This is a genomic window from Vibrio sp. D417a, from assembly GCF_030248595.1.
GTDB lineage: Bacteria > Pseudomonadota > Gammaproteobacteria > Enterobacterales > Vibrionaceae > Vibrio > Vibrio alginolyticus.
This window is the reverse complement of the sequence record NZ_JAHGAM010000019.1, coordinates 115344-173014: the sequence shown is the minus strand read 5'-3', so window position 1 is coordinate 173014 and position 57671 is coordinate 115344. Positions and strand designations below refer to the sequence as shown.

At 45.7% G+C, this 57671-nt stretch carries 52 protein-coding genes (2 of these 52 cut by a window edge); 33 read left to right on the top strand and 19 right to left on the bottom strand.

Going from position 1 to position 57671, the window contains the following annotated elements:
* Window positions 1-1656, bottom strand: the 5' portion of a protein-coding gene (locus KI742_RS18645) for an EAL domain-containing protein (RefSeq protein WP_158173552.1). Its footprint begins 792 nt before the window's first position; only the first 1656 of its 2448 coding nucleotides appear in the window; its start codon is at window positions 1654-1656; its stop codon lies beyond the left edge, outside the window.
* Window positions 1657-1850: 194 nt separating this feature from the next.
* Entirely contained in the window at window positions 1851-2756 is a 906-nt protein-coding gene (locus KI742_RS18640; RefSeq protein WP_213912308.1) for a DMT family transporter, read from the bottom strand.
* Window positions 2757-2924: 168 nt separating this feature from the next.
* Here KI742_RS18640 and rmuC point away from each other — a divergent pair, with 168 nt between their 5' ends.
* The 7 genes from rmuC (at window position 2925) to tatC (ending at window position 9113) form a co-directional block, all read left to right on the top strand.
* Window positions 2925-4457: a DNA recombination protein RmuC gene (gene rmuC, locus KI742_RS18635; protein ID WP_238762689.1), complete on the top strand. Its 1533-nt coding sequence runs from the start codon at window positions 2925-2927 to the stop codon at window positions 4455-4457.
* A gap of 77 nt (window positions 4458-4534) precedes the next feature.
* On the top strand, window positions 4535-5314 hold the full coding sequence (gene ubiE / locus KI742_RS18630) for a bifunctional demethylmenaquinone methyltransferase/2-methoxy-6-polyprenyl-1,4-benzoquinol methylase UbiE (RefSeq protein ID WP_005379210.1): 780 nt from the start codon (window positions 4535-4537) through the stop codon (window positions 5312-5314).
* A gap of 11 nt (window positions 5315-5325) precedes the next feature.
* Window positions 5326-5961 carry an SCP2 domain-containing protein gene (locus tag KI742_RS18625; protein WP_158159535.1) on the top strand — a complete coding sequence of 212 codons (636 nt, stop codon included), beginning with the start codon at window positions 5326-5328 and terminating at the stop codon, window positions 5959-5961.
* A complete protein-coding gene (gene ubiB, locus KI742_RS18620) occupies window positions 5958-7592 on the top strand; it encodes a ubiquinone biosynthesis regulatory protein kinase UbiB (RefSeq protein WP_167415591.1) in 1635 nt (544 codons plus the stop codon). The genes KI742_RS18625 and ubiB overlap by 4 nt, the downstream gene beginning before the upstream one ends.
* Before the next feature lie 52 nt (window positions 7593-7644).
* On the top strand, window positions 7645-7890 hold the full coding sequence (tatA, locus tag KI742_RS18615) for a Sec-independent protein translocase subunit TatA (protein WP_005382958.1): 246 nt from the start codon (window positions 7645-7647) through the stop codon (window positions 7888-7890).
* Window positions 7891-7893: 3 nt separating this feature from the next.
* The gene (gene tatB / locus KI742_RS18610) at window positions 7894-8292 is read left to right on the top strand and encodes a Sec-independent protein translocase protein TatB (RefSeq protein WP_017635021.1); all 399 of its coding nucleotides are present in this window, start codon (window positions 7894-7896) and stop codon (window positions 8290-8292) included.
* A 68-nt stretch (window positions 8293-8360) separates the two neighbouring features.
* Window positions 8361-9113, top strand: a complete 753-nt coding sequence (tatC, locus tag KI742_RS18605) for a twin-arginine translocase subunit TatC (RefSeq protein ID WP_005379234.1) — start codon at window positions 8361-8363, stop codon at window positions 9111-9113.
* 459 nt (window positions 9114-9572) lie between these two features.
* Here tatC and KI742_RS18600 read toward each other — a convergent pair whose 3' ends face one another.
* The gene (locus KI742_RS18600; protein WP_171343030.1) at window positions 9573-10334 is read right to left on the bottom strand and encodes a TatD family hydrolase; all 762 of its coding nucleotides are present in this window, start codon (window positions 10332-10334) and stop codon (window positions 9573-9575) included.
* A 184-nt stretch (window positions 10335-10518) separates the two neighbouring features.
* On the opposite strand from KI742_RS18600, the gene hemB reads away from it, so the two are divergent.
* The 3 genes from hemB to polA all read left to right on the top strand — a co-directional run bounded on the left by hemB (window position 10519) and on the right by polA (window position 15548).
* Complete coding sequence (hemB, locus tag KI742_RS18595; protein WP_031777176.1) at window positions 10519-11580, top strand: porphobilinogen synthase; 1062 nt, start codon at window positions 10519-10521, stop codon at window positions 11578-11580.
* 127 nt (window positions 11581-11707) lie between these two features.
* Entirely contained in the window at window positions 11708-12142 is a 435-nt protein-coding gene (locus KI742_RS18590; protein ID WP_005379245.1) for a GNAT family N-acetyltransferase, read from the top strand.
* A gap of 619 nt (window positions 12143-12761) precedes the next feature.
* Entirely contained in the window at window positions 12762-15548 is a 2787-nt protein-coding gene (gene polA, locus KI742_RS18585) for a DNA polymerase I (RefSeq protein WP_285385030.1), read from the top strand.
* Between the two features lie 747 nt (window positions 15549-16295).
* On the opposite strand, the gene yihA is transcribed toward polA, so the two are convergent.
* Entirely contained in the window at window positions 16296-16955 is a 660-nt protein-coding gene (yihA, locus tag KI742_RS18580; RefSeq protein ID WP_213915857.1) for a ribosome biogenesis GTP-binding protein YihA/YsxC, read from the bottom strand.
* Window positions 16956-17114: 159 nt separating this feature from the next.
* Between yihA and KI742_RS18575 the strand changes: the two genes are divergently transcribed.
* The 5 genes from KI742_RS18575 to hemN all read left to right on the top strand — a co-directional run bounded on the left by KI742_RS18575 (window position 17115) and on the right by hemN (window position 21823).
* Complete coding sequence (locus KI742_RS18575) at window positions 17115-17732, top strand: cytochrome c (RefSeq protein WP_005379248.1); 618 nt, start codon at window positions 17115-17117, stop codon at window positions 17730-17732.
* 838 nt (window positions 17733-18570) lie between these two features.
* Window positions 18571-19209, top strand: coding sequence for a class I SAM-dependent methyltransferase (locus tag KI742_RS18570; protein WP_005379250.1), 639 nt, complete (start codon window positions 18571-18573; stop codon window positions 19207-19209).
* Window positions 19209-19751, top strand: coding sequence for a Der GTPase-activating protein YihI (yihI, locus tag KI742_RS18565; RefSeq protein WP_005379252.1), 543 nt, complete (start codon window positions 19209-19211; stop codon window positions 19749-19751). The genes KI742_RS18570 and yihI overlap by 1 nt, the downstream gene beginning before the upstream one ends.
* Window positions 19752-19758: 7 nt before the next feature.
* A complete protein-coding gene (locus tag KI742_RS18560) occupies window positions 19759-20247 on the top strand; it encodes a DUF2489 domain-containing protein (protein ID WP_005379254.1) in 489 nt (162 codons plus the stop codon).
* 184 nt (window positions 20248-20431) lie between these two features.
* Entirely contained in the window at window positions 20432-21823 is a 1392-nt protein-coding gene (gene hemN / locus KI742_RS18555; protein ID WP_104979917.1) for an oxygen-independent coproporphyrinogen III oxidase, read from the top strand.
* Window positions 21824-21892: 69 nt separating this feature from the next.
* Here the strand turns inward: hemN and add are convergent, their stop codons facing one another.
* The 6 genes from add to glnA all read right to left on the bottom strand — a co-directional run bounded on the left by add (window position 21893) and on the right by glnA (window position 30520).
* Window positions 21893-22897, bottom strand: a complete 1005-nt coding sequence (add, locus tag KI742_RS18550) for an adenosine deaminase (RefSeq protein ID WP_005379257.1) — start codon at window positions 22895-22897, stop codon at window positions 21893-21895.
* 147 nt (window positions 22898-23044) lie between these two features.
* Complete coding sequence (locus tag KI742_RS18545; RefSeq protein ID WP_239932002.1) at window positions 23045-25591, bottom strand: EAL domain-containing protein; 2547 nt, start codon at window positions 25589-25591, stop codon at window positions 23045-23047.
* Between the two features lie 102 nt (window positions 25592-25693).
* On the bottom strand, window positions 25694-27097 hold the full coding sequence (glnG, locus tag KI742_RS18540) for a nitrogen regulation protein NR(I) (protein ID WP_104979921.1): 1404 nt from the start codon (window positions 27095-27097) through the stop codon (window positions 25694-25696).
* A 57-nt stretch (window positions 27098-27154) separates the two neighbouring features.
* The gene (gene glnL / locus KI742_RS18535; RefSeq protein WP_017821940.1) at window positions 27155-28201 is read right to left on the bottom strand and encodes a nitrogen regulation protein NR(II); all 1047 of its coding nucleotides are present in this window, start codon (window positions 28199-28201) and stop codon (window positions 27155-27157) included.
* 132 nt (window positions 28202-28333) lie between these two features.
* Window positions 28334-28915, bottom strand: coding sequence for a DUF4124 domain-containing protein (locus KI742_RS18530; protein WP_285385031.1), 582 nt, complete (start codon window positions 28913-28915; stop codon window positions 28334-28336).
* A gap of 195 nt (window positions 28916-29110) precedes the next feature.
* Window positions 29111-30520, bottom strand: a complete 1410-nt coding sequence (glnA, locus tag KI742_RS18525; RefSeq protein ID WP_005379275.1) for a glutamate--ammonia ligase — start codon at window positions 30518-30520, stop codon at window positions 29111-29113.
* A 530-nt stretch (window positions 30521-31050) separates the two neighbouring features.
* Here glnA and typA point away from each other — a divergent pair.
* Both typA and KI742_RS18515 read left to right on the top strand, forming a co-directional pair.
* Window positions 31051-32880, top strand: coding sequence for a translational GTPase TypA (gene typA / locus KI742_RS18520; RefSeq protein WP_005379276.1), 1830 nt, complete (start codon window positions 31051-31053; stop codon window positions 32878-32880).
* Window positions 32881-32952: 72 nt separating this feature from the next.
* Complete coding sequence (locus KI742_RS18515; RefSeq protein ID WP_005382971.1) at window positions 32953-33495, top strand: AAA family ATPase; 543 nt, start codon at window positions 32953-32955, stop codon at window positions 33493-33495.
* A 31-nt stretch (window positions 33496-33526) separates the two neighbouring features.
* On the opposite strand, the gene KI742_RS18510 is transcribed toward KI742_RS18515, so the two are convergent.
* The gene (locus KI742_RS18510; protein ID WP_005382972.1) at window positions 33527-34168 is read right to left on the bottom strand and encodes a DUF2959 domain-containing protein; all 642 of its coding nucleotides are present in this window, start codon (window positions 34166-34168) and stop codon (window positions 33527-33529) included.
* Between the two features lie 34 nt (window positions 34169-34202).
* On the opposite strand from KI742_RS18510, the gene KI742_RS18505 reads away from it, so the two are divergent.
* The 3 genes from KI742_RS18505 to KI742_RS18495 all read left to right on the top strand — a co-directional run bounded on the left by KI742_RS18505 (window position 34203) and on the right by KI742_RS18495 (window position 36577).
* Window positions 34203-35147: a virulence factor BrkB family protein gene (locus KI742_RS18505; RefSeq protein WP_005379281.1), complete on the top strand. Its 945-nt coding sequence runs from the start codon at window positions 34203-34205 to the stop codon at window positions 35145-35147.
* Window positions 35119-35553, top strand: coding sequence for a D-aminoacyl-tRNA deacylase (gene dtd / locus KI742_RS18500; RefSeq protein WP_005379282.1), 435 nt, complete (start codon window positions 35119-35121; stop codon window positions 35551-35553). The genes KI742_RS18505 and dtd overlap by 29 nt, the downstream gene beginning before the upstream one ends.
* 106 nt (window positions 35554-35659) lie before the next feature.
* On the top strand, window positions 35660-36577 hold the full coding sequence (locus KI742_RS18495; protein ID WP_005379283.1) for a bifunctional GNAT family N-acetyltransferase/hotdog fold thioesterase: 918 nt from the start codon (window positions 35660-35662) through the stop codon (window positions 36575-36577).
* Here KI742_RS18495 and KI742_RS18490 read toward each other — a convergent pair.
* The 4 genes from KI742_RS18490 to hslR form a co-directional block, all read right to left on the bottom strand.
* A complete protein-coding gene (locus KI742_RS18490; protein WP_213867101.1) occupies window positions 36563-38683 on the bottom strand; it encodes an AsmA family protein in 2121 nt (706 codons plus the stop codon). The genes KI742_RS18495 and KI742_RS18490 overlap by 15 nt on opposite strands.
* A 190-nt stretch (window positions 38684-38873) precedes the next feature.
* Window positions 38874-40502 (bottom strand): phosphoenolpyruvate carboxykinase (ATP), encoded by a 1629-nt coding sequence (gene pckA, locus KI742_RS18485; RefSeq protein WP_054576821.1) that lies wholly within the window; start codon window positions 40500-40502, stop codon window positions 38874-38876.
* A gap of 336 nt (window positions 40503-40838) precedes the next feature.
* Window positions 40839-41714, bottom strand: a complete 876-nt coding sequence (gene hslO, locus KI742_RS18480) for an Hsp33 family molecular chaperone HslO (RefSeq protein WP_031780788.1) — start codon at window positions 41712-41714, stop codon at window positions 40839-40841.
* Between the two features lie 31 nt (window positions 41715-41745).
* A complete protein-coding gene (hslR, locus tag KI742_RS18475) occupies window positions 41746-42132 on the bottom strand; it encodes a ribosome-associated heat shock protein Hsp15 (RefSeq protein ID WP_005379292.1) in 387 nt (128 codons plus the stop codon).
* A 253-nt stretch (window positions 42133-42385) separates the two neighbouring features.
* Between hslR and gspC the strand changes: the two genes are divergently transcribed.
* From gspC to KI742_RS18415, 12 genes are read left to right on the top strand one after another with little or no spacing between them, the layout of a single operon-like run.
* Window positions 42386-43312, top strand: coding sequence for a type II secretion system protein GspC (gene gspC, locus KI742_RS18470; protein ID WP_115385654.1), 927 nt, complete (start codon window positions 42386-42388; stop codon window positions 43310-43312).
* Window positions 43313-43348: 36 nt separating this feature from the next.
* Window positions 43349-45367, top strand: a complete 2019-nt coding sequence (gene gspD / locus KI742_RS18465; RefSeq protein ID WP_005379295.1) for a type II secretion system secretin GspD — start codon at window positions 43349-43351, stop codon at window positions 45365-45367.
* On the top strand, window positions 45367-46869 hold the full coding sequence (gene gspE, locus KI742_RS18460) for a type II secretion system ATPase GspE (protein ID WP_005379296.1): 1503 nt from the start codon (window positions 45367-45369) through the stop codon (window positions 46867-46869). Before gspD ends, gspE begins: the two co-directional genes overlap by 1 nt.
* Complete coding sequence (gene gspF, locus KI742_RS18455; RefSeq protein WP_033905910.1) at window positions 46869-48086, top strand: type II secretion system inner membrane protein GspF; 1218 nt, start codon at window positions 46869-46871, stop codon at window positions 48084-48086. The genes gspE and gspF overlap by 1 nt, the downstream gene beginning before the upstream one ends.
* 59 nt (window positions 48087-48145) lie before the next feature.
* Window positions 48146-48589: a type II secretion system major pseudopilin GspG gene (gene gspG / locus KI742_RS18450; protein WP_005379298.1), complete on the top strand. Its 444-nt coding sequence runs from the start codon at window positions 48146-48148 to the stop codon at window positions 48587-48589.
* A 29-nt stretch (window positions 48590-48618) separates the two neighbouring features.
* The gene (locus KI742_RS18445; RefSeq protein WP_017635010.1) at window positions 48619-49218 is read left to right on the top strand and encodes a prepilin-type N-terminal cleavage/methylation domain-containing protein; all 600 of its coding nucleotides are present in this window, start codon (window positions 48619-48621) and stop codon (window positions 49216-49218) included.
* Entirely contained in the window at window positions 49205-49594 is a 390-nt protein-coding gene (gene gspI, locus KI742_RS18440) for a type II secretion system minor pseudopilin GspI (RefSeq protein ID WP_170960382.1), read from the top strand. The genes KI742_RS18445 and gspI overlap by 14 nt, the downstream gene beginning before the upstream one ends.
* Window positions 49581-50258 (top strand): type II secretion system minor pseudopilin GspJ, encoded by a 678-nt coding sequence (gene gspJ, locus KI742_RS18435; RefSeq protein WP_047103742.1) that lies wholly within the window; start codon window positions 49581-49583, stop codon window positions 50256-50258. Before gspI ends, gspJ begins: the two co-directional genes overlap by 14 nt.
* Window positions 50251-51261, top strand: a complete 1011-nt coding sequence (gene gspK, locus KI742_RS18430) for a type II secretion system minor pseudopilin GspK (protein ID WP_137281634.1) — start codon at window positions 50251-50253, stop codon at window positions 51259-51261. Before gspJ ends, gspK begins: the two co-directional genes overlap by 8 nt.
* Window positions 51230-52432 carry a type II secretion system protein GspL gene (gene gspL, locus KI742_RS18425; RefSeq protein ID WP_175413420.1) on the top strand — a complete coding sequence of 401 codons (1203 nt, stop codon included), beginning with the start codon at window positions 51230-51232 and terminating at the stop codon, window positions 52430-52432. Before gspK ends, gspL begins: the two co-directional genes overlap by 32 nt.
* A 7-nt stretch (window positions 52433-52439) precedes the next feature.
* On the top strand, window positions 52440-52931 hold the full coding sequence (locus KI742_RS18420; RefSeq protein WP_285385032.1) for a type II secretion system protein M: 492 nt from the start codon (window positions 52440-52442) through the stop codon (window positions 52929-52931).
* A gap of 1 nt (window position 52932) precedes the next feature.
* Window positions 52933-53694, top strand: a complete 762-nt coding sequence (locus KI742_RS18415) for a type II secretion system protein N (protein WP_285385033.1) — start codon at window positions 52933-52935, stop codon at window positions 53692-53694.
* Between the two features lie 303 nt (window positions 53695-53997).
* Here the strand turns inward: KI742_RS18415 and cysQ are convergent, their stop codons facing one another.
* From cysQ to KI742_RS18395, 4 genes are all read right to left on the bottom strand, one after another.
* Window positions 53998-54825 carry a 3'(2'),5'-bisphosphate nucleotidase CysQ gene (gene cysQ / locus KI742_RS18410; RefSeq protein ID WP_005379308.1) on the bottom strand — a complete coding sequence of 276 codons (828 nt, stop codon included), beginning with the start codon at window positions 54823-54825 and terminating at the stop codon, window positions 53998-54000.
* A 44-nt stretch (window positions 54826-54869) separates the two neighbouring features.
* On the bottom strand, window positions 54870-55439 hold the full coding sequence (nudE, locus tag KI742_RS18405; protein WP_285385034.1) for an ADP compounds hydrolase NudE: 570 nt from the start codon (window positions 55437-55439) through the stop codon (window positions 54870-54872).
* Between the two features lie 176 nt (window positions 55440-55615).
* Window positions 55616-56200, bottom strand: a complete 585-nt coding sequence (gene nfuA / locus KI742_RS18400; protein WP_005379313.1) for a Fe-S biogenesis protein NfuA — start codon at window positions 56198-56200, stop codon at window positions 55616-55618.
* Window positions 56201-56297: 97 nt separating this feature from the next.
* Window positions 56298-57023, bottom strand: coding sequence for a ComF family protein (locus KI742_RS18395; protein WP_258475946.1), 726 nt, complete (start codon window positions 57021-57023; stop codon window positions 56298-56300).
* Between the two features lie 84 nt (window positions 57024-57107).
* Between KI742_RS18395 and bioH the strand changes: the two genes are divergently transcribed.
* On the top strand, window positions 57108-57671 hold the 5' portion of the coding sequence (gene bioH, locus KI742_RS18390; RefSeq protein WP_285385035.1) for a pimeloyl-ACP methyl ester esterase BioH. 204 nt of this gene lie beyond the right edge of the window; 564 of the gene's 768 nt are visible here — the first part of the coding sequence; the start codon lies at window positions 57108-57110; the stop codon falls past the right edge of the window.

Sequence of the window (57671 nt, the reverse complement as noted above, 5' to 3'; positions counted from 1 at the left end):
GCCGTTGCGTCCATTTTTCTTCGCTAAGTACATCGCAGTGTCTGCGTTTTTCAGTAAGGTTTCACTGTCTTGACCGTCTCTTGGGTACAAGGCAATACCAATACTGGTCGAGACACGAAGTGAGTCGTGATTTGCTAAGTCGAATGGTTGCTGGAATACGCTTAGAATATCGCCGACGGTTTCCAGTAAGGCAACATCACTATGGATGTCTGGCAAAATAATCACAAATTCATCGCCGCCAATACGAGCCACATGCGCATTGAGGTGAAGCACATCTTGCAGACGAATCGCTAACTTAGACAGCAATTGGTCACCACAGAAGTGGCCCATGCTATCGTTGATGTGTTTGAAATGGTCGATATCTAAGAATAGGGTGGCAAACGTCTGCTGGTTTTTGTGTCCGGTTTCGATGTGTTGTTCGAGTAAGCTGAGTAAATGGGTGCGATTAGGTAGATTGGTTAATGGATCGTAAAAAGCCATGCGCTGCAGCTTTTCTTCGTGTGCCTTACGCACAGAGATATCTTCAAACACACAAATGTAGTTAATAAGGTGGTTTTTATCGTCCATTACGGCGCTAATGGTCGCTAATTGCGGATAAATGCTGCCATCTTTCTTTCTGTTGATGAATTCGCCTTTCCATTGGCCTTTGTTTTCGAGTTGATGCCACAACTGTTGATAGAAACCTTGATCATGATGGCCTGAGCGCAGAATTCGTGGGTTTTTTCCTATCACCTCTTCAGAGCGGTAACCTGTAATTTGGGTAAAAGCCGTGTTTACATCAATGATGTTGGCATTGCGGTCTGTAATGACCATGCCTTCTTGCGAATTGTTGAAAATTTGGGACGCTAAGGAGAGCTGCGTTTCTACCATTTTTCGGCGGGTGATGTTACGTGTCATCCCCAGAATGCCGATTAAGTTTCCCGCATGATCACGGACAGGAGACTTAATGGTTTCTAGCCAAGTGGGGTTATTGTTTTCATCAATTTGACGGCATTCTTCAACAATATTTTGCGTGCCAGTGGCTACCACCAATTTATCGGCATCAATGAATTTTTCCGCACGTTCATGGCTAAACAGAGCAAAATCGTCTTTGCCAATGATTTCACTGTTGGTTTTTTGCCACGCATTTTCTACGCTTCGGTTGGTCATCGAATAAAGACCATCCATGCCTTTTATCCATACGTGGTCTTCAAGGCAGTCGATAAACTCTTGTAGTGTTGGTGTTGGCTTTATTTCCGCGCTTTGATGTCGCGTTTGTTCTTGCTGACAGTGCAAGTTGATATCAAAGCTGATCCGCCCCGCGATTGCGCTTAGCCATGCCGAAACAACCGTTGATTGATCATTAGGGTGAGTCAGTGTCAGTACGGCAAGCAATTCGCCATTAGGTAGCCAAATCGGTCCAATGCTCAAGGTTTGCTCTTCAAAGGGGGTATGGCTAACTGTAAAATCTGTCGGCGTAAAGTGATCGACAACTTGCGTTATCACATCGACGATAGCACGATGATTTTGGGTTGAGGTGGACACCTCAGTCGATAGCCACTGCTGAGTATCGCTCAGAGTATAAAGCTGTCCCTGAGCTTGAGTTACATTACAGCATTGTCGCAGAACGTGTTGCCAGTCTGCCATCAAAGGCGAAGGAATAGCGAAGCGAAACATAATTAATAACGAGTCCTAAATCGCCCAAAGGTAATTATATTAGAATCTAGCGTAAGCTATTGGGCTTTGTGAGTATCGTATCCAACGCGTAGCTAAATCCTAGCAGCGTAAAGTGCTTTCTATCATTAAAATGTTATCTATATCTCTTTTTTATCCAACTTATTGCATCGTTTTTTAGGGCTTTTGATAGGTGATTAAGAAGCGTTTACCGCTTTGGTTTTCTTGCCCCATGAGACTTGCTGAATGACTAAGCCACTGATGATCAATACCAGGCCAATCAAGGTTGAAGGATGAATTTCCTCGCCGATGATGGTAGCTAACAACATGAGTGAGATAAATGGAGAAGCAAAGATCAGATTACTGATACGCGCGGTGTTTTGCGTTGATTTGAGTGCGCTCAGCCACAAAACGAAAGTGATCCCCATTTCAAACAGTCCGACATACGTCACCGCTGCCCAGCCTTTAGCTGAGATTGCCTGCCAGCTCGCACCTTCATAAAGACTTAAACCAATGGCGAATGGAATAGCGACCAAAAAGCCGAGCAGAACGCCAACCACAGGGTCGGCCTTATTTTTGGTATTTAAAATCCAGTAACCGGCCCACAGCAGCGTTGATAGCAGCGCAAGACCAACACCCAACGGGCTCTCAAACTCCATGCCTAAAAGATTGCCTTGCGTGGCAATCACTATCACGCCGACATAACTAAAACCGCAAGCCAGCCAGTCCTTACCACGGATCTTTTGTCCTAAGAAAACAGCGGCCATTAGCGTTAAGGTGATGGCCCAGCTGTAGTTGATCGCTTGAGCCTGAGATGCGGGCAGCAAGTCATATGCTTTGAACAGAATAACGTAATACGCCAAAGGGTTAATCAACCCAAGCAGTAGGTAATACCAAGGGTTTGAGAAAAATGTAGCGCTTAACTGGCCCAGTTTACCTTGCACACCACAGATTACTGTTAGCGCAATCGCAGAGACGATGCTGGCAATGCATAGCATTTGAATCGGCGTAAATTCTGCCAACGTGAGTTTAAATGCGGTTGCAACGGTAGACCAAAGTAATACTGCTGAGAGCCCAAATCCTAGGGCGCGACGCTCGTTCATGATGCCTCTGCGTGATGATGTGCCGCTCGGTTTGGATAATTTGAGCGGAAGAAAGAATATTATAGGAAGGCCTAGTGTATGCGAGGATTTTTCATCCAACAAACTGGACATTTATCCAGTGTCTAAATACCATTGTTATAGATACAAAACACAGGCTAACTCGCTATTATGCAATGGATTCTTGAGTACCAATCTCTCATTCTCTCTTCTCTTTGTGCTGCCACGCTTAGTGGTGTCGCTGCCGGTTGGTGGGTGAAACAGCGTTTTATCACCCAAACTCAGCTTCTCGAGCAACAACTTGTTTCAGAAAAACAGCTTCATCAACAGCAACTTGAACAGGTCAAGCAAAGCCTTGCCGATGCTCAGCAAGAGTTGGATGAGTTAGATGATGAGCGCGATAAAGCCGCGTTTGAAGTGCGTCAAACGCACGGAAAGCTGATGGCAGCTATGGAAAAACTGCGTTACTTCGAGGCTGTAAAGCAAGAGCGCCAGCAATACTTTGATGAGCTTGGTCAAATGCGTGAACACAAATCACGTCTAGAAACGCAGCTGCGTGAACAGCAAGCTCGCCATGAGCAAATTAACCAAGCTAATGCCGAAAAACTGCAAATTTTAGAACAAGCGGAAGCACGCTTGAAACAACAATTTGAGCACTTGGCCAACCAATTGTTTGAAGAAAAAACCGCGAAGGTCGATTTGCAAAACCGTCAGAGTTTAGAAGGCTTGTTGTCACCGCTTAGAGAACAGTTAGAAGGGTTCAAAAAGCACGTTAATGACAGCTTTAGCCAAGAAGCTAAAGAGCGCCATACCTTAGTGCATGAGCTGAAAAACCTGCAACGTTTGAACGAGCAAATGACGCGCGAAGCGGTTAATTTGACCCAAGCGTTGAAAGGGGACAACAAACAGCAAGGTAACTGGGGCGAAGTGGTGCTCGCTAGGGTACTTGCCGAATCTGGCTTGCGTGAAGGGCACGAATATCAGACTCAGGTGAATTTACAAAATGAAGCAGGCAAGCGTTACCAACCTGATGTCATTGTGCATCTCCCACAAAACAAACAAGTGGTTGTGGATTCTAAAATGGCGCTGGTTGCCTATGAGCGCTACTTCAACGCCGAAACTGATGCCGAGCGAGACCAGGCTTTGAGTGCGCACTTAGCTGCTCTACGTGCACATATCAAAGGGTTAAGCATGAAGGACTACCACAAACTCAAAGGTATTCAGAGTTTGGACTATGTACTGATGTTTATTCCGGTTGAGCCGGCGTTCCAAGTCGCGATTCAAGCCGATCCGAGCTTGATTAAAGACGCGATGGAGCAAAACATCATTTTGGTGAGCCCAACAACGTTGCTGGTGGCATTGCGCACCATTGATAATCTATGGCGCAATGAACGCCAAAATGAAAACGCCAAAATGATTGCGCAGCGTGCGACAAAACTCTACGACAAATTACGATTGTTTGTAGACGACATGGAGGGGCTCGGCGGTGCGCTGGATAAGGCGAATCAAAGCTATCAAGGTGCGATGAACAAGCTTGCCACAGGGCGCGGAAATGTGATTCGCCAAGCCGAAAGCTTTAAACACTTGGGAGTTGAAATTAAACGACCGATTTCTTCCGACCTCGCGCAGTTAGCGCAGAGTGATGCATTTTCAGAAAATGACCCGTTAGTAGAAAGACATCCGGCTGAGGATAAAGTAAACTAATCGCCCGCAGTGCAGTGGGCGATTTTATTTGTCAACAAACGCCCCGTAGAGGAAAGCGCTGCCTAAGAGGAATTAGAATGACGGACACAAGTTTGCAATCCAATACAGCGTTAGAGAATGAAACCACTCACTTTGGTTTCTCTACAGTGGCAAAAGACGAAAAAGTGACTAAGGTTGCCGAAGTATTCCACTCCGTGGCAACAAAATACGACATCATGAATGACCTGATGTCAGGTGGTATTCACCGCCTTTGGAAGCGCTTCACTATCGATTGTAGTGGCGCTCGCCCTGGCCAACGTATTCTTGACCTAGGTGGTGGTACGGGTGATTTGACGGCGAAATTCTCGCGCATTGTTGGCGATGAAGGCCATGTCATCCTTGCCGATATCAATAACTCAATGCTTAACGTTGGTCGCGATAAACTGCGTGACAACGGTATTGTGGGTAACGTGCATTACGTTCAAGCCAACGCAGAAGAACTGCCGTTCCCAGATGATTATTTTGATGTCATCACCATCAGTTTTTGTTTGCGTAATGTGACTGACAAAGACAAAGCGCTTCGTTCAATGTTCCGCGTACTGAAGCCAGGCGGCCGCCTATTGGTGTTGGAATTTTCAAAACCAGTGCTAGAGCCGTTATCTAAAGTATACGATGCATATTCATTCCACTTGTTGCCGAGAATCGGTGAGCTAGTTGCGAATGACTCAGAGAGTTACCGCTACCTAGCGGAGTCAATCCGTATGCATCCAGACCAAGAAACGCTGGAAGGCATGATGCAAGACGCAGGTTTTGAAAACACCAAATACTACAACTTAACTGGTGGTATTGTGGCTTTGCATCGCGGTTATAAATTCTAAGGGTTAACGGCATGCCATTTGAACCACTTATCACCGCTGTGATTGAAACGTCACTGAATACACTGATCAAAGACGACCCTGCATTGGGCCGTCGTTTAGCGCGTCTAAAAGGTCAAGTTATTCAAGTTCACCTGAAAGAGATCAATAAAACACTGACATTCGTTTTTAGTCAGCAAATTGATGTGCTCGGTCATTACGAAGGGCAGCCTAACTGCTATCTATCGCTCAACTTGAGTGTATTACCAGAGCTGCGTGATCAGGCCAACATCACTCGTCTTATTAAACAAGATAAACTTGAACTTGAAGGCGATATTCAATTGGCGCAGAAATTCTCTCAGTTGATGGTGGATTGCAAACCAGATGTTGAAGAGTGGTTGTCTCGCGTGACTGGCGATGTCGCCGCACATACCTTTGTGCAAGGTTCAAAAAACATCGGCAACTTTCTTGCGTCTCAAGCAGAAAAACACCAACGTCATCTTGCGCAAGTAGTGACTGAAGAATGGAGACTGGCTCCCGCTCCGTTAGAAGTGGCCTATTTCTGCGACCAAGTTGATGAGGTTCGCAGCCAGGCTTCTCGCATTGAAGCTCGTTTAACGGCTTTGCTGAATAAGCTGGATGCAGATAAGCCTGCATTGGAGAAACCATGACGCCAGCAGAACTAAAGCGCTTATACCACATCGCCAAAGTACAACTGGAATACGGCTTAGATGAGCTGCTTCCCGATCACCAACTGACCAAAGCGCCGCTTTTACTGCGCAAAAGCTTGTTTTGGATTAAGAACAAGCACCCAGAAAAACCACTCGGTGAACGTCTGCGTTTAGCACTGCAAGAGCTGGGGCCGGTTTGGATTAAGTTCGGTCAGATGATGTCGACGCGCCGTGACTTATTTCCTCCGCATATCGCTGATCCCCTAGCTTTACTTCAAGACCAAGTCGCGCCTTTTGATGGCGAGTTGGCAAAAAAGCAGATGGAGCAAGCATTAGGTGGTTCGTTAGAAAAATGGTTTACCGAGTTTGATATCAAACCACTGGCGTCTGCGTCGATTGCTCAAGTACATACTGCGCGCATAAAAGACACTAACCAAGAAGTGGTATTAAAGGTTATCCGCCCAGATATTCGCCCAGTCATTGATTCAGATCTAAAACTGATGCACCGAATGGCGCGTATAGTCGCCGGAGCGATGCCTGAAGCACGTCGTTTAAAACCAGTTGAAGTCGTGCGTGAGTACGAGAAAACCCTGCTTGATGAACTCGACTTGCGACGTGAGGCGGCGAATGCCATTCAGTTGCGCCGCAACTTTGAAGGCAGCGAAGAATTATATGTTCCTGAAGTTTTTCCCGACTTCAGTAATGAAACTGTCATGGTTTCTGAGCGAATATATGGCATTCAAGTCTCTGATATTGAAGGCTTGAAAGCAAATGGCACCAATATGAAATTGCTCGCGGAACGCGGTGTGAGTGTGTTCTTCACTCAGGTGTTCCGAGACAGCTTTTTCCATGCCGATATGCATCCGGGTAATGTGTTCGTCAAACCCGAACATCCAGAGAACCCAATGTGGATAGGGCTAGATTGCGGAATCGTTGGTACACTTAATAGCGAAGACAAGCGTTATCTGGCGGAAAACTTCCTGGCGTTTTTCAATCGTGACTACCGCCGAGTGGCGGAGTTACATGTGGATTCAGGATGGGTGCCTGCGGATACCAATGTCGATGAGTTTGAGTTCGCGATTCGCATTGTGTGTGAGCCTATTTTTGCTAAGCCATTGTGCGAAATCTCCTTTGGTCATGTGTTGTTGAATTTGTTCAATACGGCACGTCGATTCAATATGGAGGTTCAGCCACAGCTTGTACTGTTGCAAAAAACGCTGTTGTACGTGGAAGGGCTTGGTAGGCAGCTATATCCTCAACTTGATTTGTGGGAGACCGCAAAACCATTCCTGGAAGAATGGATGATGAATCAAGTTGGGCCGCAAGCTCTAGTGAATGCGATTAAAGACCGCGCACCATTTTGGGCAGAGAAATTACCTGAACTGCCAGAGCTGCTTTACGATAGCCTGAAACAAGGTAAAGCGATGAATCAACGTATGGATCAGCTTTATCAAGGGTATCGCCAGAGCAAGCGCCAGCAGGCGACAGGAAAGTTTTTGTTTGGCGTTGGCGCGACTTTAGTCGTATGCTCGGCAATATTGGTGAACGATGCTTTTGAGCAGCTTTCGTTGGCCTGCGGTATCGCAGGTGTCACATTTTGGCTGCTTAGTTGGCGAGCTTATCGTCAATAGACGTTAAACTCTTGAAATATTTTTGTTTGTTTAAAGACCCGAGGTAAAGAGAATGGGTGGTATCAGTGTTTGGCAACTTCTAATCATTGCTGTAATTGTTGTATTGCTATTCGGAACAAAGAAACTACGCGGTATCGGTGGCGATCTGGGTGGTGCCGTTAAGGGCTTCAAAAAAGCGATGAGCGAAGATGAACCTGCGAAAAATGACAAAGACGCAGACTTCGAACCAAAAAGTCTAGAAGAGCAGCAGAAAAAAGAAGCTGCTCCTGAAACGAAAAAAGACAAAGAGCAGGCGTAAAACGTGTTTGATATCGGTTTTTGGGAACTGGTATTAATATCTGTTGTTGGTCTGGTCGTTCTTGGGCCGGAGCGTTTGCCTCATGCTATTCGCAGCGTGTCTCGCTTTATCGGTGCCGCTAAGAGTATGGCAAATAGCGTCAAAGACGAATTGTCACACGAGCTGAAAGTCCAAGAGCTGCAAGAAAACTTGCGCAAAGCAGAACAAATGGGGATGGATGATTTGTCCCCTGAGTTGAAATCTTCAGTTGAAGAGTTGAAGAAGGCAGCGCAATCTGTAAATCGTCCTTACGCAAAGAACACCGATTCAGAGGCTGAGCCTGTAAAAACAGAGCCAGCAGTCGAAGAGGCCGTGAAAGCGCAAGAGAGCAAGGTTACAGCGGCAGATAAGAAAGCCGAATAGTCTCATTAGGAGGAGCTACTAGTGATTGGTAGCTCCTTTTTGATCTGGTTTTTAATAAGAGGTTTGCCATGTCTACCGTCGAGCAGACACAACCTTTAATTAGTCATTTGTTGGAGCTTCGCAACCGACTACTGCGTTCAATCCTCGCAGTGTTGGTCGTGTTTGTTGGACTAATTTATTTCTCTAACCACATTTACGAGTTTGTTTCCGCACCTTTAGTAGAACGTCTACCTGAAGGCGCGACCATGATTGCTACGGATGTAGCGTCACCTTTTTTTACGCCACTTAAGCTGACGTTAATTGCTTCGGTATTTATTGCGGTGCCGTTTATCTTGTATCAAGTGTGGGCATTTGTAGCGCCAGGTTTGTACAAGCATGAACGTCGATTGATCATGCCACTGCTGTTCTCTAGTTCGCTATTGTTCTACTGTGGAGTGGCATTTGCCTACTTCGTGGTATTTCCATTGGTGTTTGGCTTCTTTACCGCCATCTCTCTTGGTGGAGTAGAGTTTGCAACTGATATCTCGAGTTATCTCGACTTTGTGCTGGCGCTATTTATGGCGTTTGGTATCGCATTCGAGGTGCCTGTTGCGATTATTTTATTGTGTTGGACTGGGGCCACTACACCAGAAGATTTAAGACAGAAACGTCCTTATATTATAGTGGCTGCGTTTGTCGTAGGTATGGTGTTAACGCCACCAGACATGATCTCGCAAACCTTACTCGCTATTCCGATGTGTTTACTGTTTGAAGTCGGTTTGTTCTTCGCGCGTTTTTATACTCGTCGAAGCGAAGAAGTAGAAGCGGAAACCGAAGAATAAGGCTAATCTAGATGTGAAAAGCGGCTCAATTGAGCCGCTTTTTTTGCGGTTGGTTTTTTCTTGGGCTAATTACTTAACTTTCATGACGTAACCACATTTTGTGCATACGTATACTTCCTTGATGCCCAGCAGCTTTTGAAAAAAACTGCGCGGTACGCGTTGTAAGTAAGCACCATGTGTACACACTTCAACTTCCATATTCATGCTGTTTTACATTTGTGCTAATTAATGGGCGTAAATCAGTATAGGAAAATAATGTGTCGAGTTGTCGACAGTTTTGCAAAGCGGACGAAGTAAAGTGACGATATGAGAGGTAAGTAGAGTTGCTAGTTAATTATTATGTTTATCAATAATTTTGTATGGATTGTTCTACTATTTCAACGGGTTGAATCGTTCATTCAATAGTTTAGGTGATAAAAAAGCGACGTTGATTTCGTCGCTTTTTTCAATTCTCGTGAATTAAATATTAAACAGCCTTTTGGCATTCTCAGTCGTTATGGCATCGATGGTTGCAATGTCGACATCACGCAAGTCGGCAACACGTTGTGCAACGAGAGAAGTGTAGGCTGGTTCATTACGTTTACCACGGTGTGGCACCGGCGCTAAATATGGACAGTCGGTTTCTAAAATGACCCACTGCATATCCAAATGTGGAATGACTTTATCCATCCCGCCATTCTTAAAGGTTGATACGCCACCTAAGCCTAAGTGAAAGCCTAGCTCATTGATTGCTTGTGCTTCTTCTAAGCTGCCTCCAAAACAGTGGAATACACCACGCAGACGACCATCTTGCTCTTGTCGCAGCAAAGTGAGTGTTTCTTCAATCGAATCACGAGTGTGGATAACGACCGGTAAATCCATCTCTTTTGCCCAGTTAAGTTGAGCTACGAACGCCATTTCTTGCTCAGCACGATAGGTTTTATCCCAATATAGGTCGATACCGATTTCGCCCACCGCAATAAACTTGTGTTTCTCAAACCAACCGCGGATGATCTCCAACGTTTGTTCAACATTGCTGTCCACATAACAAGGGTGCAGCCCCATCATTGAGTGGCATACGTCAGGATATGCCGCTTCGGTTTGTAGCATGGGCTCAATAGAGTCCAGATCGATGTTTGGCAACAGGATTTTATTAATGCCTTGCGTTAAGGCGCGTTGTACTACTTCATCGCGGTCGTTATCAAATTCGCTAGCATAGATGTGCGCGTGGGTATCGATCATCGTTACTCTCTGTGCTTCATGGTTGGTTTCGTATTCGAAGTATACTTGAGTGTGAGTGCTGGGTCATTTTCAGTTTTTTTCATTACCTTTTTCCAGATTGTCACTCGCAACATGCATCAAGAGTGATATGATTTTGTTCACCAGATGATTTGATCATCATAACCGTCCAGACAAGGAGAAAATGGTGTCTGTATCAATTCAAGGTCCATTCCCTGCACGCCGTATGCGTCGTTTACGTAAGCACGATTTTAGTCGTCGTTTGATGGCTGAGAACCAACTTTCTGTTAATGATCTGATTTACCCAATGTTCATTCTTATGGGTAAAGATCGTCGTGAGAGCGTGGAGTCCATGCCGGGTGTAGAGCGTTTGTCGATTGATTTAATGCTAGAAGAAGCACAATACCTTGCAAATCTAGGCGTTCCAGCAATCGCGCTTTTCCCTGTCGTAAACCAAGACGCTAAAAGCTTATGTGCTACTGAAGCCTACAACCCAGAAGGTTTGGTTCAGCGAGCAGTACGAGCGCTTAAAGAACACATTCCTCAAATTGGTGTAATCACAGACGTGGCACTCGACCCATTCACGACACATGGCCAAGACGGCATCATCGATGAAGATGGCTACGTAATGAATGATGAAACCACAGAAGTATTGGTTAAGCAGGCTTTGTCTCATGCAGAAGCGGGTGCTGACGTAGTCGCGCCTTCAGACATGATGGATGGCCGAATTGGTAAGATCCGCGAAGCATTAGAAAACGCGGGCTACATTCATACTCAAATCATGGCTTACTCGGCTAAGTACGCATCGAACTACTACGGACCATTCCGTGATGCGGTTGGCTCTTCTTCAAATCTAAAAGGCGGCAACAAGAAAAACTACCAAATGGACCCAGCAAACATTGATGAAGCGATTCACGAAGTGGCGCTAGACATCAATGAAGGTGCGGACATGGTGATGGTTAAACCTGGTATGCCATACTTAGATGTAGTTCGCCGAGTAAAAACTGAACTTCAAGTACCGACATTTGCTTATCAAGTCTCTGGCGAGTACGCGATGCATAAAGCGGCGATCATGAATGGCTGGCTCAAAGAGCGTGAAATTGTGATGGAATCACTATTGTGCTTCAAACGTGCAGGTGCAGATGGCATCTTAACGTACTTTGCGAAAGACGTTGCTGAGTGGTTGGCAGAAGAGAATGCACAAACTGCTCAACACCTAAATCGTACTCCGGAAGCGACAGAAGAGTAATTATCGCTCAGTGAGAAATACCAGACCAACAAGAGTTGTTCGTCTGTATATACCCAAGTAACCTCAGGCGGATTACAACAGTAACAATCCAAGGTGCTTGGGTATTTTTATTTTGGAGAAGAGAACAATGACAATGCTGATTCGTGAAGGCACATTGGAAGAAGCACTTCAAGTTGTGGCGCGTGTTACCGAGTTTTCGAAAGGAGAAACGGTAGACTCCATGACTCAACGTTTAGAAGAGAAAAACAGTTTAATCCTCGTTGCAGAAAAAAATGGCACGATTGTCGGCTTCAAAATAGGTTACGAATTAGAGGATGGTGTTTTCTATAGCTGGTTAGGTGGTGTTGTCCCTGAAGCTCGAAATGAAGGCGTGGCACAACTGCTTTTGGAAGCTCAAGAGGATTGGGTGGCAGAACAAGGCTACAACACATTAAAAGTGAAATCTCGAAACCAGTTTCCGGCTATGCTTCGCTTGTTATTGAGAAATGGCTATATAATTGAAAAGTTTGAAGAAAAAGTAAATCTTCGAGAATCTCGAGTGCATTTCATTAAAGCAATGTGAAAATAAATGAGATTTTTTCTCATTTAACTGTTGACTACGAAATGAGAATCATTATTATTAAACCTGTCTTAGGGAATGAGGAAAGTTCACAAGGACGTTGAGTGACTTATTAACAGAAGTTAATTAACTGAAAGTTGAGAAGTGATGAAACATTTTTCCGAGAACTTGCACGAATTCTTTTTGACACGACATTGCTCACATTGCTTCCAGTGTAATTTATAGCTTCTTGGTTAAGCTGCTCTATTTACAGAATTTGCTTTACCACTTCTGCTAGGCGACCCCATTCGGGTCGCTTTTTTCTTTTCTACGATTTCTATTTGACGTCACTATTAATATCTTTTCCACATGCGATGATCATTTTAGGATCGTTGATCTTCTCGCCGTTATGCAGATTTATTATTATAAATCAATGATTTGAATTGGTGTTTTCTTGTGTTTTTTGTTATTGGATAACCAGTGGATAATTTCTATAAACAGAGTTATCCACAGGGGTTGGTGTTTTCGTGAATAAAGTCGGAAAAATTTACGCGACCTAGATCGAGCGAACAAGATAGATTCGGATCAGCAGTCATGGCATCCTAGGCAGATCTCTCAAGTACTGAATTGGATACAGACAATTATGGCAAGTATTCCTGAAAATCCGTTGATCCTTATCGACGGCTCTTCTTACCTATATCGCGCTTTTCACGCCTACCCGGGCACCATGAGCAATGGTGAAATTCCAACTAATGCCGTTTACGGCGTCGTGAACATGTTACGCAGCATGATGCGTCAGTTTGCGTCTGAGCGCATCGCGGTGGTTTTCGATGCAAAGGGAAAAACCTTTCGTGATGATATGTATGCAGAATACAAAGCGAATCGTCCGCCAATGCCGGATGACCTGCGTTGTCAAATTGAACCATTACACAATGTTATTCGTGCAATGGGTTTGCCGCTGATCTGTGTTCCTGGCGTCGAGGCGGATGACGTCATCGGTACGTTAGCATACCAAGCATCACAAAAGGGCATGCCTGTATTGATCAGTACTGGTGATAAAGACATGGCGCAGCTAGTGGATGATAACATTACCTTGATCAACACCATGACGAACGTCGTAATGGATCGTGAAGGTGTGGTTGAAAAGTTTGGCATTCCACCTGAGTTGATCATCGACTACTTAGCACTGATGGGCGATAAAGTAGATAACATTCCTGGTGTACCGGGTGTCGGTGATAAAACAGCGACCGCACTACTGCAAGGCATTGGTGGTCTGACGAAGTTGTATGAAAACCTCGATGATATTGCAGGGCTTGGTTTCCGTGGTTCTAAAACCATGGCGAAAAAGCTCATCGACAACAAAGAAAATGCCATGCTTTCGTATGAGCTAGCGACCATAAAATTGGATGTTGAGCTTGAGGAAACGCCAGAATCATTGCTGAAAGCGGAACCAAATAAAGACGAATTAGTGAAGCTATATGGCCAACTGACGTTTAAATCTTGGTTGAATGAACTACTTGAAGGCGGTTCTGGATCTGTGGAGGCCGTAGAGCTTGCAGGATCTTCACAAGCTTCTTCTTCTCAAGCCGAGATGGAAACTTCTGCGGTAACAATCGATCGCAGCCAATATGAAACAATTCTGGATAAAGAAACCTTCAATGCTTGGCTAGATAAACTTCAAACGGCTGAGCTGTTTGCATTTGATACGGAGACCGATCACCTAGATTACATGCTAGCGAATCTAGTTGGTTTGTCATTCGCTGTCGATGAAGGTATTGCGGCTTACGTGCCAGTTGCACATGACTATTTAGATGCGCCTGAACAGCTTGATCGTGATTGGGTACTAGAACAGCTGAAGCCAATTCTTGAAGATGCAGCGAAAGCAAAAGTCGGTCAAAACTTAAAGTATGATGCGTCTGTACTCGCTCGTTACGACATTGAGCTAAAAGGTATCAAGCACGACACGATGTTGGAATCGTATATCTACAACAGTGTCGGCGGTAAACACGATATGGACAGCTTGGCGCTTCGCTTCCTACAGCACAGCTGCATTTCTTTTGAGCAAATTGCAGGTAAAGGCAAAAATCAGCTTACGTTTAACCAAATCGAACTGGAACAAGCATCGCCATACGCGGCAGAAGATGCGGATGTGACCCTTCGTCTGCACAATCGCTTGTTTGCTAATATCGAGCAGGATGAAAGCCTGAAGACAGTTTACGAAGAGATTGAAATGCCGTTGGTGCCAGTTCTTTCGCGCATTGAACGCACTGGGGTCTTTATTGATGAAATGAAGCTGAGTGCGCAGTCGGTCGAGATTACCGCTCGCCTTGATGAGCTTGAAAAGAAAGCGTACGAAATTGCTGAGCAAGAGTTTAATATGAACTCGCCAAAGCAATTACAAGCCATCCTATTTGAAAAAATGGGTTTACCGGTTGTGAAGAAAACGCCATCAGGCACACCATCGACGAATGAAGAAGTTCTGCAAGAACTCGCACTAGACTACCCACTACCAAAACTGATTTTGGAATACCGTGGTCTGGCGAAGCTAAAATCAACTTACACCGACAAACTGCCGAAGATGATCAACCCATCAACGGGTCGCGTGCATACTTCTTACCACCAAGCAGTGACCGCAACGGGTCGTCTATCTTCTACTGATCCGAACTTACAGAACATTCCAATTCGTAACGAAGCTGGCCGTCGTATTCGTCAAGCGTTTGTCGCGCCATCAGGGCATAAAATCTTAGCGGTCGACTACTCGCAAATCGAACTGCGTATCATGGCACACCTTTCTGGCGACCAAGCGTTATTGGATGCATTCCGTGATGGCAAAGATATCCACGCGGCAACCGCAGCAGAAATCATGGGTGTTTCTATTGAAGACGTTTCAAGTGAGCAACGTCGTCGTGCGAAAGCGGTTAATTTCGGTCTTATTTACGGCATGAGTGCGTTTGGTTTGGCGAAGCAATTAGGCATTCCTCGTGGTGAGGCTCAAGCGTACATGGATACATACTTTGAACGTTACCCAGGCGTGATGCAGTACATGGAAGACACACGCAGCACGGCAGCAGATAAAGGGTATGTTGAAACGATTTTTGGTCGACGTTTGCATTTACCAGAAATCAAATCGCGCAACGGGATGCGTCGTAAAGCTGCTGAACGTGCGGCAATCAACGCACCAATGCAAGGTACGGCTGCGGACATCATTAAGAAAGCGATGCTGTTGGTTGATCAGTGGATTCAGGAAGAAGGCAATGGTCGTGTGAAGTTATTAATGCAAGTACACGATGAATTAGTCTTTGAAGTTGAAGAGTCATCATTGTCCGAAATTGAAAGTAAAGTACAGAAATTGATGGAATCTGCAGCAGAGCTAAAAGTACCGTTGGTTGCAGAAGCAGGTCATGGTGATAACTGGGATCAAGCTCATTAGTCAATTTTAGACCAAAATAACCAATTAATTATGAGCCAGCGCACAAACGCTGGCTTTTTTTTGAGATTAAAAAAGCTAGCGCAAAGTTAACTTTGATGTTGCTTAATGAAAATTTCATGAAAAAAAACTACAAAAATTCTTTGCAATTCTGACCAATTGTTGTACATTAATACTCGTAGGGTACAGAGGTAAGATGTTCTATCTTTCAGACCTTTTGTTTCACGTTATTGGATTAGGCTGATTCAGCCGCCCCAGTCAGTTTTTGACTGGGGCGTTTTTTATTGGGCGAAAGAAAATTATTCTTTTGGATCAGTAGCTTAAAGTAAGCCTTCAGAAACCTTCTTTTTTGACCTTTCTAAGTCACTGCAAAATCTCGATTTTTCCTTCAAATTTATTGCGTTATTCATCCTGTAAATTTACGCCAGTCACACTATTATTTTTTCTTGAAAGAAACTAAGTTACATCTTTTTGAAGATTTGCTTGGCTTAACTGTCTGAATTGTAAAGCTATTGGGTGTTTTTGGAGTGAATGTTTGGTGATACACAGGAAACAAGAGCGCTTTTTAACCTATTGAAATCGAATCTCAGTTCAGCAATGCTTCGTCACATAACAATAATTACCAATTTTTCTCTCCCGTTATCCCTGCCAGGAAGGCGGGGATTTTTATTGCCTGTTATTTAGTTCAGATAAACAAAAGCCCCACCAAATGGCAGGGCCGTGTCGAAGAAATTTAACAAATATTGTTAATTATTCTTCATCGCTCGCTGGTATCTCTTGTTCGTCTTCTTCTATCAGGTGCGCTAGTGCTGGTGCAAACCAGATATCCAGTTTTGCACGTAGTTGATCGACACCTAATCCTTTAAGTGAAGAGAACACATCAACAGAAACGTCACCACCGAAAGTTTCTACTTGCTTACGAACTTTCAGTAGAGTTTGTTTGCGTGCACCACTTTTTAGTTTATCTGCTTTGGTTAGCAAAACCTGCACAGGAATGTGGCTATCGATGGCCCAGAAAATCATTTGTTGGTCGAGATCTTTCATTGGATGACGAATGTCCATTAGAACCACTAAGCCTTTTAGGCACTCGCGTTTCTGTAGGTATTCACCCAAAGATTTCTGCCATTTGTTTTTCATCTCTACCGGTACTTGAGCAAAACCGTATCCAGGTAGATCGACAATGTGACAACCTTCTTCTACTTTGAAAAGGTTGATTAATTGCGTACGACCAGGTGTCTTTGATGTCTTGGCTAAGCTTTTTTGATTAGTTAGACGGTTAAGTGCACTCGATTTACCAGCGTTTGAGCGTCCTGCAAACGCAATTTCGACACCTTCGTCTTCCGGCAGGTGACGAATATCGGGTGCGCTGGTGATGAAATGCGTATTTTGGTAATGAATTTTTACGCTCACTGTTAACTCCATCTCGACTTTGTGTAGTCGATTGATTACTTTTTTGTGAAAATGTGTAAAATAACCGTGCTCGGCATAAGGTCGCCTATTGTACCATGAGTGTACGCGGTATGTTCACATTCCGTGGTACTGGAAGCTTGATAATTATAATGGAATGTCATGAAGAAATTAGCGCTAATTTTGAGTCTTTTAGCCAGTTGCTCAGTATGGGCCCAAGGTAATATTGAGGCTGGTAAAGCAAAATCACAAACCTGTGTCGCCTGTCACGGAGCAGATGGCAACAGTGCAATAACAACGTACCCGAAACTCGCAGGCCAACACGCTAAGTATCTTGAGAAGCAGTTAAAAGAACTTAAGCTAGGCATGACAAGTGGTGGTAAACAAGGTCGTTACGATCCTGTAATGAGTGGTATGGCAATGCCACTGAGCGATGAAGATATCGCAGACCTATCTGCTTACTACGCTTCGCTACCAGTTTCAGAAAACTCAACACCTGAAGATGTAGTAGCAAAAGGCAAAACGCTTTATACCGCTGGTGATGCCGAGCGTGGCCTAACCGCATGTATTGCATGTCATGGTCCTCGTGGCAATGGTACTGAGCTTTCAGGTTTCCCGAAAATTTCTGGTCAGCATGCTGACTACATCAAAGCTCAGCTAGAAAAATTCCGTGATGGCGACCGTGGTAATGATATGAATGCCATGATGCGCGACATCGCGAAGAAAATGACAGACGAAGATATCGAAGTGCTGTCTAAATACGTTGGCGGTCTGCACTAATATACCTAAATCGCTCAAGATCCTGCATCTTGAGCTGGTTGGGTAGATGTCCCTACATCGTTCGAGCAACTTGTACAAAAATGCCCTAGTGAATCCACTAGGGCATTTTTGTTCGTGACAGATATCACAGTCGAGTTTGGATACGAAAGCGATAGTTGGCTCGGCAGTTTGTGAGACATTTGCCATACTTGATGTTGGCTTTTTCTTGTTAGTGTTTTTAAGTTTTTGATTAAATGATAATTTTGATTTTTTAGAAAAATAGGCGGATTATTTTTTCAACCCATTACTTGTGAGCATAACGGGATAGCGTAAAGTAGAAGTCGTTCACAGGGAGTGAATGTAAGGATTTAAGACCACGGTTTAGGTCTCCAAGGATGTAGCTCGGATGCTTGGTGATTTAGAAAGGGATTTAGATAGGTAGGGAGCCTATCAGATAAGGATGGTCATCTCGTCTGACGGTTAAGACAGTGAAACGGATCAGGCACAGGAAGTTGCTCAGTAGACAGGAAGTAAACGGATAGCCAAAACTCATCAGGAAGATGAAAAACAACTCTTTTTGGCAGGGAAAGCTCTAAAAACAAAGGGATCATTGGTGCACCAAATGTGTGCAACACAGTTTCGCCAATTGATGGCACTTAGAAAGCGACAGTCTGACTGTCGCTTTTTTTATATCCGTTGACTTGCTCAGTCGTAACTTGAATTGAGATTACTGCACTTATTTAGCTTTATAGGTTGTAAACAAAGTTTTTTAACAAAAATTGCTGAAAAAATACTCAACAACACTCCAATCCGAGTTCACTTTCTGGTATGTTTCGCATCCCTGTTTGAGGAAGTCAGCATGCATACCTGTCCTTTATGCCAAAATCAGCGCACTCACCATTATTTTGAAGATAAGCGTCGTGAATATCTTCAATGTGAGCAGTGCAGCTTGGTATTCGTAAATCCAGACCAACGTTTGGATGCGGAAAGCGAAAAAGCTCACTATGATTTGCATGAGAACAACCCCGATGATTTGGGTTACCGACGCTTTTTGTCGCGTATTGCTGACCCGATCACAGAGCGAATTTCTCCACAATCAAATGGTATCGACTTTGGTTGTGGTCCTGGCCCAACGCTCTCCTTGATGCTGGAAGAGGCGGGGCACAACATGGCGTTGTACGATCTCTATTACCACCCTGATACGTCGGTTTTAGAAAAAACGTACGACTTCATGACAGCAACAGAGGTGATAGAGCACCTCTACCACCCAGATTTGGTGTGGAAGCAATGGTTGAATTTAGTTAAGCCAGGGGGCTGGATAGGCCTGATGACGAAAATGGTCATCGACGTGGAGGCTTTCAAATCATGGCATTATAAGAACGATCTCACTCACGTAGTGTTCTTTAGTCGTGACACGTTCCAGTTCCTAGCAGAGCGGGATAAGCTCGAACTCGAATTTATTGGTAATGATGTAATTTTACTGAGGAAACCCCAGTAATGAGCCGTAGTAAAAAATCTAGAAAACCGGGTGCCGCTGGTGCACCTGAGTTTGTTGTAACTCGTAACCGTACAGAATCTGATGTGGAAGGCCGCTTACGCAAGCGTGCTAAAAAGCGTAAGGGTCTGAAAACGGGTAACCGTAACTCAGAAGTTAACGAGCAGAAAAAGCAAGCTGCTGCACAAAATCGCGACCCGCGCTTAGGCAGCAAAAAGAAAATACCTCTGATTGTTGAACCTGCGAAGAAAATGACGAAGCAAGAGCGTCGTTTGTCGGCAGAGCAAGAACTAGAGATGCTAGAAAATGACGCGCAATTGAACGTGTTGCTAGACCGTATTGAAGCGGGTGAAAACCTGGGCACAGGTCTACAGAAATTCGTCGATGAGAAACTCGATCGCATTGAGAAGCTAATGGACCAACTAGGTTTGTTGGAACCTGAAGAAGAGGAAGACTTCACTGCACCTGCTGAGAAAAGCACGCGCAACGATGATGACTTGCTGGCAGATTTCGACGACATTAACTTCGACGACTATAAAGGATAATTAAGCTATGAATGTAACCTTATTAGCTATTGCTGGTGTTGTGATTATCATCGCACTCGCTTCTTATGCAGGTTACCTTCTGCTTCAATTGAAAAAGCAAAAGGAATTGCAGCTGAAGCATCAAAAATTGGCGATAGACAAACGTAACGCCAACATTTTTGAGAATGTGCATACCTTGTGTCAGGCGGGCATTCAAGGCCAGTGCGATTTATCTGAAATCAGTATCCGTGTGTATAACATCATGGATTATGTACAAGGTGAAGACCGCGTTGATTTCGATAAAACGTACCCTGCGATTTCTGAGCTTTACCACATCGTGAAAGATATGGCGCGTGGCGAAGAACGCCAACAACTTGCCAAGAAAGAGCGTATGCAACAGAACTTGACGCGTCATAAAGCGGAAAGCCGCCTCACTGATGCGATTATTGAGGAGCTCAAAGTGTTGCAGAAAAACGTCCAGCCACTGAATAATCAAATCAATATTCAGATGATTTAAGCGCGACCCCCAATAGTCTCCTTATGGCTAATGGGGGTATCGTGATCACGCTAGCACTTCTTTAGTTTTATACTTAAAAAGCCAGTCGGCGTTGCCACGCTTGTCATCGTCGTATGGCAAAATAGCGGCTCTGAATATCGGGTGACGGCTTTCGTTGCCCTAGCATTTAACGGAAAGTACCACCATGTCGAATCAACACACTGAATCGAAACAGCAAATCGTCTGGGATCAAGCGGTATTGGATAAGTACAACTATTCCGGGCCTCGTTATACGTCGTACCCAACGGCGCTGGAGTTTCATGAAGCGTTCACCATTTCTGATTATGATATGGCATGCACTCAATACCCAGAACGCCCATTATCGCTGTACGTACACATTCCGTTCTGTCACAAGCTTTGTTACTACTGTGGATGTAATAAAGTCATTACACGCCATTCGCACAAAGCGGATGAATACCTCGACGTGCTTGAACACGAAATTCGTCAACGTGCTGCATTACTTGTTGGTCGCACCGTGACGCAATTGCATTTTGGTGGTGGTACACCGACGTTTCTCTCTGAAAAGCAAATCACGCGTGTAATGAGCCTGCTACGCCAAGAGTTTACTTTTAGCAGCGATGCTGAAATCAGTATCGAGGTTGACCCGCGTGAAATCGAGCTGACCATGCTGGATCATCTGCGTAGTGAAGGCTTCAATCGCTTGAGCATCGGTGTTCAGGACTTCAACAAAGAAGTACAAAAGTTGGTGAATCGTGAGCAAGATGAAGAGTTCATCGTTGCGATGGTTGCGCGCGCAAAAGAGTTAGGCTTTCGTTCGACGAACCTAGATTTAATTTACGGTTTACCGAAGCAGACCAAAGAATCTTTTGCCAAGACTCTAGAACAAGTGCTAGAGATGCAGCCGGGCCGTCTATCCGTGTTTAACTACGCGCACATGCCACAGCTATTTGCAGCGCAGCGTAAGATTAAAGACGAAGACCTGCCAAAGGCAGAAGAGAAGATGGCGATTCTGCAAGACACCATCGCGACACTGACTGATGCTGGCTACCAATTTATCGGTATGGACCACTTTGCTTTGCCGGACGATGAACTTGCTGTTGCCCAGCGCGAAGGGATTTTGCATCGCAATTTCCAAGGCTACACCACACAAGGTGAATGTGACTTGGTTGGCTTTGGTGTTTCTGCAATCTCGATGATCGGCGATGCGTACGCGCAAAACCAGAAAGAGCTGAAGAAATACTATGCTCAAGTCAACGAACTTCGTCACGCTCTATGGAAAGGGGTCTCTCTGGACTCCGATGATTTGCTCCGTCGTGAAGTGATTAAGCAGCTGATTTGTAATTTCAAGTTAGACAAAAAAGCCATTGAGTCTGAGTTTAAAGTGAAGTTTGATCAGTACTTTAAAGAAGACTTACAGCTACTTCAGACCTTCATCAACGATGAGCTGGTGGAAGTGGATGACAATGAAATTCGTGTGACGCTGCGAGGTCGTTTGCTGATCCGTAATATTTGTATGAGCTTCGATAAGTACCTGCGAGCGAAGGCGCGTCAGCAACAATTCTCTCGTGTTATTTAATCAGAGATACAGATTCAAGATATAAAAAATGCCAGCAGATGCTGGCATTTTTTTATGTTTTCGCTGGATTTAAGCGCGATCTTTTACTTTTTCTCTCAGTTCCGCTTTTTCTGCTTCTGAAAGGAACGCAATCTCAAGGCCATTGATTTGCGCTTGGCGAATCTGGTCTTGGCTCAGGCCAGCGGCTGGTGCTGCTACTTCGTATTCGTATGGCAGTTCGATGCCTTCAACCGCTGGATCGTCAGTGTTCAGACACGCAAGAACGCCATGCTCTAGGAACTGCTTGAGAGGGTGGTTTTCTAGCGTTTCTACCGTACTTGTTTGGTAGTTTGACGTCAGGCAAGATTCAATACCAATGCGGTTTTCTGCTAGGTAATCCATCAGTTTTGGATCGTGAATCGCTTTTACGCCGTGACCGATACGAGTTGCGCCCAGCTCATTGATTGCTTGCCACATGCTCTCTGCACCTGCTGCTTCACCAGCATGGACCGTTACCCCAAGGCCAGCATCGCGTACTTGCTTGAAGTGAGACACAAAGCGATCACCCGGTTGGCCTAGCTCGTCCCCCGCAAGGTCGACGGCAACGATGTGATCTTTCTGGCTCAGAATGCCGTCCAGTTCTTGTTGACATGCGTCAGTGCCAAATGTGCGACTCATGATACCGATCAGGTTGGCTTTCACGCCAAAATCGCGCATACCCGCTTGCACACCGTCCACGACGGCTTCAACAACCCCCGCTACTGGTAGTTTGTGTTTCATCGCCATGTAGTAAGGAGAGAAACGCAGCTCTGCGTAATCGATTTGTGCGTTTAGCGCGTCTTCTACGTTTTCGTACGCGACACGACGACACGCATCTAAATCGCCCAGGACAGCAACACCCCAGTCGAGCTTAGAAAGGAAAGCAACAAGAGAGGGTTCCGCTTCGACAATTTGAACGTGAGGAGTGAGAGACTCAATATCGTACGCTGGTAGGGCAATGCCAAACTTTTGGCCTAGCTCAAGAATCGTTTTAGTACGAATGTTACCGTCGAGGTGACGGTGCAAATCAGTAAGAGGAAGGTTCTTCGTTATCATTTTGTCGATCCGGATAGTTATGAACTGGAACAGGGCCCAAACATCATCTGTGACAATACATGGGTAAGATTTGCAGTTAAGTATAAATAACAGTTGGGTAGATTGTCAGTAGAGGATGACTAGGAAATCAACGATTCTCGCTCTTTTCTACTTCATGTTCACCAAATGTGTTGGCCATTCTTCTAGTGGCATAGGGCGGCTGTAGTAGAAGCCTTGCACCTGATTACAGCCTAAAGAGCGCAGTAATTGTGCTTGATTGCTATCCTCGACACCTTCCGCGACGACATTAGTTTTGAGACCTGCTGTGATATTGATGACGGCAGCGACGACTGAACTGTTTAAGTTTTCTTGTGTGAGTTGATTGATGAAAGTGCGATCAATCTTCAAGCAGGTAAACGGCAGAGAGTGGAGGTAACCCAGTGATGAGTAGCCGGTGCCAAAGTCATCTATCGCGATACCAATACCCATTTCACGCAGTTTAGTCATATTTTCTAGTGTGGTCGGTGCGCTATCAATGATACGTGATTCTGTGATCTCTAGTGTGAGGTTACTTGCTGGTAATTTCGTGATATCCAATACGCTTGTCACCGTATCAACAAAACTTGGGCAGGATAGTTGATTAACAGAGATATTCACATGCAGTTGGAAGTCCGACGGCCACTGTTTGCTTTCGATCGCTTGGTAAGTGTCGCGACAAGCTTGTAACAGAATCTGTTGGCCGATGGCTTTGATCATGCCGCTTTCTTCCGCGATTGGGATAAAATCTAATGGTGACACCATACCTGAGTCGCTATGCCAGCGCGCAAGTGCTTCGGCGCCACACACTGTGCCACTGACGAGATCCACAATCGGTTGGTAATGAGGAATAAACTCTCGGTTTTCAATGCCAGTTTGGATCTTGGTCAGCATTTGCGTACGAAACTTTGAAGCGCTCGCTAGTTCTGGGCTGTAGTGACAAACACCAGTCAGTGAGTCTTGTTTAGCGTAACTTAATGCGATGCTGGCGTTGCGTAACCATAAAGGCATGGTTTCGTTTGGCTGGGTTTGTACAATACCAAGTGAAATCTTCATCACTACATTCTCGCCTTCCACCATAAATGGGGTGGAAAAGAGTTGCTGTAATCGACGCTCGGTTTGTTTAATTTTGGTTTCAGTGTCGACCTTTGAGAGAAACACCGCGAACTCATCACCACCAATCCGAGCTAATAATGCGTTGTCACGAAACTGCTGTTTTAGCCTTTCAGCGATGCTGACCAACAACTGGTCGCCGTTGTGATGACCCACACTGTCGTTGATATCTCTAAATTTGTTGATACCAAGTAAAAATAAACTGCCGTGACAAAGATGAGACTGATTTTCACAGATTTCGACCAAACCCTGACGGCTATATAAGCGTGTTAGAGAGTCATAAACTAACTGTTCACGCAATGCTTTGAATGAAGCTCTTAGATTGTTCGCCATTTCATTAAAAGCATGAACCAGTACGGTTGTCTCATACACATAACCAGGCTTTGGCATGCCGCTATCCCAATCCCCATTTGCCAGGTGCTGAGCGGCGGCGGCCGTCGCGTTAATTGGTCTGGTAACTCGGTTGAAAATGATCCAACTGATGGCGATCCCAAATAGGCTTACAATAATGCCAACGAGCCAACTCTCTTGCTGGCTTTTTGGTAACAGGCCGAGAAGCTCGGACTCCGAAATGGAGGTGCCAATAAACCATGTTAAGCCATCTTGGTCTCGATACGGGGTTAGCCGACTGAAAATACGTTGTCCATCATGTTCAAATGAAAAAGTATAAGGTTGCTTGGTGTTGTTGAGATCGAAAGACCGGACGCGGCTCGCACTGATTTTGATGATCGGGTCTGCGTTTTCAGCGGCAAGCAAACGCTGCCCTTTATCCGAAAATTTTGTGCCCCATGAGATGACGCTTCCCGGGCCTGAGTGAGCGATTAAACGATGATCTGGGTCCATGATGTAGACCGACGCTTTAGTGTTGTATTTTAACTCGCGCAGGAATTCGTTGAATGTATTGATACGAATGTCTGTCACCAAAACACCAGCAAATTGGTCGTGTTTGTACACCGGCGTCATGGCTGATAGCGTAATATCCTGGCGTTCATCAGCATTGGTATAAATTTCAGACCAAGTGGCGTTTTGGCTCTCTGCAACGGGCTTATACCATGGGCGAGTGCGAGGATCGTATTGGGAGATAACCGTTCGAATGTTGTTACTCACATGGTTGGTTCCATAAATAACCAGATCACCATCGGTGTGGCGATCTTGCACCATTAAGGTGTAATCGTCGGAAAGTTCGCGGCGAAAGCCTGCAAAGTCGCCGTTTTCTGAACCAAATGCGATTACATCCAACTGCGGTATCGATTGGTAAAGATTTTTGAATGCACTTAGCAGGTAGTTTTGAATGTCTGAGGTATCGTGAGGGCGATGAAGGTTGTGATAGCTGACGTTGTGCGCGAGAGCCATAACCGCAGTAAAAGGCTTACGTAGATAGCTATTGAGGTGGTCGTGGACACTTTCGGTTAACACGGAAAGTTGCTTGTCACTGATATCCGTGACCACTTCTTCGTAACTTTGTTTTTGGACGTAGACAATGACACCGATCGCCAGTAAGAAGATCATGACAAATGGAATCAGAACAGCAGTACGCAGTGTAATTTGAGTCGTAGCAGTAGACATCGCCTAATCACATAGATGGTGGTGCGCCACAATTGTACTGATGTTTTTATTAATATCGAGTGACAAACGACGCTCGTTGTTAACGCACCACGTAAGTGATTGTCAGTACAATTCTTTTAATTTTCTGGTGAGTGTATTTCGCCCCCAGCCTAATACTTTAGCGGCATCTTGCTTATGACCTTTAGTGTGCTCTAAGGCTGCTTCTAATAAAATGCGTTCAAATTCTGGTAAAGCGTAAGAAAGTAGTTCTTTATCTCCTGCTGCGAGTGAATGCCGTGCCCAATCCGCCAATTGTTCTTGCCAACTACCATGTGAAGAGTCTGAAATGGATTTTTTCTCTTCGAGTAGTTCGCTTGGCAAGTCATTTGGTAACACTTCGCTACCACTGGCCATAACGGTTAACCAACGGCAAATATTCTCTAATTGACGAACGTTGCCAGGCCAATCAAGGCGGTTAAGAATCTCCACGGTCGACGGGTGGAGAGTTTTTGTTTCCACACCAAGCTCATCAGCCGCACGGATAAGAAAATGCTGTGTAAGCTTTTCAATGTCTTGCTTACGCTCACGCAGTGCCGGGATCTGCACGCGAATCACGTTTAAGCGATGAAAGAGGTCCTCACGGAAGTCACCTTCGTGCACCAGCTTTTCTAAGTTCTGGTGTGTTGCCGCGACAATTCGTACATCGACACTGATCGGAGAGTGACCGCCCACTCGATAAAACTGCCCGTCAGCTAGAACGCGTAGTAAACGAGTTTGAATGTCCAATGGCATGTCGCCGATTTCGTCTAAAAATAGAGTGCCGCCATTGGCTTGTTCGAATCGTCCTTGACGAACATTGTTTGCCCCCGTAAACGCGCCTTTTTCGTGGCCAAACAGTTCTGATTCAATCAAGTCTTTGGGAATCGCCGCCATATTGAGCGCAATGAAAGGTTTGTTAGCACGTGGACTGTGACGGTGCAGTGCATGAGCAACGAGTTCTTTACCCGTGCCCGATTCACCGTTAATCAAGACTGAAATAGAGGAGCGAGAAAGACGACCAATGGCGCGAAACACCTCTTGCATCGCTGGTGCTTCACCGATAATTTCAGGCGTTTCTGCTGGAATGTCTTCTGGAGAGAGCTGCTCGCGTTTGTTTTCGTGGCTGTGTGCAATGGCTCGTTCAACCAGAGTTAAAGTTTCATCAATATCAAAAGGTTTTGGTAAATATTCAAAAGCACCTTTTTGGTACGCATTCACTGCTGCATCTAAATCTGAGTGCGCGGTCATGATAATCACGGGAAGGTCTGGGTAATCGCGCTGTACTTGTTTTAGTAGCTCCAACCCATCAATACCTGGCATGCGAATGTCTGATACTAGAACATCCGGCACTTCGCGTTCGAGCGCCATTAACACGCTTTCCCCATCGGCATAGGTTTCACATTTGATGTTGGCAGAGGAGAGCGTTTTCTCCATTACCCAGCGAATTGAACTGTCGTCATCAACGACCCAAACATATCCTTTACTCATGTAGTAATCCTTGCAGCAAACCGAAAAACTGACGCGACTTGAAGTCCATTAGCGCACTCAGATCGGCAGATAAATAGTAAATGTTGTGTGACCAGGCCAGCTTTCTACGTCTATTTTTCCATTGTGCTGGTCGATCAAATTTTGCGAAATAGATAGCCCTAATCCAGTTCCTCCCTCGCGGCCACTGACCATGGGATAGAACAGCGTGTCTTGTAGTTCCGGTGGAATACCTGGGCCGTTGTCTGTGATTTCGACACGAGCAGCGAGTTTACAGCGTTTGCCGTGAATATTGGCTTGATGCACCGTTCTGGTGCGAATGGTTATTTTCCCGTGTTCTTGATGGCTAAGAATTTGTGCGGCGTTGCTGACGATATTAAGCATTGCCTGCTCGATTTGGTCTGTATCCATCAAAATCTCTGGCAAGCTTGGGTCATAATCTCGTTCAATGATGATTGAGCGTTGTGACTCTAATTCAACCAGTTGGCGAACCTTTTCAAGAATTTGGTGCAGATTCTCTTGTGTCTTCTTACCTGGCTTTTGCGGTCCTAGTAATCGATCCACGAGCGCCCTTAAACGGTCTGCTTGCTCAATGATGATGTGTGTATATTCGGTGAGAGAGGGCTCTGGCAGCATTTTTTCTAGCAATTGCGCCGCACCGCGTAAGCCGCCAAGCGGATTTTTAATCTCATGTGCAAGCCCTCGGACTAACAGCTTCGCTGCTTGTTGTTGGGCGTGTTGGTTCAGTTCTTGAGAGAGTCGGCGCTGCTGATCAATTTTGCGCATCTCGACCAGAAGCATCAACTGCTTTTGCCAAGTGATAGGGCTAACCGTCACCTCTAGCATTAAAGGGCGGCCATCAACAACGAAAGTGACGTCACTGTCGGTGATGCTTTGGCCACTTTGCAACGGTTGAGTGAGCAGCGCGAGATCCAGCGACGCATGCTGAATCAATTGAGAAAGTGATTGTTCAATAATTCGTTTGGCGCTTTGAGAAAACAGCAATTCGGCAGCCGGATTGGCATAACGGATGGCCAATCCATCATCAAGAATCAGCGTTGCTGTCACCATATTGTTGAGAATGGCACTAGGAAGACTGGTATCCACATTACGTCCTTGTTTTGCTTTAAGATTGTGCGATGCACAATAATGGTGCAATTGAACGTTAAGTATGGCGAATAAATCTTAGAAGAAAAAGTGAAAAGCATCGCTGTGATGTGATTTTTTTCACCAGATATTCTATTTTGCCCCTTTTACGGTCGGCTTAACACTTGCTCTATGTAAATGCACCGTTATAGGGCTAGTAGATGCAATAAGCTTGCCGCTTCTTTTCGCGTGCACAGCAAGTGTGTGAGTGCCTCGGTCAATATTGTTTAACTGCCACACTATATGGTTTTGTGGTGCACCATAAGGTTTTCCATCGAGTAACAATTGCAATTGCTCACCGATACCAAGCTTGCGATTGGTTTCTAATTGAATATTGATGATGCCTCGATTGCTGCGGATGGTCTCGTTGTGCTTGGGAGCCAGCATCGAGAGTTGTAATGGGAGAGGCTTCTCGGTTGTTTTCTCTGGCTTGTTTTGTGATGCAGTAGATGGCGTAGTCTGAGGTGCGAGCGATTCAGTACTTTCTACCTCAGGAGCTGGTGCGCTGGCTTCAAGGTTTGGCAGTGCGATCGCTTTTGCTCCTTTGTTTGGCGTATCGCTAAAGTGAACCACGCCATTTTCATCTACCCACGTATACGCGACCTGCGCGAAGGCGATAGAGGCGATTAACAATCCGCTGAGTGCACACAGTGATGGAATAAGCTGAACTTTCATTGCTCACCTTCTCTTGTTCGATGATTTCACGTTTCAATGGCTTAGCTCTTTGACCTGTAAGGAAAAATTCTAAGTGTATTTTTATTATCCCCTCATGTTAAACGTCGAAGCTTGAGTGGCGAATACAAAAAAGGCCCGCCTGCGAGGCGAGCCTAATATTTTATTGCTGTGTTTACATTTTACACAGTGTCGACCTTACACAGAGTAGTAAAGTTCGAACTCAACAGGGTGAGTTGTCATGTTCACACGCTCTACGTCCTGAGACTTAAGGTCGATGTATGAATCGATGAAGTCGTCAGAGAATACGCCGCCCGCTGTTAAGAACTCACGATCAGCATCTAGCTCTGCTAGCGCGTCTTTTAGTGAGTATGCAACAGTTGGGATTTCTGCTGCTTCTTCAGCTGGAAGATCGTAAAGGTCTTTATCCATCGCTTCGCCTGGGTGGATCTTATTCTTGATACCGTCAAGACCAGCCATAAGCATTGCTGCGAAACATAGGTATGGGTTCGCCGCTGGGTCACCGAAACGAACTTCGATACGACGTGCTTTCGGGCTTGGTACCACTGGGATACGGATTGAAGCAGAGCGGTTACGCGCTGAGTAAGCTAGCATTACTGGTGCTTCGAAGCCTGGTACAAGACGTTTGTACGAGTTTGTTGATGGGTTAGCGAATGCGTTGATTGCACGAGCGTGTTTGATGATACCACCGATGTAGTAAAGCGCCATTTCAGATAGACCGCCGTACTTGTCACCAGCAAATAGGTTTACGCCATCTTTTGCTAGAGACTGGTGAACGTGCATACCGCTGCCGTTGTCGCCAACAAGTGGTTTAGGCATAAACGTCGCTGTTTTACCAAACGCGTGAGCAACGTTGTGTACAACGTACTTGTAGATTTGGATTTCGTCAGCTTTGGTTGTTAGCGTGTTGAAACGAGTTGCGATTTCGTTTTGACCCGCCGTTGCCACTTCGTGGTGGTGCGCTTCAACAACAAGACCCATTTCTTCCATTACTAGACACATAGCAGAACGGATGTCTTGAGATGAATCTACTGGAGCTACTGGGAAGTAACCACCTTTAACGCCTGGACGGTGACCTTTGTTACCTTCTTCGTAGTCAGAACCTGTGTTCCATGCCGCTTCTACGTCGTCGATTTTGAAGAAAGAGCCTGACATGTCTGTCGAGAACTTCACGTCATCAAATAGGAAGAATTCTGGCTCAGGACCGATAAGTACAGTATCTGCAACACCTGTAGAACGCATGAAGTCTTCAGCGCGTTTTGCGATAGAGCGTGGGTCACGGTCGTAGCCTTGCATTGTTGCAGGCTCTAAGATGTCACAACGGATATTTAGTGTTGCGTCTTCCGTGAATGGGTCAAGCACAGCAGAAGATGCGTCAGGCATCATTACCATGTCTGATTCGTTGATACCTTTCCAGCCAGCAACTGATGAACCATCGAACATTTTACCTTCTTCGAAGAAGTCTGCGTCGATTTGGTGAGCAGGGATCGAAATGTGCTGCTCTTTACCTTTTGTATCAGTGAAGCGTAGGTCAACAAACTTAACTTCGTTTTCTTGGATCAGCGATAGAACGTTTTCTACTGACATCTTGGATAACCTCCAGTGTTAATAAGCGGTAAAAGCTCGATTTATGAATTATTCATGAAACCTGGCATTGATTAATCAATTTGACTTTTCATTAATCGATGCTGTTTTAACTAAAGCCAAAACCGTGCCAAAAAAAATATTCCATTAATTTCAAGCAATTGTGTTTTTGAATGCTAGTTTGGTGCAGTTGCTTGCACCAAAATGATCTTTGCTTGCACTATTATGGTGCCAAAAATCATTGTTGCACCATAATGTGACAGGTACATTGCGTATTCAGCCCAGTTTTTGAGCAAGAGTCAATTTGAATTATGCATCGATTAGAATAAAGTTGCGTTTAATCAATTCGTTCTGAGGAAGAAAATGGGCATTAAGCGTAAAAATCGCAGAAATGCTCGGGAGTAGATCACATATTTCTAGGCTTTTTGCTAAAATCTGGTACATTATGGCCGTTTTTTTAATCAGCAAATGTCGCCAGAGAGCACCCGTTCTCAGCGTGGGGGCATTTCATCTATCTAAGTGAATCAATATCCATGGCTACTCCACAGATTGATAAATTAAGAAATATCGCGATCATCGCGCACGTTGACCACGGTAAAACCACGTTGGTTGACAAGCTGCTACAACAATCAGGCACGCTTGAGTCTCGCGGTGAAGCTGAAGAGCGAGTCATGGACTCGAACGACATCGAGAAAGAGCGCGGTATTACCATTCTTGCTAAAAACACAGCAATCGACTGGAACGATTACCGTATCAACATCGTAGATACTCCGGGACACGCGGACTTCGGTGGTGAAGTTGAGCGTATCATGTCGATGGTAGACTCTGTACTACTTATCGTTGACGCAGTTGATGGTCCAATGCCTCAAACGCGTTTCGTAACACAAAAAGCGTTTGCTCACGGTCTAAAACCAATCGTTGTAATCAACAAGATTGACCGCCCTGGCGCACGTCCTGATTGGGTTATGGACCAAGTGTTCGACCTGTTCGACAACCTAGGTGCAACTGATGACCAGCTAGACTTTAAAGTAGTTTACGCATCAGCACTTAACGGTTGGGCTTCTCTAGAAGAAGGCGAAACTGGCGAGAACATGGAACCACTATTCCAAACTATCGTTGATGTTGTTGACGCGCCAAATGTTGACCTTGATGGTCCACTACAGATGCAAGTTTCTCAGCTAGACTACAGCTCTTACGTTGGTGTTATCGGCGTGGCTCGCGTAACTCGTGGTAGCGTTAAACCAAACCAGCAGGTAACCATTATTGGTGCTGATGGTAAAACTCGCAACGGTAAAGTGGGTACAGTAATGGGCTACCTTGGCCTAGAGCGTCACGAAGTGGAACAAGCTAACGCGGGTGATATCATCGCAATCACTGGTCTTGGCGAGCTGAAAATTTCTGACACTATCTGTGCACAAAACGCAGTAGAAGCATTACCACCATTGTCTGTTGATGAACCAACAGTAACAATGACGTTCCAAGTAAACACGTCTCCATTCGCGGGTAAAGAAGGTAAGTTCGTAACGTCACGTAACATCCTTGAGCGTCTTGAGAAGGAACTGGTACACAACGTTGCACTACGCGTTGAGCAAACAGACGATCCAGATAAATTCCGCGTATCAGGTCGTGGTGAACTTCACCTTTCTATCCTGATCGAAAACATGCGTCGTGAAGGCTTCGAGCTAGCAGTATCTCGTCCAGAAGTAATCATCAAAGAAGAAGATGGTCAGTTGATGGAACCGTTCGAAACGGTAACTATCGACGTAATGGAAGAGCACCAAGGCGGCATCATGGAGAACATCGGCCTACGTAAAGGTGAGCTGAAAGACATGTCTCCAGACGGTAAAGGTCGTGTACGTATGGACTTCGTTATGCCATCACGTGGTCTGATCGGTTTCCAAACGGAATTCATGACACTGACTTCAGGTTCAGGTCTTCTTTACCATACGTTTGATCACTACGGCCCTCACAAAGGCGGTAACATCGGTCAACGTGTAAACGGTGTACTAATCGCGAACGCGATGGGTAAAGCGCTAACTAACGCACTGTTCAACCTTCAAGAGCGTGGTCGTCTATTTATCGGTCACGGTGTTGAAGTTTACGAAGGTATGGTTATCGGTATTCACAGCCGTGACAACGACCTAACGGTAAACGCACTGAAAGGTAAGCAGCTAACCAACGTTCGTGCATCAGGTACCGATGACGCACAGGTTCTTACTCCGCCAATCAAGATGACTCTTGAGCAAGCACTAGAATTCATCGATGACGACGAGCTAGTAGAAGTAACGCCTGAAAGCATCCGTATCCGTAAGAAGTTCCTAACGGAAAGCGACCGTAAGCGTGCTTCTCGTGGCGCGAAATAATTTTCGTTAAGCGATTCAATTAAGAAGAAGCCTCGAGTTATGCTCGGGGCTTTTTGTTTTCTGGAGTTGAATATGAACCCGATTATTATCACCGGTGGGCCTGGTGCGGGAAAAACAACACTGCTGAATGCGCTAGACGCGTGTGGTTACGCCACGTTTCCTGAAGGGTCTCGCGACTTGATTGAGCAGCAAAGCCAGTTAGAAAATGGTATTTTGCCGTGGACGAATTTACCTGAGTTTGCCAAGTTATGCCTTGGGTTGATGGACAAACAAAAGAGTGATGCGCGTTGTCATGATGTTGCGTTTGTTGATCGCGCCATCCCCGACATCATTGCATACCTACAAGTGGGCGGCTGTAAGGTTGACCAAGCTTTCTTAACCGAAAGCGCTGGGTACCATAGTCAGGTGTTTACTTGTCGACCTGAAGCATCCATTTACGTACAAGATGAAGTGCGTCCGCACAGCTTTGAAGAAGCATTGGAGATTCATCAGTCGTTAGTGAGTGTCTATACTGAGTTGGGTTATGAAGTGATAGAAGTACCATGGGGAACTGTGCCAGAGAGAGTAGGCTTTGTTCGAAGAGTCATCGGTTTACTCGGTAAGGTCGCCGACTAAAACCTCCTCACTAGGAGGAGGTCTAAATCATTTACTTTTGATTGAGCTTTTGTAGGAATTTATCGGACTCTGCAATCGCTTCGTTCATTTGTTTGATCGCAAACTGAATGTCTTTCTCTAAGCTAGAGAACTCACCTTGCAAAGAACCAATCGCACTGGCGTTAAGGTTGTGTTTTAAGTACAACGTGTTGTCACGTAGCGTATCCAGTACCGGTGTCATCTTTTTCTCTGCACGCTTCATAGCGCTAAGCATGGTTTTGTACGAGGCTTTGGTTTCACGTAGTTTTTGCTCGCTTGAACGACGCAGTTTCGCACTCGAGTACAGCTCTAGCTCATCTTGCCACTCATCAAACAGTGCGCCGGATACGTCTTCAATCGCAGCAATACGGTCACGTACGTCTTGAGCCGCTTTTTCGCTATCTTCGTATTTGTCATTGATGTTGTTGTAGACATTTTCTAGCTCACCACCATCAAAGTTGGTGATCGCAGACAAGGCTTCAAGTGCACTGGTGAATTCTTCTTGTGCATCTTGTTGAGATTCTTTGGCATCTTCGACGCGGTCGACCATAATATCTCGTTTATGATACCCAACCTGCTCCATTGCTGAGTAATAAGCAGATTGACACCCTGTTAAAGTGAAAATTGATAGTACAATTGCTAATAAATAAGGCATTCTTATGTCCTCGGCGCTAATTATGGGATGAACTATGAACCAGTTATCAGAGAGTTACAAGGCGAGATTAATCAATCTACTGCCAAGTTGCGTCGCGTTTTTTAAGTATCTTCTTAAGCGATTAACGCATGACCGTGTGAATGTGAACGCGGGCTATCTTGCCTACATTACCTTGTTATCCATCGTGCCAATGCTGACGGTATTGTTATCAATATTGTCGAAATTTCCCGTTTTTGCGAACGTTGGTGAGGTGCTGCAAGGCTACATTATTGAGAATTTTGTGCCAGCTTCTGGAGAAGCTGTACATACGGCATTACAGGAATTTGTGGCGAATACGGGCAAAATGAGCGCGGTTGGCGGTGGGTTTTTATTCATCGCAGCGGTCATGCTGATTTCCAACATTGATAAGAACTTAAACTACATTTGGCGAGTTAAAGACAAGCGCCGTTTAGTCTTTTCATTCTCTATGTATTGGATGGTACTCACGTTAGGGCCGATCATGGTCGGTGCGAGTATTGCGGCGACGTCGTACGTGACTTCGCTGCAAATTTTAGAGAATGAGACATTATCTGGTGCGTTTAATCTATTTCTGCGTTGGCTACCGTTGTTGCTGTCCTTTTTTGCTTTTCTTGGCTTGTATATTCTAGTGCCGAATAAAAAAGTACACCTCGCTCATGGTGCCATGGGGGCAGCAGTCGCCGCGATACTGTTCGAGTTGAGTAAAAAAGGCTTTGCACTCTACATCACTCAGTTTCCGTCTTATCAGCTCATCTACGGCGCGTTAGCGGCGATTCCTATCTTATTTGTTTGGGTGTATTTATGCTGGATGATCGTGTTATTGGGGGCGGAAGTTACGGCTGCGCTTGGTGAGCGAGAGCACTGGAGTGAAGATTTAGACATGATACACTCGACCGCTGAATCTCAGTTAACAGATGAAGGAAGCGAGAGTAGTGATAGCGCTAATTCAACGAGTCAGTGAAGCAGCCGTCCGTGTGGATGGTGAAGTCGTAGGAGAAATTGATCGTGGTCTGCTGGTCTTATTGGGCGTAGAGAAGGACGACGATGAAGCTAAAGCAAAGCGTTTAATGGAGCGTGTTACAACCTACCGTGTGTTCGAAGATGACGAAGGCAAGATGAACCTAAACGTTAAACAGGTGGAAGGTAAAGTGCTGGTGGTTTCTCAATTTACGCTGCCTGCGGATACAAAAAAAGGCACGCGAGCTGGCTTTTCTCGCGGTGCGCATCCTGTTGATGCAGAGCGCTTGTATGATTACTTTTCTGACTTGTGTGAAGAAGTCTTACCCACACAGCGTGGCCGCTTCGCTGCCGATATGAAAGTGTCTTTGGTGAATGACGGTCCAGTGACGTTTTGGTTGCAGGTCTAATCTGGTAACACAGGCGCCATAGTCTAAGCTTTAACTCCAAGCTCATGGAATTGGCTTGGAGTAATTTTTCCGACACTGATTAGTGTTGTGCTTTCAAAGGATTGATATGTTCAAACTCATTACTCCCAAAACCGATAATCAGATAAACAAGTATTATCAGTTTCGCTGGCAACTGCTTCGTGAGCCATGGCGTATGCCGATCGGCTCTGAGCGCGATGAATACGACGAAATGAGCCATCACCGCATGATTGTTGATGGTCGAGGTCGTCCTATGGCGATTGGCCGTTTATACATTACGCCGGATAATGATGGCCAGATCCGCTACATGGCGGTTAAAAATAATCGCCGTAGCAAAGGAATGGGTTCGCTGGTTTTGGTTGCACTAGAGTCGTTAGCGCGCCAAGAAGGAGCGAAACGCTTGGTGTGTAATGCCCGTGAAGATGCCATCGCCTTTTATGAAAAAAATGGCTTTGAGCGTCGAGGCGAGCTGACCGATGAGCGTGGCCCTGTGCGCCATCAGCAAATGGTGAAGCAACTGGATCCGATGGCCAATGTGTTACGTCGCCCTGAATGGTGTACTGAGCTTCAACAGCGCTGGGAGCAACAAATCCCAATTAGCGACAAAATGGGGATCAAAATTAACCAGTACACGGGTTACCAGTTTGAATGCTGTGCGCAGCTTAATCCTAACCTTAATCCGCATAACACCATGTTCGCCGGGTCAGCTTTTACCTTAGCAACCCTGACAGGGTGGGGGATGACGTGGCTGCTGCTTAAAGAGCGTGGGTTGCACGGTGATATTGTGTTGGCCGACAGCTCTATTCGTTATCGTCAACCAGTCGAACAAAACCCCGTGGCGAGTACTTCGTTGGATGGGATCAGTGGTGACCTAGACCGATTGGAGTCGGGACGCAAAGCACGCATCGTTATTCACGTAGTGATTTATAGTGGTGACACGCCAGCTGTGGATTTTGTCGGTACCTATATGTTGATACCGAACTACTCGCAGTTACTCAGTTGCTGATGGGTTAAGCGCCGACTGATCTGCTGGGCGCTTATCTGTTTCACCTTCTTGCTCTGTCGGTGAGAGGATTTGTTCTTCTGCTGCGGAATGCGTGTTGGGTACTTCATCTTCTTCGATAACTTCTTCGTAAAGCTCTTCCTCTTGAATCTCCAAGTTGATGTTATCAATCACGATTGGTTGCTCGATGGAAGGTTCATTTTTCTGTGGAGTCTCAATATCAGTAGGCTCGGCCAGTTTTGATGCGCTCACGCACTCATTACGGTGGGTTTCGCCACTTAGTAGATCACCTTCAATGTTTCCGCACGACTCTTCCAATTGATAAGTAATGCCACTTAGCGGGTTGTTGGCCATATCAAATGTTCCCCAAACCTTACCACTTATGGCTTTTCCTGAGATGGTGACCGGCTTTATGGCAACTTCCCCTCGTTGCGCGCTTAAACGCAGTGGACTTAAGGTAATGGCTTTGAGCGAATGATCCGCTTGGGACTTCAAGCGGGTATCTCGGAGGTTGGCTTCCACTTCACCCGATAAGCTGTAGGCCAGCATGTTGCGATCACCTGATAACCCTTGTAGATCGAGGCTGAGATCGGAAAAACCATCAATAGCCAGTGTGTCGGGTAAAAAATAATCGTGGAAGAGCGATAAGGGAATACCATCAGCATTGACGTTGAGCGCCCAAGGTTGGCTCGGGGTACTCAAATCTATTTGTCCGATGCCTTCTACGTAGCCTTGCTCGAGTGGCGCAAAAAGGCGAGTCAATTGCCAAAAGCCATCTTTGCTTTGCATGGCAAGTGCTGCGTGAGACGTGAGTATTTGGTCATAGCTGGCGTTGACAACGCTGACTTCCAATTCGCCTTGCCAAAGGCCCCAACGTTGAGCAGACTGTTTAATATCAAGCTGTTGCCCTTCGATATTTAAACCGGAAAGTTGCCAATAAGGTTCGTGAGATAGCTGGATAATTTGGCTGCGCTCAATGTCGAGTCGTTCGATTGCAACATGCTCTAACTCGCTGGTGGCGGCGTGCCACCAATTTAGGTTGTCTTCTGGCTGTGTTGCCCACTTGAGGCCTTGAATAGAGGCTTCTTTGAGCTTCCATTGTGTTGGCGTGAACAATCCAGAAACTTGCACTCGACCTTGCTGCCAATCTAAGCTGAGCTCGTTGAGCTGGATTACTCCTGGCTCGATAGCGGCACTCAAACGTGGCTCTATTGCGGTTTGCTGCTGGAATCGAACGCTATCCGCCTGCAATGACACTTGAGCTTTTGTCTTCCAGAGAGACAGTGGCAGTGTGGCGTTTTCCACAGAAAGATCCAAGTTCTGCCAGTGCCAGTCGCCCCATTCAATATCGGCGTTAAGCAAATCTAAGCTATTAATATGATTAATGTTAAATGGTAGATCGTGCCAAGGTTTTGCAAGCAGTGATTGGCGCTGCGTATTACTCAGTTTCAGCTTGTTGATGGTCACATTTACTAAAGACCAACCTTGAGGATACTGCTCCCCTTGCCCAGATATTTGACTGTTACGCCAGTTAAAAGAGGTGCCATAAAGCGTACTGTCTTGCGGTTTGTAGTCTATATCGACTAAGACTTGATTAAAGGCTTCGCCATTCCAATAGAGTTGGTCAGCTGCAAGTTGAACTTCGCCATATGGTATTAATTGACCATTCCATTGTGGTGATTGAATTTGAAGATCAATGCCATTGGCAGAGAAATGCTCGTCGGCGTAATCAATATTTTTGAGCGCGATTTGATGGAATAATACGTTCTCTAAAGCTGGGAGCTTTGGTGCGCCATACTGCAAGCTCATACCATCAATCAATAAACTATCAACGATCCATTTACCATCGCGATAAACATCGGGATTCATCCATAAATCGACTTGCTCGATGTAAGACGCATCGTCTCCGCTGGTGTTCACGCGTTGTAAAGTTAGGTGATAGGGAAAGTCATAACGCACGCTTCCGGCCCGGAAGGGAAGAGAAAAGGTGTTTGACAGCAAGCGCCAGGTTGCGTCCGCGTAAGATGTTGTTAGCAGCGCAATCGTAGCGGCCGGAATGGCAACTAAGATAACCAGTAACAGAAGTAGAACTCGACGCGCTGTTTTCATCTTTGCTAGAACCTACGTGTGTTATTAAATAAAACTAGATAGGCTTTAGCTTGTATCAATATTCTGTGGTATTCAATAAAAAGCCCCTCAAAATAGGGGCTTGAAGCAATTTTTGTAACTTGGCCTACGTAAAGGTGATAAGTTAATGCCAACTTTTCACTGAGCTTACGCGACGTCGCTGTTACTCGATTTAATCAATCTGAGGACCAGCCGCAACCAGAGATTTACCTTCAGCGTTGTCTGTGTACTTATCAAAGTTATTGATAAAGCGCTCTGCTAAATCTTTCGCTTTGCTTTCCCACTGAAGTGGGTCAACGTACGTGTCGCGAGGGTCTAGAATGCTAGGATCCACACCTGGTAGTGACGTTGGTACTTCAAGGTTGAAGATTGGAATGTGCTTAGTTGGTGCTTCTTCAATCGAACCATCAAGAATGGCATCAATAATTCCGCGTGTATCTTGAATAGAGATACGTTTGCCAGTGCCGTTCCAACCAGTATTCACTAGGTAAGCCTCAGCGCCCGCTGCTTCCATGCGTTTTACCAGTACTTCCGCGTATTTTGTTGGGTGGAGCGTTAGGAACGCCGCGCCGAAACAAGCAGAGAAAGTTGGTGTTGGCTCAGTAATACCGCGCTCTGTTCCCGCTAGTTTGGCGGTAAAGCCAGACAGGAAGTGGTACTTAGTTTGCTCAGGTGTCAATTTAGATACTGGAGGCAGTACGCCAAATGCATCGGCTGATAGGAAGATCACTTTATTCGCGTGACCGCCTTTTGATACTGGCTTAACGATATTATCGATATGGTAGATAGGGTAAGAAACACGTGTGTTTTCTGTTTTCGAACCATCATCAAAGTCGATAGAGCCATCACCACGTACTGTTACGTTTTCTAGCAGTGCATCACGACGAATTGCATTGTAGATGTCCGGCTCCGCTTCTTTCGAAAGTTTGATGGTTTTTGCGTAACAACCACCTTCGAAGTTGAAGACACCGTCATCATCCCAGCCGTGCTCATCATCACCAATTAGCGCACGTTTAGGATCAGTCGACAGGGTCGTTTTACCCGTACCAGATAGACCGAAGAATACCGCTACATCGCCATCTTTGCCCATGTTAGCGCTACAGTGCATTGATGCGATGTCTTTTAGTGGAAGGAAGTAGTTCATCATGGCGAACATACCTTTCTTCATTTCACCGCCGTACCAAGTACCACCGATAAGTTGCATGCGCTCAGTTAGGTTAAATACGGTGAAGTTTTCTGAGTTCAGGCCTTGCTCTTCCCATTTTGGATTAGTGCATTTTGCGCCATTCATTACTACGAAGTCTGGTTCAAATGTCGCTAACTCTTCTTCTGTCGGGCGAATAAACATGTTTTTAACGAAGTGCGCTTGCCATGCGACTTCTGTGATAACACGAATGCTCAAACGTGTATCTGGGTTTGCACCACAGTAACCGTCAACAACAAACAAGCGTTTGTTAGAAAGCTGGTTTGTGACCAGTTCTTTTAGCTCGTCCCACACTTCAGGAGTGATTGGCTTGTTATCATTTTTCACTTGATCAGACGTCCACCACATATGTTCTTCTGTCGTAGCGTCTTTGACGATGTATTTATCTTTTGGTGAGCGACCAGTAAAGATGCCAGTGTCAACGGCAACCGCACCTAGTTCAGTAACCACGCCGCGCTCATAACCGGTTAGGTCTTCACGCGTTTCTTCCTCAAACAACATTTCGTAGCTTGGGTTGCGAATAACCTCTTTTACGTTATGCAGTCCGTGCTTGGTTAGATCAAGTGTTGCAGCCTTAGTATGTTCCATAACGGTCATAGGTGCTCCTTATAAGGATTTTGTAGGGATTTTGTAAGAATGTTTTAATTTTAATCTGCTCACCATGCTAGCAACGGGGCGGGGAGAAAACAGGGAGATAGCTCAAAATTTACCCATGATTTCAATAAGGTTTTAGGTAACCCGTCACATATTGGTGGGAATAGTCTATCGTGCACGCAATCCTTTGCGCTAGGGCAAAATCATTATTAATTGTTTAAAATTAAGCAGTTGTTTTATTACGCTTGAGGCTAGTTATTACGAGGGGTTGATCACAAAAAGGCCAGCATTAAGCTGGCCTTTTGTAGGGTAAATTACGTGCTTGATAAGCTATGTAAATTAATGCAGGGTTTTCTTGTCCGTAGAAGCTTGTGCATACAGTTCAGTGACTTCAGATTCGTCGAACGTATAAGTTGTGCCACAGTAATCACAATGTAAAGAAACTGATCCAACTTCTGCCAAAATGTCATAAATTTCAGCTTTCTCAACGGTGATGATTGCGGCACCGCTACGCTCACGAGAACAGCCACAATGGAACTCGACAGGTTGCGGCTCGTACAGACGTACTTTGTCTTGGTTATATAGTCGATACAATAACTCGTTCGCTTCTAAACCAAACAATTCTTCATCTTTTACTGTATCAGTGAGCTGCTCTAGATGTTCGAAATCATCTGGAGAGCCAGTGCCGTCAGGGATCACTTGAATCAACATACCTGCTGCGTGTGCTTTGCCCTCATGCTCACCAGTGCGGATCCATAGGCGCGTTTTTAACTGCTCTGAGTTTGCAAAGTAGCCTTCTAGCACTTCTGCTAAAGTGTCACCTTCTAATCCAACGACACCTTGGTAACGCTCGCCGTTTTTCGGTTCGATAGTGATCACAAGGTAGCCCTTACCCATTAGATCGTGAATGTTTGCGTCATCGGCAATATCGCCTTCCCAGCGAGCTACGCCACGAACACGTTGGTTATGGTCACCGTTGATAACGGCAAGAGACACAGGACCGTCGCCTTGTAGCTGGATGGTGATCGAACCTTCGAACTTAAGAGTGGCAGTTAAAAGAGTAGTTGAAACGAGTAGCTCACCCAGCAGTTTCTCTATTGCTGCCGGATATTCCTTGCTGGAGATAACACGTTGGTACGCTTCATCTAATTGTACCAACTCGCCACGTACTGAAAGATCTTCGAATAGGTAGCGGTTTAAAACATTATTTGCCATGGAGTGCTTTCCTCGTTGGTAATTCCGGCTTTTATTGGTGTTTGAACTTAATGATGTCTCGGCGCTGCTTTTTATCTGGGCGGCGTTCCGGACTTGGGTTGTGGGCATTAAGCTTACGTTGAGTCGCGTGTTCCTCACGTTTCGCTATACTTTCATTAGTTTCGCGATATAAGGTTTGTGCGATGGGAGCGCCTCGGCGTTGATCTGAGATTTGTTCGATGATCACGATTTTTTCTTCGTTGCCTTGACGAAGTCTTACTTCAGCGCCCACTTCAACGATTTTACTCGGCTTGCTTCGTTGGCCATTATAGTGGACTTTACCGCCATCGACCATGTTACGCGCGATGGAGCGGGTTTTGTAAAATCTTGCGGCCCATAGCCATTTATCTAGCCTAACGGCTTCATTTAGGGAACTCATAGAACACTACGCTATCTAATCACTGCCCGAATACGGCAATGAGTGATGGATTATTCACCTACAGATGGAGTCAAGGCGTATTTTTTTCAAGGGAGTTGGCAAAAACTGCATAAGAAAAAGGTATGAAAGACAACTTGTGATATAGTTCACTGCTCTTTGTTGAGTAATAATTTTATTGCAAATTTAGCAATTTAAAGTCGATAGCTATCGTTATAGCTTAAATGACGGACGTTAGAATAAAGGAATCCATTCAGTGAAACGTTTAGAGCTAAGTGCAGGATTATCAAGCAGACCGCTACTGGCTCAGATCAAGTCCAATCATTATACCATTCAAGCCAAACTTAGCTTGTTGCTTACCTGTCTGTTTATTGCGATAACCGGATGGATACTTGGCAAAATTGTGTGGTTAGCCATACCTCAATCGTCGGAAGTGCCGCAATGGCGTCCATCGGCGAGTAGCGTTACTGCGAGTAATAAAGGCGACGCGATAGATTTTAATGCCCTTCAGAATGCCAACCTATTCGGTAAATTCACTGAGCAAAAAGCGGCAGTTGTAGAACAGCCTATTGTTAAAGACGCCCCTAAGACGCGCCTTAACCTCACCCTAGTCGGTGCGGTTGCCAGCAGTGATGCCAATACCAGCCTTGCTGTTATTGCTAACCGAGGTAAGCAAGCTACGTACGGTTTGGGTGAAGAAATCGAAGGGACACGTGCGACGCTAAAAGCGGTATTGGTGGATCGCGTCATCATTGATAACCAAGGTCGAGACGAGACCTTAATGATGCAAGGTATAGAATATAAGAAGCTATCTGAATCGCCGCAGGTAGCTAGGGCGCAAGCTCAGCGAGCAGAAGCAGCGACGTCTGACGTTGGAGAGAAATTAGAGCAAATTCGCGAGGAAATTGCGAAAGATCCACAAAGCGTTTTTAAATACATCACCATTTCACCCGTCAAAAAAGACGGAGACATTGTTGGTTATCGAGTATCACCTGGTCGTGATGCCGCATTATTTAATGATGTAGGGCTACAACCTGGTGATATTGCGGTTCAACTGAACGGGATCGATTTAAGTGATCCGTCTTCTTCAGTACAACTGATGCAAGTGATGAGCGATCCGCAAGAATTAAATTTAACTGTTGAGCGCGACGGCCAACAGTACGATATCTATATCCAATTGTAAGACTTAGGCAACCGGCGTAAGTTCAGGGAGACATACGTGAAACATTGGTTCAGCAAAAGTGCTTGGCTACTAGCAGGAAGTTTACTCTGCGTACCAGGTGCAATGGCAAACGAATTTAGTGCGAGCTTTAAAGGCACTGATATTCAAGAATTCATCAACATAGTGGGTCGTAACCTCGAAAAGACCATCATTGTTGATCCTTCAGTACGCGGTAAAATCGATGTCCGCAGCTATGACGTACTTAACGAAGAGCAATATTACAGCTTTTTCCTTAATGTCCTTGAAGTATACGGTTACGCAGTCGTAGAGATGGACAATGGGGTACTTAAGGTTATCAAAGCAAAAGACTCAAAAACCTCAGCAATCCCTGTGTTAGGTGATGGCAGCGCGCAAGGCGATAGTGTTATCACTCGAGTTGTCGCGGTGCGTAATGTGTCGGTCCGTGAGTTGTCTCCTCTACTTCGTCAGCTGATTGATAACGCCGGTGCCGGTAACGTGGTTCATTATGATCCAGCGAATATTATCTTGATTACTGGTCGTGCGGCAGTAGTGAATCGCTTAGCAGAGATCATCAAGCGTGTTGACCAAGCCGGTGATAAAGAAATTGAATTGGTGGAGCTGCGTAATGCATCTGCTGCTGAAATGGTACGCATTGTCGAAGCACTGAATAAAAGTGCGAATCAGAAAAGCACGCCAGAGTTCCTTGAACCTAAAATTGTGGCCGATGAACGTACTAACGCGATTTTAATTTCTGGTGATCCAAAAGTAAGAGCCCGCTTGAAACGTTTGATTCGTCAACTTGATGTTGAAATGGCGACAAAAGGTAACAACCGAGTTGTGTACCTGAAAAATGCGAAAGCTGAAGACTTGGTGGATGTATTGAAAGGTGTTTCCGATAACCTGCAAGCTGAAAAGCAAGCCGGTCAGAAAACATCAGGTGCATCGCGTGGTGAGGTCGTCATTGCTGCTCACGCTGCAACTAACTCGTTAGTTTTAACAGCGCCACCAGATATTATGATGGCATTACAAGACGTCATTTCTCAACTCGATATTCGTCGTGCTCAGGTTCTTATTGAAGCGTTAATTGTCGAAATGTCTGAAGGTGATGGTATTAACCTAGGTGTTCAGTGGGGTTCATTAGAAACGGGTGCTGTAATTCAGTACGGTAACTCAGGAGCCCCGATTGGTCAGGTGATGGTTGGTCTAGAAGAAGCAAAAGATCAAACCCGAACTGAATACTATACCAACTCTAATGGCGAACGAACGCCATATGATGTTACTGAATCAGGTGACTACTCTACGCTAGCGTCAGCACTTAGCGGAGTAAATGGTGCGGCAATGAGTATTGTCATGGGTGACTGGACAGCGCTAATTAGTGCTGTTGCTTCTGACTCCAACTCAAACATTCTATCTTCTCCGAGTATTACCGTAATGGATAATGGCGAAGCATCATTTATTGTGGGTGAAGAGGTTCCGGTTATTACGGGCTCTACGGCTGGCTCAAACAACGACAACCCATTCCAAACGGTTGACCGTAAAGAAGTCGGTATCAAACTCAAAGTAGTGCCACAAATTAACGAAGGTGACTCTGTACAGTTAAACATTGAACAAGAAGTTTCCAACGTATTAGGCGCAAACGGTGCGGTTGACGTTCGCTTTGCTAAACGACAGTTAAACACCTCTGTCATGATCCAAGATGGTCAGATGTTGGTTCTTGGTGGTTTGGTCGATGAACGCGCACTTGAAAGTGAGTCTAAAGTGCCGCTATTGGGTGACATTCCGGTACTTGGCCATCTGTTCAAGTCAACGAGCACGCAAACAGAAAAACGTAACTTGATGGTGTTCATCAAGCCGACGATTATTCGCGATGGTGTGACGGCCGACGGTATTACGCAGCGTAAATACAACTTTATTCGCGCAGAACAGCTTTATAAAGCGGATCAAGGGTTGAAGTTGATGGCAGACGAGAAGATCCCGGTTATGCCAGCCTTTGGCCAGGAGCGTCAGCACCCAACAGAGATTCAAGCGTTTATTGATCAAATGGAAAACAACTAATGGTTGATATGTTAGACACAGCGCCAAGTATGCGTCGTCTGCCATTCAGTTTTGCCAACCGCTTTAAACTGGTGCTGGAGACAGAGCATCCTGAGCGTCCACCTATTCTTTACTATGTCGAGCCGCTTAACCCTGCGGCTCTGGTTGAAGTCCGTCGTGTATTAAAGAAAAGCTTCGTACCGCAACCTATCGATAAAGAAGCCTTTGATAAAAAGCTGACCGAAGCATATCAACGCGACTCGTCTGAAGCGCGTCAGTTGATGGAAGATATTGGTGCTGATAGCGATGATTTCTTCTCTTTGGCTGAAGAACTGCCGCACGATGAAGACTTATTAGAATCGGAAGACGATGCGCCAATCATCAAATTGATCAACGCCATGTTGGGCGAAGCGATCAAAGAAGGTGCGTCGGATATTCATATTGAGACGTTCGAGAAAACCCTTTCGATTCGTTTCCGTGTCGATGGCGTATTGCGTGAAGTCCTGACTCCAAGCCGTAAGTTAGCGCCTTTGCTAGTTTCTCGTGTGAAGGTTATGGCTAAACTAGATATCGCAGAAAAGCGTGTGCCTCAAGATGGCCGTATTTCGTTGCGTATTGGTGGTCGTGCGGTGGACGTGCGTGTATCTACGATGCCGTCCTCACATGGTGAGCGCGTGGTAATGCGTTTGTTGGATAAAAACGCGACTCGTCTTGATTTACATAGTTTGGGCATGACACCTTCAGTGCATGACAACTTCCGTCACTTGATTGGCCGCCCTCACGGTATCATCTTGGTGACGGGCCCGACAGGTTCTGGTAAATCAACCACCTTGTATGCTGGCTTGCAAGAGATCAATAGCAACGAGCGCAACATTCTAACGGTTGAAGACCCGATCGAATTTGATATTGATGGCATCGGTCAAACGCAGGTGAACCCAAAGGTCGATATGACGTTTGCGCGCGGCTTGCGTGCCATTCTGCGTCAGGACCCGGATGTGGTGATGGTCGGTGAGATCCGTGACTTAGAAACCGCACAAATTGCAGTGCAAGCGTCCTTAACGGGTCACTTGGTAATGTCTACTCTCCACACCAACACCGCAGTGGGTGCGATTACGCGTCTACGTGATATGGGTATTGAGCCATTCCTTATTTCTTCTTCGTTATTAGGGGTGCTAGCGCAGCGCTTAGTTCGAACGCTTTGTCCAAGCTGTAAAGAGCCGTATGAAGCCGATGCGGAACAGAAAAAACTGTTTGGTATGGAAGCGCATGAACCGTTAGAACTGCACCGAGCAAAAGGCTGTGAAGCGTGTAACCAAAAAGGCTACCGAGGTCGAACAGGTATCCACGAGCTCATTATGGTTGATGAGCAAGTGCAAGAGTTGATTCACCGAGAGTCTGGTGAACAAGAAATTGAGAGAGCCGTTCGCGCCCATACGCCAAGTATTCGCAGTGATGGTTTAAGCAAAGTACGTCGTGGTATTACGTCACTTGAAGAAGTGATGCGAGTGACGAAGGAAACCTAATGGCGGCATTTGAGTACAAAGCGCTAGATGCAAAAGGCAAGCATAAAAAAGGCACGATAGAAGGGGACAACGCCCGACAAGTGCGCCAGCGACTCAAAGAGCAAGGGATGATCCCGATTGAAGTGGTCGAGACGAAAGCTAAATCGGCTAAGTCTTCAGGTTCAGTCAGCTTTAAGCGCGGCATCTCGACATCTGAGCTGGCACTCATCACACGGCAATTGTCTACGCTAGTCCAATCAGGAATGCCTTTGGAAGAGTGTTTGCGTGCGGTCTCTGAGCAGGCTGAAAAGCCGAGGATTCGTTCTATGTTGGCTGCGGTTCGCTCGAAAGTAACAGAGGGTTATCCGCTTGCCGACAGTTTTGCCGATTACCCACACGTGTTTGATGAACTGTACCGCTCCATGGTTGCGGCGGGTGAAAAATCAGGTCACCTCGATACCGTATTAGAGCGTTTGGCAGACTATGTCGAAAACCGCCAAAAGATGCGATCTAAATTGCTTCAAGCCATGATTTATCCTGTAGTTTTGGTGGTATTCGCGGTTGTCATCGTTTCGTTCTTATTGGCGACAGTGGTTCCTAAAATCATTGAACCCATCATTCAGATGGGCCAAGAGTTACCTCAATCGACGCAATTTTTACTGGCAGCCAGTGAGTTTGTGCAAGATTGGGGGCTGATTATTTTCGTTGTGCTGGTGGTGCTTTTCTATGGCCTCAAACTGGCGTTGCAAAAGCCAGACTTTCGCTTAGCTTGGGACAGAAAAATCTTGAGCTTACCGCTAATAGGTAAGATCTCTCGAGGTTTGAATACCGCACGATTCGCACGAACGCTTTCGATCTGTACTTCCAGTGCGATTCCAATTCTAGAGGGTATGCGCGTTGCGGTAGATGTTATGTCTAACCGTTATGTGAAGCAGCAAGTGTTGCTTGCAGCGGATAACGTTCGAGAGGGCGCTAGTCTGCGTAAGGCGTTGGACCAAACCCGCTTGTTTCCACCAATGATGCTACACATGATCGCCAGTGGTGAGCAAAGTGGTGAATTAGAGAGCATGTTGACGCGGGCAGCCGATAACCAAGATCAAAACTTTGAATCAACAGTCAATATTGCTCTGGGTGTGTTTACTCCTGCGCTGATTGCATTAATGGCTGGATTAGTGTTGTTCATTGTGATGGCGACCTTGATGCCAATGTTAGAAATGAATAACTTGATGAGCGGATAATTTCGAATTAAGACGTGTCTACTAACGGCATGGCTTTAATCTAACTTTCGGAGAAAAAAATGAAGTTTAAGCGTAGTAAACAACAGGGTTTTACACTTTTAGAAGTGATGGTTGTTGTGGTTATCCTAGGTATTTTGGCAAGTTTTGTTGTTCCAAACCTATTGGGTAACAAAGAGAAGGCTGACCAACAAAAAGCGATTACGGACATTGTCGCGTTGGAAAATGCCTTAGATATGTACAAGTTGGATAACAGCGTTTACCCAACAACGGACCAAGGTCTAGAAGCATTGGTTAGTAAGCCATCTAACCCAGAGCCACGCAACTACCGTGATGGTGGTTACATCAAACGTCTTCCTAATGACCCTTGGGGCAACCAGTACCAATACTTAAGCCCAGGTGATAACGGTACAATCGATATCTTCACTCTAGGCGCAGATGGCCAAGAGGGTGGAGAAGGTCCAGCTGCAGATATTGGCAACTGGAACATGCAAGACTTCCAATAATTGAGCCTAAGCCAGCACTAATGAAACAAATGCGAAAACATAACGGTTTTACATTGATAGAAATTCTATTGGTGCTGGTTTTGCTATCTCTTACGGCTGTGGCCGTGATCTCGACGTTACCGACTAGCCAAAAAGATCTTTCCAAACAATATGCTCAAAGCTTTTTTCAGCGTTTACAGCTGCTCAATGAAGAAGCGGTGCTGAGCGGTAAAGATTTTGGCGTTCGAGTGGATGATGCCAAATCGACCTACGCTCTACTGAGTTTAACCTCAGAAGGTTGGCAGCCTCTGAAATTAAAGCAGATTCCGAGCAAAACCAAGCTAGAAGAAGATATTACGCTACAACTCGAACTCGGCGGTGGTGCTTGGGATAATGATGAGCGCTTATTCAAACCAGGTTCTCTTTTTGATGAAGACATGTTCGCAGAAGAAGAGGACGAAAAGAAAATTGAGCCACCGCAAGTGTTTATCTTTTCCAGCGCCGAAGTCACGCCATTTACCCTGTCTTTTTTTCCGCAAAATGGTGATGCCTTTAATGACGGTTGGCGAGTCATTGGCAAAGAAAGTGGACAAATTTTGTTATTAGCTCCGGGCGAAGAAGTGAAAGAGGATGAGAATGCGCAATTTTAAGCAAGCTCGCCTAAATTTGAGTCATCGCCGGACGAGAGGCATGACCTTACTGGAAGTATTGGTCGCACTGGCAATTTTCGCTACCGCTGCCATCAGTGTCATTCGCTCTGTGAGCCAGCATATTAATACAATCAGTTATTTAGAAGAAAAAATGTTTGCAGCCATGGTTGTGGATAATCAGATGGCAAATGTGATGTTGAATACCGGAGAACTCAAAGCGAAAAACGGCACAGAAGAGCTGGCAGGACGCACTTGGTTCTGGAAAGTCACGCCAGTCGCCACGACGCAGCCATTGCTGAAAGCATTTGATGTAAGCGTCTCGGTAGAGAAAAGCGCGAGCCCTATAGTAACGGTACGAAGCTATGTGGCGCAATAATAATCCCCGCGCAAATACGCGCCAAAGGGTAAAAGGTTTTACACTTATTGAAGTGTTGGTATCGATTGCCATCTTTGCCAGTTTAAGTGTCGCTGCGTACCAAGTGGTATCGCAAGTACAGCGTAGCAATGCGCTATCACAAGAACGAACCCAACGCTTAAACGAAATTCAGCGTGCCATGGTGATGATGGATAACGATTTTCGTCAAATGGCGATGCGTCAAACGCGTACTAATGGTGAAGAGCCTGCTAGCCGGCTAATTTTTTGGTCCGATTACCTGTTGGACTCCGATACCAAAGGACTGATGTTTGCCCGTTTAGGTTGGCACAACCCTCAGCAGCAGTTCCCTCGTGGAGAAGTAACCAAGGTTGGCTATCGCTTAAAAGAAGAAACACTGCAGCGAGTATGGTGGCGCTATCCTGATACGCCGGTTGGGCAACAAGGTACTGTTACTCCATTGCTAACGCAGGTCGAGTCATTTGATATGCGTTTCTATGATGGTAAGCAATGGAAAAAAGAGTGGGCTGAAGAAAAAGCGCTGCCGAAAGCGGTTTCTGTTGTTCTCACTCTCAAAGACTATGGAGAAATTGCCCGCACTTATCTCACTCCTGATGGCACATTGAGTCAGAAAGAGGAAAGTTCAGGAGACAGCAATAATGGTTAACCGTCAGCGCGGTGTTGCTTTGATTATAGTGTTGATGTTGCTGGCGATTATGGCGACGGTTGCTGCCAGTATGTCAGAACGTTTGTTCTTGCAGTTTCAGCGAGGCGCTAATCAAATCAATTACCAGCAAGCGTATTGGTACAGCCTTGGCGTCGAGGCGCTAGCAAAAGTGGGTATCGAGCAAAGTTATAAAGACACCGACACGATTAATATGAGTCAACCGTGGGCGATAAAAGAGCAAGTCTATCCGTTAGATTATGGTCAAGCGGCGGGACGAATTAGAGACAAGCAAGCATGCTTTAATCTAAATGTATTGAGTCGTGTGCAACCAACGGGTCAGCAAATTACAAGACCATATTTAGTGAATGTATTGCAGCGACTATTAGAAGAGTTGGATGTCGAGCCATATCAAGCAGAAATCATTGCAGACTCTACTTGGGAATACATTGATGCTGATGACTCTGTCCGTTCGACTACTGGGGTTGAAGACAGCACATATGAAGCGATGAAGCCTTCCTATTTAGCATCAAATGGTTGGATGGCAGATGCTTCCGAGTTACGGGCTGTCTATCAGGTGAGTGGTGAAATTTTCCAAAAATTGGAGCCGTTGGTCTGTGCATTACCAAGTGATGACTGGCGTTTAAACGTGAATACGATTGGTGTTGAGCAAGCTCCGATTTTGGTGGCAATGTTCTCACCAAACTTAAGCAGTAGTGATGCGATTCAGCTAATTGAAAAACGCCCATTTGATGGGTGGGATAGCATTGATGAATTTTTAGCAGAGTCAGAAATGGCTGGCTTAAGTGAAGATGTAAAGAAAAACGCCAAAGGCTATTTGGGTGTGGATAGCGCCTTTTTTGAATTGGATGCACAAGTGTTGGTGGATGAATCACGTGTACGTATCCGAAGCCTTTTGCAAAGTACAAATAGAGAAACGGTGACCGTAGTTCGCCGTCGTTTTGGAGGGATCAGTGAGCGAGTTTCTGACCGTTCGGCTGAGTAGCGAACAACAAAGTACCATTCCTTGGGTGGTGTGGTCGACAGATCAACAGGAAGTGATTGCTAGCGGTGAAATCGCCGGGTGGGAACACTTAGATGAATTGGTCTCATATGCTGGTCAGCGCCAAGTTGTGGCGCTGTTGGCGAGTAATGATGTGGTCCTGACGCAAGTGGATATACCGCCTGGTGCAACACGCCAATTCGAGGCGATGTTACCGTACTTAGTGGAAGACGAAGTTGCTCAGGACGTTGATGGCCTGCACTTTAGCGTGTTGGGTAAACAAGCGGATAAAGCGCAGATTTGCGCAGTTGAACGTGCTTGGATTCAGACTGTACTGCAACGTTTCTCAAGCCAAGGTATCGCCATTAAACGCATTTTACCCGATGTGCTTGCGTTACCGGTTCGTGGAGATCACAGCAGTGCTGCAATGATTGGCGAGCAATGGCTGATTCGTCACTCTGCGACAGAGGGTGCGGTTGTCGACGCTTCTTGGTTAGACCTTTACCTCTCTTCTTATCTACAAAATCATGAAGGTTGGAAGCTCGATTGTTATAGCTCGGTCCCTGAATCTGCGTTACCTGAAATATGGGATCCGCAACCAGAAGAAATGACGATGGCTTTACTGGCGAAGGGGGTGACAGAAAGCAAAGTCAATTTGCTGACTGGGATCTTCAAGCCGAAATCTTCTTGGGGTAAATACTGGAAGCTCTGGCAAAAAGCCACCATTGCTGCGGGGGTGCTTATCGTCGTCATGGTTGCGCAGCAGTTGCTCGTGGTCCACAAGTACGAAGCACAAGCTCAAGCGTATCGTGAGGAGAGTGAGCGTATTTTCCGCCAGGTGTTCCCAAATAAACGACGCATTCCTACCGTTAGTTACCTCAAACGACAAATGGATGATGAAGAGCGCCGCTTATCTGGTGGAAGTGGTCAGCAGGCAATGTTGTCATGGTTGGCGGCATTACCCGCGACGCTTGGTCAGGTCAGCGACTTGGAGATCACTAGCTTTAAATACGACGGACAACGTGGCGAAGTACGTATTCAGGCTCGTAGTTCAGACTTCCAACCTTTTGAGCAGGCTCGTGTGAAATTGGCAGAGAAGTTTAATGTTGAGCAAGGTCAGTTGAACCGTAGCGATAACGTTGTGGTTGGCAGCTTTGTTTTGAAGCGTTTGTGAGGTGATGATGAAAAATTTAATTTCTCAAGCTCAGGTTTGGTGGAGCAGCATCTCGCAGCGTGAGCAGCGTTTGGTCATGGGATGTGGCGCTATTGCCGTTATCGGTATTATTTATTGGGGTTTATTACTGCCAATGAGCCAACGTGCGGAGCTAGCTCAGTCACGTATTCAAAGCGAAAAACAGTTGCTAGCTTGGGTACAAGATAAAGCGGATGGCATCACTGCACTGCGAAAAAGCAGCGGTGTGAGCTACTCTAGTCAACCGTTGAATCAGTTGGTTTCTTCTTCAGCTCGTCGTTATAAAGTTGAGTTGATTCGCGTACAACCTCGTAATGAGAGCGTTCAAGTGTGGATCAAACCACTCGCGTTTAATCAACTAGTGGATTGGTTACGTTACTTGAAAGAGCAACAGGGTATTGAAGTCGAATTTTTAGATATCGACCGAACAGAGCAAGCGGGCATGATCGATGTAAACCGCCTTCAGTTTAAGCGAGGTTAAGGTGAAGCGAGCAGTACTTTACGTTGTTATCTTTATCGTCTTTTTTTCAGTCAGTCTTTTAATGGGATTACCAGTCTCTTGGGTGTTACAACAAGCACCAACAGTGAGAGGCCTGGACATTCAAGGAGCCAACGGTTCGGTATGGCAAGGTCAAGCTTCTAGTATTCGTTGGCAGCGCCAGAACCTTGGAGAAGTTAATTGGGATTTCCAATGGTCGAGTCTACTGACAGGTAAAGCTGAGTTTGCTGTGCGCTTTGGTCGTGGTAGTGAAATGGACGTTCGTGGGCGCGGTTTTGTCGGCTATAGCTTAAGTGATGGCCCTTATGCCAAAAACTTAGTTGCCTCGATTCCGGCGGTAAAAGTTGTTGAGCAAGCGCGCCTCCCTGTGCCTGTTGGTGTTGATGGGCAGCTTGAGCTGAATATTCGTCATGCGACTTACGCTGCGCCTTGGTGTAAGAACGGTGAAGGCACTTTAGTATGGAATGCCAGTGGTATTCAAAGCCCCGTTGGCAGCTTAGATCTCGGTCCTGTGATTGCCGATATAAACTGTCAGGATAGTGTATTGACGGCAACTGGTGAGCAGAGCAGCAAACAAGTCTCTGCGGCGTTTTCCGTTGAACTGATGCCTAATCAACGGTACTCAACCAAAGCGTGGTTCAAACCTGGTGCAGAGTTCCCATCCAGCATGGGGGAGCAACTGAAATGGCTGGGTAAGCCGAATGCTCAAGGTCAATATGAGTTTAATTACCAAGGGCGCTTCTAACCTATCGTGACAAAATCCAATATCTTAAAAGAGCTGCTATTGTGCAGCTCTTTTTGCTTTTGGATCATCGTAAGCTAAAACCTCTATTCGCTGTACATTCGATCTTGATTGGGAATGAGTGAAAGTTTAAAGCCATGATTTTTAATCGATTTGTTTTCTTTCGTTCAGCTTTACAGGCAATTGGAACATAGTAGGCCAAATGCTCCAAGTGCTGTACAGAAGGTCAAAAAGAAAAGGCCACGAAGATATTCGTGGCCTTTCTATTACTAGAATTTTGTGCTCTAAATTTTACCGATAGGGCGCTTAATCTTTGCGTTGTAAAATCTCATTCCAAGGTAAATCCGCATCACCAAGAACAATAAAATTCGGGTTTTCTAGTGTTTCCCGCTCGTTATATGACAGCGGTTCTAATTGCGTGCTGAGAATACGTCCGCCAGCTTCTTCAACAATGCATTGTGTCGCAGCGGTGTCCCACTCACCTGTTGGACCTAGTCGGAGATAGCAATCTACCGCCCCTTCCGCGACGAGGCATGCTTTCAATGCCGCAGAACCGAGCGGTATTAAGTCGTAATTCCAGGCGCTGCTCATACGGTTAGTAATACGATTGATGTCTTGGCGACGACTAATAGCAATTGCGATGCTTTGCTCTGGCTGTTCGTGTTTGTGTGTATGGATTTTGACGCTGTCCGACATGTCGGGAATTTTCCAGGCGCCTTTGCCATTATAAGCGTAGTAAGTCACGCCAGATACAGGACCGTAAACGACGCCCATGGTTGGTCGATTGTTGTCGACCAACGCGATAATAGTGGCAAAGTCACCACTGCGAGCGATGAATTCTTGAGTACCATCAAGAGGGTCGACTAACCAATAACGTTCCCACTGAGCGCGTTGCTCTAAGCTTATGTCTGCGTCTTCTTCTGACAACACGGGAATGTCAGGCGTCAGATCACTCAAGCGTTCAGTGATGAACTTGTGAGCTGCAATATCCGCACTTGTTACGGGAGTTTCGTCACTTTTGGTGTAGGCCTCGTATTGTTTCTTTTCATATATTTCGAGGATCATTTGCCCAGCACTGCGGGCAATCTCGATGACTTGAGGAAGTAGGTGAGATAGATCTTTTGTCATTGGCATAAGTGATAGTCCTTACTCACAGTGTTATTCGGTTCTAATGACCGTTATTGGTTATGCTTGTGAGTGGTGTTTGGTAAGTGTTTCAGTGCCAACATTAGCGCTGTGATGCTTCGTGCTTCACAGAAATCCATGTGAGTTAATAACTCTTCGGCTTGCGCAAGTGGCCAACGCACAATTTCCAGTGCTTCAGGCTCATCGCCTTCTTGCTTCTCTGGATAAAGCGCCTGTCCTAAAAATAGAGTCATTTTGCTCGAAAAGTAAGATGGCGCGAGGATAACTTGTTTCAACGGGGTTAACTGATTACAGCCAAAGCCGATTTCTTCTTTTAACTCACGATCCGCAGCTTGGTGTGGTGTTTCTCCTGGGTCAATCAGCCCTTTTGGGAAACCTAGCTCGTAACGTTCAGTTCCAGCGGCGTATTCACGCACCAGTAATAAATCGCCTTGTTCTGTTACAGGGACTACCATTACAGCATCTCGTCCACTTGGCTTCATACGCTCATAAGTACGATGCTCACCATTGGAAAAACGAAGGTCGAGCGCTTCCACAGCAAACAGTTTGGATTTTGCAACCGTCTGGCATGAGAGTATCTCTGGTGGGGTTCGTTTCGGCATGACGCTGGCTCCTTGGTGTCGTTGGCGTTTACGAGATGCGTAAGATTCTTAATATATGAGAACTCCGCCTGAGTTTCTAGCGGATTTTACGAGTCGAGCTAAGCATCTCAGCATCACCTCAGTATCGATACAAAAATGGGAGACCGAAGCCTCCCATTTTCTGACAGTGTTTACTCTTAGTAGTAAGAGTGATCACCACGGTCATGTTCTGTCGCATCACGAACTGCGGTTAGTTCACCAATGAACTGGTTTAGCAGCTCTTTCTCGATGCCTTCTTTTAGTGTTACGTCAACCATAGAACAGCCATTACAACCGCCACCAAATGCAACAATCGCAACACCGTCTTCAGTGATCTCAACCAAGTTTACGTGACCACCGTGGCCAGCAAGCTGTGGGTTCACTTGAGTTTGGATAACGTACTCAACGCGCTCAACCAGTGGTGCGTCGTCCGCAACTTTACGCATTTTAGCGTTAGGTGCTTTTAGCGTTAGCTGAGAGCCCATTTTATCGGTAACAAAATCGATTTCAGCGTCTTCAAGGAATGGCAGGCTCAGCTCATCTACGTAAGCTGAAAAACCGCTGTAAGAGAGTTCAGTGTCGGTCGATTCTACTGCTTCTGGTGGGCAGTAAGACACGCCACACTCAGCGTTTTGTGTACCTGGGTTCACAACGAAAATACGAATGTTAGTGCCTTCAGGTTGTTGACCTAAAAGGTTAGCGAAATGCGTTTGCGCAGTTTCTGTAATAGTAATATTTGACACGACGAATACCCGAGTAAATTTGTAGGTTACTGCTGCTATTCTACTCTTGTTGACGTATGGGTCTAGTCTTTTTGATGCTAAGGCATGGCGAAGCGATCTAGAGAGAACGAGGAGCAGGTGTTCTGCAGATGCAGTAAATATCGATGCTTTCTACGCCAACTTCAAGTAGTAAATGACATAATTGTCGGACGGTACTGCCTGTGGTGACTACATCATCGACGATGGCAACATGGGAAGAGTGAGGTTGCTTATTGAGAATAAACGCGCCTTTTAAGTTTTGTTCACGGCTTGTTTTGGTATTACCACGCTGTGATTGGGCGAGCCTTACTCGACGAAAGACCTTCGCATCAAAATTAGTCTGCAATTGCTTGGCGAGGTGTCGGGCTAAAACATCACTTTGATTAAAACCCCGGCGCAGGTAACGCTGCCAGTGCAATGGCACACTGGTAATGATTGGAGCTGGCGTGGTGATGCGCTGTGCCAGTTGCTCGGTTAATGCTTTTACATGCCAAGACTCTCCGTGATCTTTAAAGCGTTGTACTTCCCGTGAAAGGGGAAAGTCGTAATCGCCTAACGTGTATAGCCTTTGCCATGGCGGTGGCTCTGAAAGACATTCACCACAAATACTATCCGTACTCATTTCTTCTTTCTGTAATGATAAACCGCAGCGTTGACATCGTTTTACCGGAGTTAGGTATTTTAAACAGTGCTCGCACCAGCGCAGAGTATTTGTGTGGCTTGGTGTTTGAATAGGGAACCGACACAGGCCGCATTGACTGCTCAATACGCGATGCATGATGTTTTGCCAGTGATGAGATAACATAGCGTTTATTCATGGTGATATTTTACTCAGCCTAACGCTTGGCTGAAGCCGTAGGGAATAAAATAAGTGGGAGAGATTGAGAGCATGAGCACGAAATTACACTGGCAGTCATTTGGTCAGGGACCAGATTTGGTGTTACTGCATGGTTGGGGCATGAATGGTGCGGTATGGCAGCAGACAGTCGAGTCTCTTCAACCTTATTTCCGAGTTCATGTGGTTGACCTTCCGGGGTACGGACATAGCGCCGAATCTCATGCTGAAGATTTAGACCATATTGCTAACTTGGTGGTGCAAGGTGCGCCAGAGAAAGCGATTTGGCTTGGTTGGTCCCTCGGAGGTTTAGTGGCGACGCATGTGGCATTAAATATGCCCGAGCGCGTGGCTAAGTTGATTACGGTTGCCAGCTCACCTAAATTTGCCGCAGAAAAACCGTGGCGTGGCATTCAACCGAATGTACTGAGTGCGTTCACCTCTCAGTTGCTAGAAGATTTCTCACTGACCATTGAGCGCTTTATGGCGTTGCAAGCGATGGGCAGCCCATCAGCGCGTAAAGACGTTAAACAGCTCAAGCAAGCGGTACTATCGCGCCCTGAGCCAAACCCTGAATCGCTGTTGGTTGGGCTAAACATCCTTGCTGATGTGGATCTG

What these genes read in the sequence shown, in the direction of transcription:
- KI742_RS18420 (WP_285385032.1), top strand. Translation starts at nt 52,440, where the DNA reads ATGAAAAATTTAATTTCTCAAGCTCAGGTTTGGTGGAGCAGCATCTCG.
- KI742_RS18575 (WP_005379248.1), top strand. Translation starts at nt 17,115, where the DNA reads ATGAAGAAATTAGCGCTAATTTTGAGTCTTTTAGCCAGTTGCTCAGTA.
- cysQ (WP_005379308.1), bottom strand. Translation starts at nt 54,825, where the DNA reads ATGCCAATGACAAAAGATCTATCTCACCTACTTCCTCAAGTCATCGAG.
- KI742_RS18570 (WP_005379250.1), top strand. Translation starts at nt 18,571, where the DNA reads ATGCATACCTGTCCTTTATGCCAAAATCAGCGCACTCACCATTATTTT.
- ubiB (WP_167415591.1), top strand. Translation starts at nt 5,958, where the DNA reads ATGACGCCAGCAGAACTAAAGCGCTTATACCACATCGCCAAAGTACAA.
- gspE (WP_005379296.1), top strand. Translation starts at nt 45,367, where the DNA reads ATGGTTGATATGTTAGACACAGCGCCAAGTATGCGTCGTCTGCCATTC.
- yihI (WP_005379252.1), top strand. Translation starts at nt 19,209, where the DNA reads ATGAGCCGTAGTAAAAAATCTAGAAAACCGGGTGCCGCTGGTGCACCT.
- KI742_RS18395 (WP_258475946.1), bottom strand. Translation starts at nt 57,023, where the DNA reads ATGTTATCTCATCACTGGCAAAACATCATGCATCGCGTATTGAGCAGT.
- nudE (WP_285385034.1), bottom strand. Translation starts at nt 55,439, where the DNA reads ATGCCGAAACGAACCCCACCAGAGATACTCTCATGCCAGACGGTTGCA.
- KI742_RS18640 (WP_213912308.1), bottom strand. Translation starts at nt 2,756, where the DNA reads ATGAACGAGCGTCGCGCCCTAGGATTTGGGCTCTCAGCAGTATTACTT.
- gspJ (WP_047103742.1), top strand. Translation starts at nt 49,581, where the DNA reads ATGTGGCGCAATAATAATCCCCGCGCAAATACGCGCCAAAGGGTAAAA.
- KI742_RS18560 (WP_005379254.1), top strand. Translation starts at nt 19,759, where the DNA reads ATGAATGTAACCTTATTAGCTATTGCTGGTGTTGTGATTATCATCGCA.
- tatC (WP_005379234.1), top strand. Translation starts at nt 8,361, where the DNA reads ATGTCTACCGTCGAGCAGACACAACCTTTAATTAGTCATTTGTTGGAG.
- gspG (WP_005379298.1), top strand. Translation starts at nt 48,146, where the DNA reads ATGAAGTTTAAGCGTAGTAAACAACAGGGTTTTACACTTTTAGAAGTG.
- glnG (WP_104979921.1), bottom strand. Translation starts at nt 27,097, where the DNA reads ATGAGTAAAGGATATGTTTGGGTCGTTGATGACGACAGTTCAATTCGC.
- ubiE (WP_005379210.1), top strand. Translation starts at nt 4,535, where the DNA reads ATGACGGACACAAGTTTGCAATCCAATACAGCGTTAGAGAATGAAACC.
- KI742_RS18600 (WP_171343030.1), bottom strand. Translation starts at nt 10,334, where the DNA reads ATGATCGATACCCACGCGCACATCTATGCTAGCGAATTTGATAACGAC.
- KI742_RS18515 (WP_005382971.1), top strand. Translation starts at nt 32,953, where the DNA reads ATGAACCCGATTATTATCACCGGTGGGCCTGGTGCGGGAAAAACAACA.
- gspK (WP_137281634.1), top strand. Translation starts at nt 50,251, where the DNA reads ATGGTTAACCGTCAGCGCGGTGTTGCTTTGATTATAGTGTTGATGTTG.
- KI742_RS18445 (WP_017635010.1), top strand. Translation starts at nt 48,619, where the DNA reads ATGCGAAAACATAACGGTTTTACATTGATAGAAATTCTATTGGTGCTG.
- tatA (WP_005382958.1), top strand. Translation starts at nt 7,645, where the DNA reads ATGGGTGGTATCAGTGTTTGGCAACTTCTAATCATTGCTGTAATTGTT.
- pckA (WP_054576821.1), bottom strand. Translation starts at nt 40,502, where the DNA reads ATGACCGTTATGGAACATACTAAGGCTGCAACACTTGATCTAACCAAG.
- KI742_RS18590 (WP_005379245.1), top strand. Translation starts at nt 11,708, where the DNA reads ATGACAATGCTGATTCGTGAAGGCACATTGGAAGAAGCACTTCAAGTT.
- gspI (WP_170960382.1), top strand. Translation starts at nt 49,205, where the DNA reads ATGCGCAATTTTAAGCAAGCTCGCCTAAATTTGAGTCATCGCCGGACG.
- KI742_RS18505 (WP_005379281.1), top strand. Translation starts at nt 34,203, where the DNA reads ATGAACCAGTTATCAGAGAGTTACAAGGCGAGATTAATCAATCTACTG.
- add (WP_005379257.1), bottom strand. Translation starts at nt 22,897, where the DNA reads ATGATAACGAAGAACCTTCCTCTTACTGATTTGCACCGTCACCTCGAC.
- typA (WP_005379276.1), top strand. Translation starts at nt 31,051, where the DNA reads ATGGCTACTCCACAGATTGATAAATTAAGAAATATCGCGATCATCGCG.
- hslR (WP_005379292.1), bottom strand. Translation starts at nt 42,132, where the DNA reads ATGAGTTCCCTAAATGAAGCCGTTAGGCTAGATAAATGGCTATGGGCC.
- KI742_RS18490 (WP_213867101.1), bottom strand. Translation starts at nt 38,683, where the DNA reads ATGAAAACAGCGCGTCGAGTTCTACTTCTGTTACTGGTTATCTTAGTT.
- polA (WP_285385030.1), top strand. Translation starts at nt 12,762, where the DNA reads ATGGCAAGTATTCCTGAAAATCCGTTGATCCTTATCGACGGCTCTTCT.
- KI742_RS18510 (WP_005382972.1), bottom strand. Translation starts at nt 34,168, where the DNA reads ATGCCTTATTTATTAGCAATTGTACTATCAATTTTCACTTTAACAGGG.
- hemN (WP_104979917.1), top strand. Translation starts at nt 20,432, where the DNA reads ATGTCGAATCAACACACTGAATCGAAACAGCAAATCGTCTGGGATCAA.
- KI742_RS18625 (WP_158159535.1), top strand. Translation starts at nt 5,326, where the DNA reads ATGCCATTTGAACCACTTATCACCGCTGTGATTGAAACGTCACTGAAT.
- hslO (WP_031780788.1), bottom strand. Translation starts at nt 41,714, where the DNA reads ATGGCAAATAATGTTTTAAACCGCTACCTATTCGAAGATCTTTCAGTA.
- rmuC (WP_238762689.1), top strand. Translation starts at nt 2,925, where the DNA reads ATGCAATGGATTCTTGAGTACCAATCTCTCATTCTCTCTTCTCTTTGT.
- glnA (WP_005379275.1), bottom strand. Translation starts at nt 30,520, where the DNA reads ATGTCAGTAGAAAACGTTCTATCGCTGATCCAAGAAAACGAAGTTAAG.
- KI742_RS18545 (WP_239932002.1), bottom strand. Translation starts at nt 25,591, where the DNA reads ATGTCTACTGCTACGACTCAAATTACACTGCGTACTGCTGTTCTGATT.
- KI742_RS18530 (WP_285385031.1), bottom strand. Translation starts at nt 28,915, where the DNA reads ATGAAAGTTCAGCTTATTCCATCACTGTGTGCACTCAGCGGATTGTTA.
- gspF (WP_033905910.1), top strand. Translation starts at nt 46,869, where the DNA reads ATGGCGGCATTTGAGTACAAAGCGCTAGATGCAAAAGGCAAGCATAAA.
- KI742_RS18495 (WP_005379283.1), top strand. Translation starts at nt 35,660, where the DNA reads ATGTTCAAACTCATTACTCCCAAAACCGATAATCAGATAAACAAGTAT.